The following is a 57,671-nucleotide window of genomic DNA, read 5'->3' as shown; positions in this document are numbered from 1 at the left end:
AGCGCGCTACCTGTGTCTTGCCAAATAAAGAATTGGACTCCGGAATGCTTGCAGGGTGTTGCAATCTTGCGCTTCAACGGTATAACTGTCGATGCTCCTTCGGACGATGCTTTGAACCGCTTAGCTGTATGGGGCGGGAAAGGCCCCGACCTTATGGGTGCAGATTCTGATGCGTCGTTACTAGAGCTAGCATGTCTACACGGCGTATCAGCGAGCGCGAGGCATTCTGAAACTTTAACCTCTGTTTTTGATTGGGACGAATCGCTTGCGTTTGACGTGATAAATCAAGTGCAAGATTCCGACTATTGATAGCGATATCGATAGCACATCATTATAGTTCGTATAACTCGTCAATAACTTCGCTGCTAACATTACAGCGGCGTACTGTTAGGGTAGGCCGATCCTCGAGCCCTCATATCTTCGGTCTCATAGACAGCCACTTGATCAGCCGAGTTGCTTGTTTCATTTAGAGATGGTCGTTCATCGCTGCTGCGCTAGGCCCCCCCGTGGCAAAGCGGCCAGGTTTCGAGGCTGCCTGAATGGGCCGTTTGGCCATGTTCTCAATGATGGTGCATGGTCTCGGCTTTCCTCAATCTGGCGCAGCAATGCGGCACGGTCCCGCCTTCGGATTGTGCGAGTTCGCCAAGGCCCTGTTGCTGCCAGGACGTCCACTTTCTCGGCCCGCGGGTATGATGCCCTTCATACAGTCCGGTCAGCCCAGACGTGCCCCAGCGCTGACGCCACTACTCCACGCTGTTCGAATGCACACCAAACTCGTCACCGTTCTTTTGAAGGGTGAATCCCTCGCTTAACCGAAATCCGTTAAGGGCCGCCTCTGTGTCCTCGGATGGAAAAACGCCCATCTCACGCAGCGTGCATTGCTCATGTTCGGACAGTTCCAAGTGCTTCATCGCTCAGCTCATGCTGCATTGTTAAATCGACTTTGACAGCAAAAAATGGCCGACCACTTAACCCTGGCAACTTATTGCAGCGTTAATCGTGTATGATTCCGCAACACTAACACACAAGGCGCGCAATGAGTACCTCAAGCACCAGTCCAGCAGATCCAGAATTCAAGACAACGAATAATCGCTGGTGGGAAGTGTATATTATCCGATATTTTGTCGGGACTGTTATTGGCGGCGCCGTTTTATTATATCTTAATAACGCGAAAACCTCGCGCTTGTCTAATCTGATACTACCTGGAGTTACGGATATTTCGAAACTCGATATGCAGTTGCTTATCTTGTTAGGAGCAATGGGGTTGGCGTTTTGCTATATCTCCAGTGCTCCCATTCTAGTTCTGCATGCGTCGCGAGCAGCTTTTTTGCGTGAAGACAGGACGAGTTTTAACTGGATCTTGGGGGGCTCATGCGTACTCATTTTGATCGCGGCGACCGGATTTCGGATTTTTAGCAGTTTTAACAATGTAGATATCTTATCCACTACTGCACTTGCTCTGGTTATATTCGTGCAAGCCGTACCGCTCACCTTCTCGCTATTGAAGAATGGAGAGATCTCGCACAAATACTATACTGACTTAACGAAAGCCAGAACCAAGACGGACTTGGCCAGTCAAGAATACAAAGAGTCCTATCGCCATCTACGCGAGCACGGGAATGCTTTTCTTATCGTTTTTTTCGAAGCAGTATTGGGTATTGTATTAGTGGCCGCCACATCGGCTGACATGGCGGCAATCGTGCTGATATGCTGGATACTGCCCGCTGCATTGATATGGGTTCATGGCAGCGTACTTGAATATCGTTTTTCGAAGCCTTAATATTTTGATAGCGTACAAGAGGATGCCTTTGTACATAAACGGCTATTTTCGTGTGTAAGTACTCTCCCAGAAATAGATGTGTTTTTAGCGGCTAGAACCAGCGGGTTGCTGCGTTGACTCGTGCTTGCAGTGCGCGCGCAGCAAGCACCCTCCGCTTTGCACCGCATTGGTTCCGTTTGCCAAAATTCGCATTTATTTCCGGTCAAGTACTTAGAAAGGCCGGTGACACAATGAATTTTATAGCAAACTTTGTAGTTGAATCCAGGGTCACTAACTATCGATAATGGTGGCTTTTGAATGGTCAGCGACTTAAAGCCGTTTTGCTCGCACGCTAACCCCTCAAACAACCGATTGAACATCCTATGACTGGCATTTTGGCTCGTTAACTTCCATCGTGATTCGCCGTCGCAGTCGACTCCCCCTCACCTTCTCAACTGAGAACTGGCGATACTTTGAGCACAGGTGTTTCTACCTATGTGTTGAGATGCAAAATTTCTACTCCTACCCAAGGCGCACCGAGGCGACAGCAGAGCCCGCCGATAGAGGGCTTTTCCTGCTGGCCACTCGCGTACCACTATTCAAGGTGATAGACTGCAACGTTTACGGTTAGGTCGATTAATGCACACCAAACATCGTCTGTTGAAGTAAAGACATGTCTTCGACCCTTGGCCGTCAAACAGATTGCTGTGCAGTTGGGCGTATATGAGATCGACCGTCGCTGGATCTCCCACGAGCTTCCTGCCACCGCCGCACATCGTTGTTAAAGTTTCAAGTGTCTGACGTTGTCGACCAGATATTTACGGACGGCGCTGTCGAAGAAAAGAGCACGAGGAAGAAGAATGCCCGACATGGACCAATACCCGCTCAGTGAGCGCGATATCTGCACCAAGTTCATTACCCCTGCAATTGTGCAGGCGGGCTGGCAGCAGCACCAGCTTCGCGAGGAAGTAAGTCTCACAGACGGTCGTGTAACGGTGCGAGGCAAACTCGCTACACGTGTCACGAATCCCGATGTCAAAGGAGGGCCCAAGCGTGCCGATTTCGTGCTCTACGCCAGACCGAACGTTCCAATTGCAGTGATCGAGGCAAAGCAGGCCAAGTTCTCCGTTGGGCATGGCATGCAGCAGGCCCTGGTCTATGCTGAGATGTTGGATGCCCCCTTCGCAATCAGCAGTAATGGCAATGGTTTTCTGGTTCATGACCGCACGGGTATTACTCAACCTGTCGAACGGGAGATCCAGCTCAGCGAGTTTCCTTCATTGGACTATCTCTGGCCGCTATACCAACAGTGGAAAGGTCTGGCGGCACCCGAAGCCGTCAAGCTCATTGAGCAACCCTTCTACACCGACGGCAGTGGCCGCGAACCGCGCTACTATCAGCGTGTAGCTATTAACCGGGCCGTCGAAGCTATCGCCAAGGGCCAACAACGCGTACTACTGGTCATGGCCACTGGTACTGGCAAAACGTACACAGCCTTCCAGATCATCTGGCGCATGTGGAAGGCCAAGGCCAAAAAGCGCGTTTTGTTTTTAGCCGACCGTAACATCCTCGTCGACCAAACTATGCAGCAAGACTTCGCACCCTTTGGCGAGGTCATGCATAAAGTCGGCAATCGCGAAATCAAGAAGAATTACGAGATCTACTTGGCGCTTTATCAGGCAGTCACCGGCAAGGAAGAATGGAAGCAAATTTACAAACAGTTCCCGGCAGACTTCTTCGATTTGATTGTCGTTGACGAATGCCACCGGGGCAGTGCCGCAGACGATTCGGCGTGGCGGGAGGTCCTCGAATACTTCAGCAGCTCCACGCACATTGGCCTGACGGCTACGCCGAAAGAAACTAAAGAAATCAGCAACGCCACTTACTTTGGTGAACCGATTTACACCTATTCGCTTAAACAAGGCATTGAAGACGGCTTTCTTGCTCCCTACAAGGTAATCCGCATCGCCACCGATGTCGATGCCGTTGGCTACACCCCTGAAAAAGGCAAGATCGACAAACTTGGTCAGACGGTTGAGCAACGCCAGTACAACATCAAAGATTTCGACCGCAATCTAGTGCTGGAAAAGCGTACTAAGCTCGTTGCCAGCAAGGTGTGGGAGTACCTCAAAGCTACCGACCCAATGGCCAAGACCATCGTCTTTTGCGACGACCAAGACCACGCCGAGCGCATGCGACAAGAGTTAGTGAAGCTCATCCCGGCCGCTGCTAGCAATCGCCGCTACGTAATGCGCATCACCGGCGACGATACTGAAGGCAAGGCGCAGCTCTCGTACTTCATCGACAACGATGAGCCTTATCCCGTTATTGCAACCACCTCCAAGCTGCTGACTACCGGGGTTGATGCCAAGACCTGCAAGCTCATCGTGCTGGACCAGAACATCAACTCGATGACTGAATTCAAGCAGATCATTGGCCGCGGCACACGCCTGCGTGAGGATTACCGGAAGCTGTACTTCACTATCATGGACTTTAAAGGTGCCACGCGCCTTTTCGCGGACCCGGATTTCGATGGCGAACCGGTAGTAATCTACGACCCCAAGCCAGATGAACCCGTGGTGCCACCAGAAGATACGACTCCACCCTGTGCCGACGAACCCGATCCGTCACCGGATGAGCCTAGCGCAACCAATGGCGAAGACATAGACGGTAACCGGGGCGGTGGGGGTAGAGGCGAACGCCGCACTAAATACTTTATCGACGATGTCAATGTGCGGGTGGCTGTCGAGCGCTCACAGTACCTGGATGCCGACGGTAAGCTCGTTACCGAGGACTACCGCGTTTTGCTTAAGGATGACATCAAAAAAGCGCTGCAAGCCGAGTTCGGTACAATGGTCGACTTCCTGCGCCGTTGGGATAGTGCTGAGCGCAAACAGGCGGTACTGGATGAACTGGCCGAGCACGGCGTACCGCTCGAAATCCTGCAGCAGGCCGTTGCCAACGGCAGCGAACTCGATGTCTTTGATCTGGTCTCCCATGTGGCTTTCGACCAAAAACCGCTCACGCGCCGCGAGCGTGCTAACAACGTGAAGAAGCGAGATGTGTTCGGTAAATACGGCGAGCAAGCCCGCGCCGTGCTTGAAGCCTTGCTTGACAAGTTCGCAGACCACGGGGTTCAAAACATTGAAGACGCCAAAGTGTTAGAGCTACCGCCGTTTGATCAATTCGGCAGCAAAACGCAAATCCGGCGCGGCATCTTCGGCAGCGTCGAACAATACACCCAAGCAATACATGAGCTTGAAAAAGCGCTCTACAACCTACCTGAACAGAAACAGGCGTGAGCACTTCTCAAGCCGAACGATACGAGAAAAATGCAATGAATCTAAGCAGCACCATCAAGTCCATTCAAGACATCATGCGCAAGGACGACGGCGTTGACGGCGACGCCCAACGTCTCGGCCAGCTTACCTGGATGCTTTTCCTTAAGGTGTTCGACCAGCGCGAGGAAGAATGGGAAGACGACAACGCCGAGTATCAGTCACCGCTGCCCGAGCCCTATCGCTGGCGCAACTGGGCCGCCTATATCATGGATGCCGATGGCAAGAAGAAGCCCCAGATCGCTGCGAGCGACTTGGTACCCTTCGTCAACAACGAACTGTTTCCCGCACTCAAAGACCAGATCGATGCGAGCAAGAGCCCGCAGCACAAGGTCGTCAAACAAGTTTTTGAAGACGCTAACAATTACATGAAATCTGGCCCGCAATTGCTGGCCGTGATCGAAAAGCTGGAAGACGCCATCAACTTCCACGACTTCAAAACACGGGCAAGCCTGGGCGATGTGTACGAGCAAATGCTCAACGACTTGCGTGGCGCCGGTAACGCCGGCGAGTTCTACACCCCGCGCGCCATAACTGCCTTCATGGCAGCCCAAGTCAACCCGCGTCTGGAAAAGCGCGAAACCGTGATGGACCCGGCCTGCGGCACTGGCGGTTTCTTGACCGCCGCCATAGACCACTTCCGAAATCAACTCTCGACCAAATCCAGTGCCGAAGACAAACGCGCCATTGAAGGGCTGATCCACGGCATCGAAAAGAAGCAACTGCCCCACCTGCTGTGCACCACCAACATGCTGCTGCACGGCATCGACGTGCCCAGCCAGATCGAGCACCGTAATACGCTCGGCATTGGCTGGAACGAATGGAACGCCAATAGCAAGGTCGATTGCCTCATCACTAATCCGCCTTTCGGTGGGTACGAGGATGACACGGTGGGCGGCGACTACCCAGCCGATCTGCGCACCCGCGAAACAGCCGACATGTTCATGGCCCTCATCATCAAGAAGCTACTGAAAGAAAACGGCCGTGCCGCCGTGGTGCTGCCCGATGGCTTTTTGTTTGGTGACGGCATCAAGGGCACGCTGAAAAAGCTGCTGCTGCGCGACTGCAAACTGCATACCATAATCCGCCTGCCTAAGGGCGTGTTCGCGCCCTACACCACCATCAAGACCAACCTACTGTTCTTCACCAAGGGCGCGACGGTGGACGACGGGACCGAACACTTCCACACCGACACCATCTGGTTCTTCGAGCATCCCTATCCAAAGGGCTACAAGAGCTATTCCAAAACGAAGCCCATCCGGCTGGAAGAATTCAAGCTGGAGCAAGAATGGTGGGGCGATGAAGGCAATGATTTTGCTGACCGCGTGGAAAGCGAATTCGCCTGGAAGGTTGATTTCAAAATCAAACGCGAGCAGGCCGAAAACCTTGCTAGGCCACACTGGCAACGTGCCGAAGACCTGAACAACCAAGCCGCGGCACTGGAAGGCGAAGCAGGCGACTTGCGCAAGAGCCTGGTCGGCAGCACCGACGCCGCCTACCGCGAAAAGATCGACGCCCAAATCACCGAGCTGCGCGCCAGAGCCGAACCGCTGCGCCTGCAAGCACGTGATGCGCAGGTAGCGGGCGACCGCATCTACTGGCCGATCTTCAACCTCGACATCAAAAACCCCAACGCACCGGAAGAAGAAACTCACGACCCGGACCTGCTGCTCGAGAAATACAAAAAGATGTTGGGTGAGATTGAAGATACCGAAAACCAACTGAAGGGCGAACTGGCTGCCGCGCTGGCGCATCACTTTGTCGGTGAGGACGCCTGATGGATGCGCAACAGTTTTTAACGGAGTTTGGGCATATAGCCAATGCTCCGGGCGGTGTTAGCAAGCTGCGTGAGTTAGTTCTACAGCTCGCAATTTCTGCGCGGCTTACTGAGCGCGTTGCAGATGACACTAGCGCACTTGAGCTGATCGAGGCCAACAAGAAACGCCAGAAGTCCTTGGTTGCACAAAAGGTTCTCAAGCGGCAACCTGCTCCAAGGCCCGTCGCGTCAAGCGATCAGCCGTGGGCGCTGCCAGAAGGTTGGGCTTGGACACGTCTGGGTTCAGTTACCAACTATGGCGATGCGCCCAAGGTTGAGTTCGAGGACGTTAACGAAGATACTTGGGTGCTTGAATTAGAGGATATTGAGAAAGGCACCTCAAGGCTTCTGTCGAAGGTCTTTGCACGCGAGCGCAAGTTCAAGAGTACTAAGAACGGATTTCCAGCTGGTGCTGTGCTCTACGGGAAGCTTCGTCCTTACCTCGACAAAGTCCTGATTGCGGACTCGCCGGGGGTATGTACAACTGAGATTAATCCGATCTCATTTTTCGATAACATCGACGCTAAGTACTTACGTTGGTATTTAAAGTCGCCCTACTTCATCGCCTATGCTGATGGCTCGACTTATGGGATGAATCTTCCACGACTAGGTACCGATTCGGCGCGAGAGGCACTGTTCGCGTTCCCGCCCTTCATCGAACAATCCCGCATTGTCGCTAAAGTCGATGAGCTGATGGCCTTGTGCGACACGCTGGAAGCGCAGCAACAGGCCCGCCGCAAACTGCAAAACAATTTGCGCCAGTCCAGCCTACAAGCAGTCGCCAGCGCCGCCAGCCCGTACGAACTGCAGACCACCTGGGCACGCCTGGCCGATAACTTCGGGCGGCTATTTCATGCGCCGGGAGATGTTGTTGACTTACGAAAGGCCGTTCTTGATCTTGCTGTATCAGGGTATTTAAGTCATCCAGAGGAACTTGATGAGCCAGCGGCCGTCCTGAAGTCTAAGATTCTGGCAGCCAAAGAACGTGGGATAGCAGACGGCTCCTTCTCTCGAAAGAAGCACGTCAAGCCAGAGGAGCTAGAAGAAACGACATTGCCCCTGCATTGGGAGTCCATAACATTGGATGATGCGATTTCCACGATTGATGCAGGCTGGAGTCCAGCGTGTTTGCCAAATGCTCGCGACGACGAGAGCAAATGGGGCGTACTAAAAACAACTTCAGTACAAGTTTTGCGTTTTCTTCCGCACGAGCACAAGGAGCTGCCTGCTTCGCTTGATCCTCGGCCCCAATATCAAATTGAACTAGGGGACATTTTGATTACCCGGGCAGGCCCAAAGAATCGCGTGGGTATTTGTTGCGTGGTTGACTCTGCGCCGCCGAAATTGATGATCTCCGACAAACTAATCCGATTTCACATCGTTGGCGACCTTATCAATCCTCGTTTTGTGGCTCTTTGCTTGTCTGCTGGTGAACCCGGCCGAATTGTTGAGCGATTGAAGTCCGGCATGGCGGATAGCCAGATGAATATCTCGCAGGACAAACTTCGTTCAATTACTATCCCACTACCGCCGATTCAAGAGCAGCAGCGAATACTGGAAAAGATTGAAGCGTTCATGGTAGTCGTCGACGCTTACAGCGAGCGTCTAAGCAAGAGCTTACGTTTGGCGGAGCAAGTTGCAGCCGTGGCTGTTTCAGCAATCACTGGCGTTGCCATCGAACAAGAAGAGGAACCCATGAAAGCCCCGCAAACCGAACTAGTCGCCCCACTGCGCTTGGGCACTGCGCCCGGTATCAAAGATCAAGCCATGCTGGCGACCATCCTTGCTCGCCACAGCGGCGAAATGAGCGCTAAGGATTTGTGGCAGCGCTTCGGCGGTGAGATCGACGCCTTTTACGCGCAGTTGAAAATCGAGGTGGCACACGGCTGGATATTGGAACCCGCTGTCGCTGAGATGCGTGAAAAGCCAGCCGACGCGGTAAGAGCTTGATATGCAACTGCAGCGCATCTGCATCCCGACTTTCCGTAATCTGCGTGATCTCGAAATCACCTTCGACTCGCATCTGCAGCCCGCTTCAAGCGCGTCAGCGGATGCGCTGCCCAAGCTCATCCGTAGCCACGTATTGATAGGCCAGAATGGCATTGGCAAGTCAAACCTAATCGAAGCGGTGATCACAATCTTCCGCGATCTGGATCTGGACCGCGAAGCGGCGTTCGATTACACGTTGGAGTACAGCATTCGCGGCCATGTGGTGCGCATCGAAGCAGAAAGAGTCAAACAGAAGCGCCCCTTTGTTTGGGTGGACGACAAAGCCGAGTCGCAAGGTCATTTACTGAAGAACCGGGAGCTGCTACCTGCGCACATTTTTGCCTATTATTCGGGCCGCAATGAGCGTATTGAAGCATTGTTTCACGAGCATCAGCGCCGCTTCAATCAGCGCCAGGAAATCACTACTGACGAGGTGCTATCTGGGCGACTGTTGGAGAACTTCACGGGCTCTGAGGCCGATATCCGTGCCATGGAAGAGGCTAAACGCCGTCGCGAGTCGCGACTGAAGCACGCGGGTGATGATCGCCTCCGCCGCTTGTTCTATTGCCGTGGTGGGCACAGCCAGTTGGTGCTTCTGGCGTGTTTGCTTTCCGACGATCCAGTGTTCCAGAAGGTACTGAGAAACCTGCACATCGAATCGCTGGAGTCTGCTCTATTTGTGTTGAAAGAACCACATCGCCTGCGCGAAAAACGTCGGAGCGGAAAATTCGACGAGCATGAACTTAATGAGGGCGACCCACGTTTCTGGTATGCACGTGGCAACGTGGTAAGCGAGTTTCTCGACAAGCTTTGGCAAGTGGCCTGGGCACCAATTGAACATGAAGCGACTATACAAATCGATTTTCGTGGTCGTAGCGAGAAACAGAAGCAGCTTTATTTATTTGTGCCGACCCAGGACAAGCTCAAGCAGCTCGGCGAATTGGTTGGTGGCACTGACAGTTTCTTCCGATATGCCGAAGGCGCTTACATAGGAGACCTGATTGAGGAAGTACGCATCACTGTCAAGAAGCGCGACGAGCACGGTGGAAAGGTAAGTTTTACCCAGCTTTCCGAAGGCGAATTGCAAATGCTCACCGTGCTAGGCCTCATGCGCATCACCCGCGAAAATCATTGCCTGTTCTTACTCGATGAACCAGATACCCACTTGAACCCGATTTGGAAGCTGCGTTATTTTGATGACATTGAAGGGGTTTTAGGAGATATCCATAAGGGCGGGTTCGACAGCGATGCGTTTGATGCAGGATCTTTCGATACATCAGTCGGGCAATCCCAGATCCTCATAACCACCCACGACCCGATGATGGTCGGCAGCCTCAAGCGCGAACAGGTGCATATCCTGCGCCGCGACGGCAAACGAACGGTTGTGGATACGCCGGATGAACACCCGCAAGGGATGGGCGTGACCGGCCTACTGAAAAGCGAGCTGTTCGGCTTGTCGTCCACGCTGGACATTGAAACTGAGCGACGCCTTTTCAGGCGGAATGAGTTGTTTGTGAAAGCGTCGCGTACGGTCGAGGAAGATGCTGAGTTGAGCCGGCTTTCTGCAGAGTTGGCCGATTTGGGATTTTCAACCGCCGACTTCCGTGATCCCGATTACGCACTATTCGTGCGCAAGATGGCGCAACACCGCCGCTTCCGCAAGCCAGTGCTTACGCCTGAGGAGCAAGCCGAGCAGGACGCTATTGCTGAATCCGTCATCGATGAAATTCTGCGTGAGGCTGCCGAATGATTTTCATCGATCTTGAAAACAAGCTTCCCACTGACGCAGACCTGCCCGCTGACATCCGGTGGTCCCAAGCCGATTGGGATGCATGGTTGGTTGAAACAAGGAGTTTAGTTGCAAAACTCGCAACGCTCAATGCCGCCGGGAAGATCGACGAGCGTAATGAACTGATCGACAAACGTGGCGACCATTGGGGGAAACTGAAACCTTGGTTGCTGGCCTTGTCTGGCGGCAAGTGCTGGTTTACCGAAGCTCGCGACATTGCATCGCATCTAGACGTTGAACACTTCCGTCCTAAGAAGGCTGCTCGCAATATCAAGGGGGCCGTACGTGACGGCTATTGGTGGCTAGCTTTCGACTATATGAACTTCCGCATCGCCGGCAACGTACCTAATCGAAAGAAGGGTGTTTGGTTTCCGCTCCGGTATGGTTCCCAATATTCCACGTATACCCATCGTTGCGAAGGGGATGAAGTACACCATTTTCTCGATCCGACGAATGCCTATGACGTTACGCTGCTGGCGTTCGACGAGGAAGGAAAAGCCATTCCTGCACCGGGTATTGAACGCTGGGAACATGTAAGGGTGAAGCGCACAGTGGAGCGGCTTAAACTCACTGAGCACAAAGCGTTGGCTGAGGAGCGCCGCAAGGTTTGGCAGAATACTACAAAGCTAATCAACAAATATCTACAAGCGTTATCAGATTCACGAACGTCCGCCGCGGCCCGTGAGCGATTGAAAGCAACAGCTCGCGAAATAGTCTGCTTGACCAGGCCAGATGCAGAACTTTCGGCTGTTGCGAAATGGTGCGTCCGCTTGCGTAACGATTCGCAACTTTCGCGCCTAGTTGGGTGAAGCCGCGATACAACCGAACTTCGAGCCTTTCAGCCTCGTAGATTCATGCTCAAGGAATTTTCACAAACCTATAAAAGGCTTGGAATCTTCCTTTTGGCTACCGGTCTGATGTAGCCGGCGAGAACAGTCAACGAGCGGTGTCCTGTGGTTTCTTGGATAATATGAGCTGGCATGCCCACCGTCGCAGCCTCTGTGCAGTAGCCGGCGCGCAGACTGTGCCCTGCCACCATCTTGGCTGCTTCGTCGCCGGCCACCATCCGCATAGAAGCTTTGACGATCAACGCTACGGACTGCGGTGTGAGCGCCTTGGTGCCGACTATTTGGTCGTGTCGATTGATCGGCCGGAAAAGTGGGCCGCTTTCGATGTCTGCGAGCGCTAGCCAGCGCTTCAGTATCTTGACCGGGCAACGGTTACCATGAGCATAGGGTATAAACACAGTCCGCCCAGCCCCCTCCTGGTCGGTTTTAGAACGACGTATCAACAGTTCCATGCCGCTGTCGTACTGGGTGATGTCTTCATATCGAAGCCGGACGAGTTCAGACCTCCGAAAGGCGCCAGCAAACCCAACCAAGATTAGTGCCTTGTCGCGTGCCGCCCTCATGGTCATTTGCTTATCGATGTGGATCATCATCTCCAGGAGATCGTCTTTGACGAGGGCCGTAACGCGGCGCTGTTTTATGCCAAAGGTGCGACGAATTCCCTGCATTGTGCGCTTCACTAGACTATTGGTTACAGGCGATGGCAGCCCTTGATCAGTATGAGCGCGATGGATAGCGATTAGACGATGCTGTAGCGTACTAACTGCCAGGATGCCAGCGAAATTCGCAAGGTACTCGGCAACCATCGTCGGCGTTGCCGGTATCGAGCCGCCGTACTGTTTGAAATGGCGAACGTCCGCGTCGTATGAGCGCGTGGTGGCATTCGACTGAGCGGCTGCGGCATAGCTAGCCACAAGCGCCGACGGCTTAGCCTGAGCCGTTTTGAGCGGTTTCTGCACACTGGACGATTTTGTGCTGGTGCTGGCTGCCGGCATTGATTGATCGACCCTCATCCTAATACTCCTCAGGAAGAAGCAAGGTCGTCACGGAACGATCCGCTTCGGTGATAATCCAGATACGTAAGCCACGTCTTAGCACGTATGCGGAAAGTATCCGAGTGTGGTTGCGGATTGCATTGGCATTGGCAACGCGATCCGCCTCGTCCAAGTCTCCAAAGTCTCCGTTCTGGTGTCGTATGAGCAGGGTCGAAGCATTGACTCCAGCATGATCGAGCAGCGCCAAAGCGCCGGGAGTCGCAACCGTTCGGCCGAGCGGAAACAGTGGAGCACTGCGCGCTGACGCAAAGCGGCAGTGATCGCTATTGTTGGCTTGATTAGATTTGGTCATGATAGATATTTGTGGACGCACAAAAGCAGACCGGACGGTAGAAACCGTCCGGTACCTGGGGTTTCGATGCCTGACCTGTTAAGTCATTTCTTCGCTGTAGTGTTTGGCGTTTTCCCCATTGGATGTACGCCGATGTACCAACTCGGCACAAGCACGTTCAGATCGGTCCTCACGAGACGATCTGCGCTAGCCGTCGGATCGATTACATACTCAACAAATTTCGCGTCGTGACTGCCCTTAGCGCGATGGAAAACACCATAGCGGCCTACCTCCCATTCAGGATCGTAGTCGACCATGACCATACACAAGTCAGGGAGTTGCGACGGCTTTTCGCACGCTTTCCAAACAGTTGCGACCCACGAGTATTGAGCCAGCAGCTTTGCCAAGAAATCGCCGTCAATCACATGGGCGTAGGGGCCGGTTTTCGGTAGACCGAGCTCTTCCGCTTTTTGCCAGACATTTTCGAGTGTCGTAGACGCAAGGGTAGCGACGGCTGCAAGGGCGCAGGCGTGCCTGTCCTTTGTTGTAACTGGCTTGAAAGCCGGCTGAAAGCCTACCGCAGTCGAGGTAACGGTGGTCGGGATAGATACGGTCATGATGACTCCAATGGTTAAGTTAGGACGTGCACGGCCATGCCATCGCCATCCCGTCAGGGAGCGATAAATCTAGATGGGGAAATGTTTCGGATAGCGTGCGACTAGCGCACTAAGATGGCTGTGCTTTACTGGCTGTACGGTTGACTGAAAACGTAGCTCAGCAGCAATATTTTACCATCATTTGTAGATATTTTGATAACTTTATAACTTTGCGCGAGATTTGGGCGACAAGTGTTGGACTATCTGGGCCTTCACCGCCACTGGTTTGTTGGCCCGACCGTTTAAACGCCGAGCCTGCCGTTAAACTTGCTCGGTTGCTATCACCGGTCGCCGTACCGGTTTCACCGCCGCCAAGCACGGGGAAATCGGTATGACAGCGCGAGACTCACTGCCAGCGCATTCGCGTTCAACCTCAGTCAGAAAATCTGACCAAATCGTCAGCGCCTCCTTGCGCTCTTCAAAGTAGGTATGAACGTCGTAGATACCTTCGATACCGGACAGCTTATGATTAAGGCACATTTCAGTGATGTCTCTAGGTACGCCCAGTGCCCGCATGTGGCTTTTGGCTGTAGACCGGAGATCATGTGGTGTGAACCGCCGCACGGCAGGCTTGTACTCTGTTAACCAGAACTCTATGGCAGCCGCAATCGTGTTCGGGTTAATCGGCCTGTCGCCTTTGGTGGAAGCGTTCTTGTAATCGCCCCGAACAGGCAGGACAAACTCGGATTCGCCTGAGCGTTGTTTCAGTTCTTGAAGCCATGACTTTACTGGGGCGGTCAAAGGTATCTGGATACCAGCCCCTGTCTTTGACGAGGGGATACTCCACACATCCTGATCAAAATCGAAGTGAGACCACTTAGCGGTTCTCAGTTCACTGGAACGTACGGCGGTAGCCAACAGCAACCGGACTGCGAGCGCGTTTTCCCTGTTCAGTTCGGCGCGCATTACCAGTCCCAGCTCTTCCCGACTCAACATTAGCCGACGCCGGGTTGCCGGGCGCTTGCCCATCAGTGCGCTCAGATCTATTCCAACACAAGGATTAGCAGCTACCAGCTTTCGTCCCGCCGCATGTTTGAACAGCATCCGTGCAGTGGTCAGGAGCATACGCGACTCATTCCAGGGAGCCTCAACGGACTCCACCATCTCCACTATATCCAGTGACGACACCTGAGCCACCGCATACGAGCCGAGGCGGCTCCGAATTCGGACCAAGCTGCGGCCATAGCCTTTTTGCGTGCTTTCCCCCAACTCGCTCAGGATTTTTTCGCGATAGTCGTCGATCAGTTGGCGAACCGTCCAATCCTGCAACGCCAATGCCTTCATGCGCCGCTTGTCCACAGCGGGATCGCCGGCTTTGTCGATCTCCGCACGCTTTTCCCTGGCGATTTTCCGGGCCTCGGCCAGACTGATGTCGGGGAAGTTGCCTATCGTCAGTTCTTTCGCCCGCCCAGCCACGCGATAACGTAGAATCCACGTCGCGGTGCCGGACGATGAGAGCGTAAACGTGAGGCCGCCTCCATCAGAACGGGCGAGCGGCATCGGTAGCTCAACTACCTCTCCTGTCTCTGGATTCTTGATACTTGGGATTCCTCCGCCGTGTACTGTTCGTAGCCAATGTTGTAACTGGAGAGTTTGCAGCCTCTCCTTTACGTTGCCTTTTTGTTTCATTGCCGTCCTTTGTTTGTCGCTGACTACACACTTAGCTACACATCGTAGCTGCGACGTTATCAGACGTCAATGCATCAATATAGACGAAAAGCTTTTTAAAATCAGTTACTTAGATCGGTATTTAGACGGCGCTAGATGCTATTAGACAATTGAAAAATAATACGACGTTATTCTCATGTAATTAATAGTTTTTAGAACAGTATATCTAGAATCCCGTCTGAATTTTAGGTGTAGTCTTCGCTGATCTAACTTAGAAACAAATGTGTTTGACTTAGGCCGACAGAGGATATTACCTGTCGAGTCAGAGAGCAGTGCTTTCAGGATTTTATTTGTGACTTCCCCTTATTTAATTGATCCCGACGACACCCCGGCGCTACGCAAAGAACGCGGTGCTTTCTTTACACCGGACGAGATCACTCGTTTTATCGTTGACTGGGCCATTCGTAAGCCTAGCGATTTAGTGTTAGAGCCGGCGGCCGGAGATGCAGCTTTTCTTGTCGCTGCAGTGAATCGTCTTCGCAAGTTGACGCCGAATACTCAGGTACGTCCGGCTGTCGATGGTGTCGAGATTCACTCACATAGTGTACGTGTAGCACATCAACGTGTACAGGAAGCTGGTGGTGAGGCTCATATCTCACACAGTGATTTTTTTGCGCTCGAACCTAAGCCCATCTACGATACCGTTATTGGCAACCCGCCCTATATTCGCTATCAAGATTTTTCTGGTGAGGCTCGCACCCGCGCTCGCGCAGCCGCCTTACGCGGGGGTGTTTCGCTAACTGGTTTAGCCTCTAGTTGGGCCGCATTTACAATTCACTCAGCAATGTTCCTCAAACGAGGTGGCCGGCTGGGGTTGGTTCTTCCAGCTGAATTACTTTCGGTGAACTATGCAGCACCTGTACGGCAGTTTCTCTTCGATCGTTTTCGCAAGGTTCAGCTAGTACTCTTTGACGAGCAAGTGTTTTCAGAGGCCGAGGCGGACGTTGTGCTTCTACTTGCAGATGGCTATTTGGAAGGTCCTACCGACTGTGCGACTATTCACCAGTCGAAAAATGCAAATTCCCTGACCACACTAGGTAAAGGCATGATTTGGACGCCAGTCGACCCAGCCGCTAAGTGGACAAGCAGCCTTATCAACCCAAATGCTCTTAAGCCATTGCAAGAATTGTTGGAACTAGAGCTATTCACCAGTTTACAAACTTGGGGCGAAACCACCCTCGGCATTGTCACGGGCAATAATAAATATTTTACGCTCTCACCTCAACGTGTAGATGAGCTTGGACTTCCTCCTAACGAACTTTTGCGCCTTTCCCCGCCAGGAAGCTCACATCTACGCGGCTTATCACTCTCAGAAGAACTACTAACCAGATTAGGTCAAGAAGGTAGCGCCACTTATCTTTTTTATCCTGGCAATCCACCTTCACCTCAAGCACTTGCATATATCAAAGATGGGCACCGGACTGGTGTTGATACCGCGTACAAATGCCGAGTTCGTAAAATTTGGTATCAAGTTCCACTTGTCGCTGTTTCCGACGTTTTACTAACTTGCATGAATGCAGACACGCCTAGGCTTACAGCGAATGAGGCTGGAGCTCGCCACCTCAACTCGGTTCACGGGGTCTATTTTAATAATGAATATCGAGATATTGGGCGTGAATTGTTGCCTCTTGCTAGCCTGAACTCTATTACTTTACTTCACGCTGAAGTAGTCGGCCGCGCTTATGGTGGTGGCATTCTCAAGATAGAACCAAAAGAAGCAGACGCCTGGGCAATGCCCTCACCTGCAGCGATTTTATCTTGTGTTGCCGAACTCCGTGAAATTAAACAAGATGTTGCTTCTCTATTAGAGCATGGCAAGCTACTTGAGGCAGTAGAGATTGTAGATAAAGTAATTCTCGATGGATGCTGTAATTTATCATCAGCGCGGATTAAAACTATTCGTCAGGCGAGGGCAGAGCTTGCCCAACGTCGCACAGTGAGAGCTTCTAGTGGCCGATAAACAACTATCAACAAAAGCAAAAGCGTGGGTTCTTTTCGATCAAATCGTCGCTGAAGCCACTTCTGATGGAATGCATAGCAATCCTTGGGTTAAGAATATAGATGGGACTCTACGATTTGAGCCAGACTACAATACGCTTGAGAAATTGTTGGGCGTTCCGCTCTACTTAAAGGCTGAGACACAGTCTGGAGTACCTGCGCTTGCCTTAGATGTATGGCTAAGCTACGAGCTTCGACGAGCAGGTTTTGATTCCGACCAAGTGTGGCCACGTCCAGTCCATCCACGCATTCTTCCGGCACCTATTGCAGCGCTCCTAAAATCTCTGCCTACCAAAGACAAGATCAGAGCGTCTGTAGCCGCCTACTTGAGCAAGCAAGCATCAATTCCTGGCGTTACCTCATCCAGTGCAACTATTCTTGGGAAAAACTACCTTAAGCAGGTTGACGTCATCATTACCGACTGGGTTACTGGTCCTGAATTGCTGATATCGACGAAACGAATGGACTCGTCATACGGGAAAAATGCTCCCAATCGGGTCGAAGAGTCCTATGGCGATGCGAAGAACTTGCGATTACGACATCCTCTTGCTGCCTTAGGATTCGCGTTTGGTCTTCGCTCCGATATCCTTCAAAAGGAGCCTAACGTTGCCGAATGGTTATTCGACCTACTCGCAAAGCTGGGCCAAGAGGACGATGCTTACCACGCTACATGTCTAGTGTTAATGGAATATTCAGACGATATTTCCTTAGCCTATGCTAACGGGACATCATCCTCTGCTGACTTGCCAAGATCCATTGCTGGGGTTCCCGAAGAGCCAAACCTGATCCCAAGTGGCATTCACGAAGCCAGGGCCGAGTATCAAAAAGAAGCTGAACTGCCTCCTAATGCTAGTGTGCCAGAGCCTGGGCCCGAGCAGGAAAAGGAGGAAGATGCACCCGCACCTGTGCCAAAATCCGACGTTATCCACGCTATTGAGCAACTTCCGAAGGTAAGGGTTCTGCAAGAAAAAACTCCAGATGTACTTGCTCCCAGCCGCTTCCTTACAGCGATGGTTACCCGTGTTTTAGGGGCTACGCCTGTCAACATGCATAAAGAAGCTCGACGGCGTCGTAACTCCGCAAAGTTGCAATAGTAACAACTAAGGTATATGACGGCCTTGTAGCCCTCAATATGGCTTCTATGTACTGTATTGCTTCCCTTAGGTACTAATCAGTTTTGTAGTGTGTATTTTTACATCAGATTCGACTAATAAATGATAGGTTGTTGTCGCCCTACTCATCCAATGTTGCTGTGACAGGACAATACAGTTAAAAATCGATTGAAGGGCAACGCACTTGCCCCGTTTGGACTACAATTTGTGACAATTTTCTGATATTTAGAGAGTTGGCGGTATCTACCAGCCGACCGATAGGCGCTGCGACGTCACGCTGGTGATTTGCAGGCTTCTGATTGACCACTGGCGGCGTCGGCGACAGCCTGTAGCTGACTAGCGACCCGTAGAGACAATGAACGACCCACTCATTCCTTCCGATTTGCTGAAAAAATCGGACAAGATCCTGTTCATCGCCCACCTCGCACTGGGCGATTACACCTATTTGCAGAACTGCTTCCAGGCGTTCGCGCGGGCTTACCCGCACCTGAAGCTGCACCTGTGGGTCGACGAGGTCCGCCGCACCAGCGATGCATCGCAATGGCCGCACCTGAAGAAAAACGTTCTTTACGACTGGCTGGACGCCTGCGAGTTCATCGACAAGACCTACAAGCAGAATTATTCGCCGGAGCTGTTCGAAGCCTCGATCAAGGAAGCCCGCGAAGAGCACTACCCGATCGTGGTCTCGCTCGGCACCCTGCGCCCGCACTTCTACGCCAACCTGGCGCGCCGCATCAGCCCGGACGGCTTCGTGGTCGGCCTCAAGAAGCCGATGGGCCTGTCCGAACTGCCGCACTATTTCACCTACCGCAAGCTGGACGCCGCCCTCGATCCGGACGTGGCCGACCGTTCGAGCGCGCCACACATCAGCGACGTGCACGCCGACTGGTTCCGCCGCCTCGCCAACGTCGACATCCCGCCGCGCGAACGCATCCCCTTCGTCCATATCCCGGAACGCTTCATCGAAGGCGCCAAGACCCGCCTGCAGGAATGGGGCTTCGACAAGCGCCAGGGCAAGCTGGTCTTCATCAATCCCTTCGCCAAGACCCGCAAGCGCTGCTGGCCGGTCGAGCGCGTGGCCGAACTGATCACCACCATGCGCGCCCAGCCGGAATGGCGCGACGCCTGCTTCATCGTCAACGCGGTGCCGCAGGAAGTCGAGCGCGTGAAAACCATGCTGGTCGAACGCCAGCTGGACCGCACCGAGCTGTTCAGTGCCAACGAGAATTTCTTCCAGCTGCCGGCCATGCTGGCCCAGTGCGACCTGATCGTCTCGGTGGAAACCGCCGTGATGCACCTGGCGAACGCCGTCGGCGTGCCGGTGGTGGCCCTGATGCGCCAGAAGACGCCGGAATGGGCGCCGGTCGACAAGGCCAACAGCACCGTCATCACGGCGCACCAGCGGCGCGACTGGGTGAAGGCGATTCCGGTGCAGGATGTGATGCACGCGCTGGCGTAATCCGTACCCGCCGCACGACGTGACAAGGGCCGCATTTGCGGCCCTTTTGCTTGCTGTAACCCGGTCGGGCCGGGAGCGAATCAGTGCGGCGCCGGTTGCGGCGCCACCAGCGTGCGCTGCACCCAGCCGCCCGAGACGTTTTCGCCGTCGATCTTGACGAAGCCGTCGCGCTCTTCGCCGGTAGCGATCGCCTCTTCCGAGCGCTTCAGGGTGCCCATCACCTTGCTGGTCGCGCGCGGCTCGGTGTACACCTTGACCGACGACAGGCGCGCGAACACGCTGGCGCCGGCCGACACCGGCGTGCCGGCCAGCGTGGACGCCTGCGCGTTCACCTTGCTGGCGGCGCTGCTGGTGCGCACCAGGCTCGGCTCGTTGCGAATCCGCTGCACGATGCGGTTGTAATTGTCGAGCAGGCTTGCCGCGACCATCTTGCCTTCCGGCGTATTCGTATAGCCGCCCAGGCGCGAGTAATCCCCGCCGCCCCAGCTCCAGCCCGAGATGCCGAAGTCGGTCTTGGTGGCGACGCCTTCTTCGGCCGCCACCTGGATGCCCGAACGCACGTCCGCAATCAGCAGGCTGGTCTGCGCTTCCTTGAACTTCATGTTGCCGGCAATGCCGCCGGCGACCCGCCCCAGGCCGCCCAGCAGGCGCCCGCCGTAATCCGAGATAGCGCCGCCGATGCCGCCCGTATTGTTGGCGGCGAATTGCACGCTGGGCGTCATCACGAAGTCGGCTGCCTGCAACTGGCCCTTGCCGACATTGCTGCCACTCAGCATGTCGCCGCCGGCGGCCAGTGCGCGTTCCTCCTGCAGGTTGGCCATGGCCGCGCCGCGCTCGACCACCTGGAAGCAGTTCGACTGCTGGATCATGATACGCAGCAGGGCGACCGGCGAGCCCAGCCCATAACTCTGCAGCGCCGCCGTGCTGCCGCCCCGGTACTCGCTGACGGCAATCGTCCCCAACGGACGGTCGCAACGCTCCACCCTGGAGCTCGTATCCTGCGCATGGACGCCGGCGCTGCTGAGGATGCACGCGGCAATCGTCGATACCCGAAGTAGTTTCATAGAAATTGTAGTGGAGTGAACAAACAGGGACGGTGTCGGCTTCGCCGCGAGCGGTGCTGTCTCGTCATGGCGAAAGTCAACTCTATACGGCGTTCGTTCACATTTTACAATTTTAGAAAGCTTACATTCTCGCCAATTTCCACGTTGATAAGTATTGGTGTCCTGCCTGCGCTCAGCGGTTCGCCGACGGGAAGAACAACTGCTCGCCAGCCGGCTTGAACGCGGCGATCTTCGCCTGCCCTTCCGCCGAGGTCATCCACTCGATCAGCTGCTTCGCGCCCTTGTAGTTGATGCCCTTGTGCTTCTCCGGATTCACCGCGATGATGCCGTAGGGGTTGAACATGCGCTTGTCGCCTTCGACCACGATCGCCAGGCCGGTCTTGGCCTTGTAGGCGCCGTAGGTGGCGCGGTCGGTCAGGGTGTAGGCATTCATCTCGGCCGCCATGTTCAGCACCTCGCCCATGCCCAGGCCGGCCGACACATAGTTGCTGCCCTGCGGCTTGGCCCCCACTTCCTTCCAGTAGCCCTTCTCCATCACGTCGGTGCCGGAATTGTCGCCGCGCGAGATGAACTTGACGTTGGTCGAGGCGATCTTCCTGAAGGCGCCGAGCACGTCGCGCGAACCCTTGATGCCGGCCGGGTCGGCGGTCGGGCCGACCACGATGAAGTCGTTGTACATCACGTCGCGGCGGTCGATGCCCCAGCCCTCGGCCACGAACTTGTCTTCGAGCTGGCGCGCGTGCACCAGGGTCACGTCGACGTCGCCGTTCTTGCCCAGTTCCAGCGCCTTGCCGGTGCCGACCGAGATCACGTTGACCTTGATGCCGTATTTCTGCTCGAAGCTGGGCAGCAGGTAGGCCAGCAGGCCGGAATTCTCGGTGCTGGTGGTGGTGGACAGGCGCAGCACCTGAGCCTTGGCATCCTGCGCCTGGGCCGGCGCATACGACATTCCGATGGTCGAACCCAGGACGAGGGCAAGACTGAACAGTCGACGTTGCATGATTTCTCCTTATTATTGAAGCATTAACGAACTTCGAGTTGGCCGTCGCGCAGCTTGAGGCGCTGCACGCCGGGCAGGCCGATCAGGTCGCGGTCGTGGCAGGCGATGACCACGCTGCCCCCTGCTTCGACCATGGTGGGGATCAATTCGATCACCTGCTCGCGCGCCTGGCCGTCCAGGTTCGAGGTCGGCTCGTCGAGCAGCAGCAGTTTCGGGCACAGCACCTTGGCACGCGCCAGCGCCACCCGCTGCCGCTCGCCGCCGGACAGCCGGCCCGGCTCGACGTCCTGCAGGTGGGCCACGCCGGCCCAGACCATCGCTTCCTCGACCTTGCGCGCCGCTTCCTCTTTCGCGACGCCGCGTACCTGCAGGCCGTAGCCGATGTTGTGCGCGATACTGGTCGAGAACATGACCGGGTGCTGGTGCACGTAGACGATGGATTCGCGCAGCGCACGCGGATACGGGTAGGGACGCTCCTCCATGCCTTCGAAGCGCAGGCTGTCGATCTCGGCGCGTTCCAGGCCGCCCAGCACGCGCAGCAGCGTGCTTTTGCCGGCGCCGTTCATCCCGGTCAGCACGTAGGCGCTGTGACTGGCGATCTCCAGGCAGCCGATGTCGAACAGCAGGCGCTCGCCGTGGCGCTTGCGTAATCCCTTCACGCCCAGCAGCGCCTTGCGCCGTTCGTCGCCCTTGCGCGCGTGGGTGGCGCCGAGCATGCCCTGGATCGATATCTGATGGATCACGGCCGGTCCCTTGCAACGTGCGCATCGCCCTGCAGCAGCATCAGTACGCCGTTCATCAGCAGCGCGATGGTCACCAGCACGATGCCCAGCGCGATGCCCTGCGCGAACTCGCCCTTGCTGGTCTCCAGGGCGATGGCGGTGGTGATGGTGCGGGTCTCGCCTTCGATGTTCCCGCCCACCATCAGCGCGCAGCCGACTTCCGAAATCACGCGCCCAAAGCCCGACAGCACCGCCGCCATCACGCCGAAGCGCGCCTCGTGCAGCACGCGCACCATCACCTGGACGCGCGAGGCGCCGTGGGCGACTGCGGTCTCGGCGTAGCGCGGGTCGATCGCCTGCACCGCGGCCAGCGTGAAGGCCAGCAGCACCGGAATCGCGACCACGAACTGGCCGGCGATGATGCCCGGCTGCGAGAACAACCATTGCAGGGCCCCCATCGGCCCGTGGCGCGACAGCAGCAGGTAGAGCAGCAGGCCGATCAGCACGGTCGGCAGCGACAGTGCGGCCTGGGCCAGCCAGATCGCGATGCGGCGTCCTTTAAAACGGTGCATGGCGACCAGGTAGCCCAGCAGCACGGCAGGCGGCGTGGCCAGCAGCAGCCCGAGTACGCTGGTCTTCAGGGACACCCAGATGATGCGCCAAAGGTCGGGGTCGCCCGTGAACAGCAGGGCGAAGGCGCGCAGCGTGGCGTCGAGCAGGGACATCAGGCCGCGGCCGAGGCCATCTGCCGCATGCGTACGGCCTCCAGCGCTTCCAGCATCTCGGGTTCGAACACCAGCCGCTCTTCGCCCGACAGCAGCAGGAAATGCCTGCCGCTGCAGCGCGCCAGCAGCGACATGCCGACCTTTTCCGCCACCATGTGTCCCATCTGCGTGGTGCCGGAGCGCGACAGCAGGAAGGGAATGCCCATCTGGGCGCCCTTGATCACCATCTCGGAAGTCAGGCGCCCGGTGGTGTAGAACACCTTGTCCTCGCCGCGCACGCCGTCCAGCCACATCAGCCCGGCGATCGCGTCGACGGCGTTATGGCGGCCCACGTCTTCGACGAAGTACAGCAGCTCGCCGGTGTTCGAGAACAGCGCGCAGCCATGCACCGAGCCGGCCTGCTTGTACACCGACTGCTGGGTGCGGATCGTCTCGACGATGCGATACACGACCGATTGCGTCAGGCGCGCTTCCCGCGGCAGCGCGATGCTGTCGACCTCGTCCATCAGGCCGCCGAACACCGAGCCCTGGCCACAGCCGGTGGTGACGACTTTCTTGGCGGTGCGCTCCTCGATGCCGGCGATGCCGTTGCGGGTCACCACCGCCACCGCATCCACCGACCAGTCGACCTGGATCGAGACGATGTCTTCGATCGAACGCACCAGGCGCTGGTTGCGCAGGTAGCCGAGCGTGAGCGCTTCGGGCGCGCCGCCCAGCGTCATCAGGGTCACGAGTTCACGCTTGTCGACGTAGACGGTCAGCGGGCGCTCGGCCGGGATGTGCAAGGACGAGCGGCGCCCGCGCTCGTCGATCGCCGTGACTTCATGCGTCAGGCTGGCGCTGGCTTGCGATAGTTGGGGTCGATACCGTTGCTCGTTCATCACATCATTGTGCCACGGTCGCCAGAATCTGGCCGCCACCATACGTGCCCTGCGGTGCGACCTCGCCGCCCAGGCGCACGCGGATTGCACAATATTTAAACTCCGGGATCTTGCCGAACGGGTCGAGCGCCGAGTTCGTGAGGCGGTTGATGGCCGCTTCGTAGTAGCAGAACGGGACGAAGATGGCGCCGCGGGGCGAGCTGTCGTCGGCCCGTGCATACAGGCTGACTTCGCCGCGGCGCGAGGCGATCGTGATGACGTCGCCCGGCCGGCCTTTCAACGCTTCCAGGTCCAGCGGATGCACCAGCGCCACCGGATCCGGCTCGATCGCATCCAGCACGCCGGCGCGCCGCGTCATGCTGCCGGTATGCCAGTGCTCGAGCTGGCGCCCGGTGATCAGGACCATCGGGTACTCGGCATCCGGACGCTCGTCGGCCGGGATGATGTCGGCCGGGACGAAGCGCGCCCGGCCCTTCTCGGCACCGAGGCCGCGCGGGAAGCTGTCGACGAACACCACCGGCTGGCCGGGGTCGTCATCGGTCGTGCACGGATACGTGACCGCCCCTTCGCGTTCCAAGCGCTCCCACGTGATGCCGGAAATGCTGCGCATCAGGCGGCGCTTTTCGTCGAACACCTGGGACGGATGCGTGTAGTTCCACGCCAGGCCCAGGCGCCGTGCCAGCTCCTGGATGATCCACAGATCCTGCTTCGCCTCGCCCGGCGGCTGGATCGCCTGGCGGCCCAGCTGGACCAGGCGGTCGGTGTTGGTGAAGGTGCCGGTCTTCTCGGCGAAGGCGGAGGCCGGCAGGATCACGTCGGCGAGATACGCAGTCTCGGTCAGGAAGATGTCCTGCACCACCAGGCAGTCGAGCGCCGCCAGCGCCGCGCGCGCGTGGTTGGCGTCGGGATCGGACATGGCCGGGTTCTCGCCCATGATGTACATGCCCTTGATCCCGCCGGCCAGGATCTCGTCCATGATCTCGACCACGGTCAGGCCCGGTTTCTCGTCGAGCGGCATGCCCCAGGCGGCTTCGAAGCGCGCCTTCGCATCCGGGTTGTCGACGCGCTGGTAATCCGGGTACATCATCGGAATCAGGCCGGCGTCCGAGGCGCCCTGCACGTTGTTCTGGCCGCGCAGCGGATGCAGGCCGGTGCCGGGACGGCCGATCTGGCCGGTCATCAGCGCCAGTGCGATCAGGCAGCGCGCGTTATCGGTGCCGTGCACGTGCTGCGAGATGCCCATGCCCCACAGGATCATCGAGGCTTTCGAGGTCGCGTACAGGCGCGCCACGTAGCGCAGGGTATCGGCATCGATGCCGCAGATCGGCGCCATCAGCTCCGGGCTGTAGCCTTCGACGTTCTTCGCCAGTTCCTCGTAGCCGATGGTGCGGCTGGCGATGAAGTCCCGGTCGACCAGGTTCTCATGCACGATCACGTGCATCATCGCGTTCAGCATGGCGACGTCGGTGTCCGGCTTGAACTGCAGGTGCCGGTGCGCGTGGCGCGTCAGGTCGGATTTGCGCGGGTCGCACATGATCAATTTGGTGCCGGTGCGGACCGCGTTCTTGATCCAGGTGGCGGCCACCGGGTGGTTCACGGTCGGATTCGCGCCGATCACGATCACGACTTCGGCACGGGTCACGTCCATCACCGGATTCGAGACCGCGCCCGAGCCGATCCCCTCCAGCAGCGCCGCGACCGAGGAAGCGTGGCACAGGCGGGTGCAATGGTCGACGTTGTTGCTGCCGAAGCCGGTGCGCACCAGCTTCTGGAACAGATAGGCTTCCTCGTTGCTGCCCTTGGCCGAGCCAAAGCCGGCCAGCGCGCGCTTGCCGTTCTGGTCGCGGATGCGCGCCAGCTGGCCGCCGGCCAGGTCGAGCGCTTCTTCCCAGCTGGCTTCGCGGAACACGTCCATCACCCTGCTCGGGTCCATCGCGAAGTCGCTGGTCTTGGACACGCCTGCGCGGCGGATCAGCGGCTTCGTGAGGCGGTGCGGGTGGTGCGCGTAGTCGAAGCCGTAGCGGCCCTTGACGCACAGGCGGCCGTGGTTGGCGGGGCCGTCGCGGCCCTCGACGTAAAGGATCTTGTTGTCCTTGACGTTATAGGTCAGCTGGCAGCCGACGCCGCAATACGGGCAGACCGAATCGACCTGTTTATCCGGCACGCTCAGGGCCGCGTCGCGCGCCGGCATCAAGGCGCCGGTCGGGCAGGCCTGCACGCATTCGCCGCAGGCCACGCAGGTGGAATTGCCCATCGGGTCGTCCTGGTCGAACACGATCTTCGCGTCCTGGCCGCGGAAGGCCAGGCCGATCACGTCGTTCACCTGTTCGTCGCGGCAGGCGCGCAGGCAGCGCGTGCACTGGATGCAGGCGTCGAGGTTGACGGTGATGGCGGCGTGGCTGGCGTCCTGCTGCGGCTCGCGGCGCGTGGCAGCGAAGCGCGGCTTGCCGACGCCGAGTTTTGCCATCCACTCGTCGACTTCGTTGTGGCGCGTGTACTCCTTCTCGGGCAAGTCCGCGGCCAGCAGCTCCAGCACCAGCTTCTGCGCCTTGAGCGCGCGCTCGCTGTCGGTCGTGACCTTCATGCCTTGCGAGGGATGGCGGCAGCAGGACGGCGCCAGCACGCGCTCGCCGTCGATTTCGACCATGCAGGAGCGGCAGTTGCCGACGGCTTCCATGCCCTCCTTGTAGCACAGGCGCGGGATGGCGATGCCTTCGCGGTCAGCGACTTCGATTAATGTCTCATGGCGCAGGGCTTGCACTTCCCTGCCGTTGATCGTGAAGGTGACAGTTTGCAGACCGGCGTTCATTTTGCTGCCTCGTTCATATTCAGTTCATGCGGGAAGTACTTGATCACGCAGTCGAAGGGATTCGGCGCCGCCTGGCCCAGGCCGCAGATCGACGCGTCGCGCATCACCTGCGACAGGTCGCCCAGCAGGGCGAGATCCCAGTCCGGCTGCTCCATGATGGCCACGGCTTTCGCGGTGCCGGCGCGGCAGGGCGTGCACTGGCCGCAGGACTCGTCCTTGAAGAAGCGCAGCGTGTTCAGGGCCGCGGCCTTGGCCGTGTCCTGGTTCGACAGCACCACCACCGCGGCCGAGCCGATGAAGCAGCCGTAGGGCTGCAGCGTATCGAAGTCGAGCGGGATGTCGCCCATCGAGGCCGGCAGGATGCCACCCGAGGCGCCGCCCGGCAGGTAGGCATAGAACCGGTGGCCGTCCTGCATGCCGCCGCAGTATTCGTCGATCAGTTCCGTGATGGTGATGCCGGCCGGGGCCAGTTTCACGCCCGGGTCGCGCACGCGGCCGGAAACCGAGAATGAACGCAGGCCCTTGCGACCATGGCGGCCGTGCGCGGCGAAATGTTCCGGGCCCTGCTCGACGATGTCGCGCACCCAGTGCAGGGTCTCGAAGTTGTGTTCGAGGGTCGGCCGGCCGAACAGGCCGATCTGCGCCACATACGGCGGACGCAGGCGCGGCATGCCGCGCTTGCCCTCGATCGATTCGATCATCGCCGACTCTTCGCCGCAGATGTAGGCGCCGGCGCCGCGGCGCAGGACGATCTCCGGCATCGCGTCCATGAAAGGATCGGCGCGCAGCAGCGCCAGCTCGGCTTCGAGCATGGCGCGCAGGCCGTGGTATTCGTCGCGCAGGTAGATGTAGATGGTGTCGATGCCGACCGCCCAGGCGGCGATCAGCGCGCCTTCCAGGAAGCGGTGCGGGTCGCGCTCGAGATACACGCGGTCCTTGAAGGTGCCGGGCTCGCCCTCGTCGATGTTGATCGCCATGAGGCGCGGGCCGGGCTCGGCGCGCACGATGCGCCACTTGCGCCCGGCCGGGAAGCCGGCGCCGCCCAGGCCGCGCAGGCCGGAGGCTTCCAGCGCCGCGATCACGCTCTCGACCTCGCGGCGCCCTTCGACGCAGTCGCGCAGCAGCGCGTAGCCGCCTTTCGCGCGATAGGCGTCCAGGCCGTCGTGATTCGTGTGAACGTGGGTGGTTTCCTTGGCCGCCACTTTGGCCAGCACCGTCTCGGCGGTGGCGCGCGGCACCGGATGCTGGCCGACCAGCACCGCCGGCGCCTGCTCGCAACGGCCGACGCAGGGCGCGGCGAGCAGGCGCACATCCGTGCCGAGGATGGCCGGCAGCCGGTCCAGCAGCGTCTGCGCGCCCGCCATTTCGCAGGACAGCCCGGCGCACACGCGCACCGTGAGACTGGCCGGCGGCGCCTCACCCTCGCGCAGCACGTCGAAGTGGTGGTAGAAGCTGGCCACTTCATAGACTTCCGACTGCGCCAGCCTCAGCTCCTGGGCCAGGGCCGCCAGGTGCGCGGCGGATAGACAGCCGAACGCGTCCTGGATCTTGTGCAGGCACTCGATCAGCAGATCGCGCCGGCGCGGCATGTCGCCCAGCAGGTCCTGGACCTCACACAGGGACTGCGGATCGGCACGGCGGCCTTTCGGGGCTTCGCGCTTGCGCTGGCGGCTGGCGCCCTGCACGGCAATGGGGATGACGGGATGGTTCATGGCGGTATTCCTTGATTACTTGAACAGCACGATCGCCTTCTGCAGCGTGATCCACACACCGATCAGCAGCGGGATGCCGACCGCGGCCCAGGCCAGCAGCGTGACCAGAGCGCCACCTGCGGCGACCGGGGTAGCGGTCATCACGCCGGCGCCGGACACGCCGGCCACCATGGTGTCGCCACCGGCCGCGGCGGCGGCGCGGCTGCCGGCCGAGGCCGCAACATCGCGCTCGTGGGCCTTGCGCTTCTCTTCCGCCAGCTCGGCTTCGCTCATGAAGTACTTGTCGGCCAGCGGGCGCACCAACAGGTTGCAGATGAAGCCCAGCACCAGCATGCCGGCCATCGCGTAAATCGCGGTGTCGTAGGCCAGCGCCTTGGCGACGCCGTGCGCGATCTGGTATTCGCGGATGTAGTTGACCAGGCTCGGGCCGAGCAGGCCGGCGACGGCCCAGGCGGTCAGCAGGCGGCCGTGGATGGCGCCCACCATCTGGGTGCCGAACAGGTCGGCCAGGTAAGCCGGCACGGTGGCGAAGCCGCCGCCGTACATCGACAGGATGATGCAGAAGGACAGCACGAACAGGCCCAGATGGCCGCCATGCCCGAAGGACGGGATCGCCGCGTACAGCACGAAGCCCAGCACCAGGAACACGAAATAAGTCATCTTGCGACCGATGAAATCGGAGCAGCTGGCCCACACGAAGCGGCCGCCGATGTTAAACAGCGACAGCAGGCCGAGGAAGCCGGCGGCGATGGTGGCGATCTGCGCCTTCTGCGCGGCGTCCAGTTCGTTGAAGGCGGCGCTCACGCCGATCAGGCGGCCGCCGAACACTTCCTGCAGCAGCGGCGAGGCCATCGCCAGGATGCCGATACCGGCCGAGACGTTCAGGAACAGCACCAGCCACACCAGCCAGAATTGCGGGATGCCCCACACGCGGCTGACGTGGACATGGCGGTTGGTGATCATGGTGTTGGTCTTCTTTGCCACAGGCGGGGTCCAGCCTTCCGGCTTCCAGCCGGCTGCGGGCACGCGGTAGGCCAGCGCGCCGGCCATCATGAACACGAAGTAGATCGCGGCCAGCACCAGGAAGGTTTCCCACACGCCGACCGAGGTCGGGGTCGCGAAATGCTTCATCAGCTTGTCGGCCAGCGGGGAGCCGATCATGGCACCGCCACCGAAGCCCATGATGGCCATGCCGGTTGCCATGCCGCGGCGGTCGGGGAACCATTTGATCAGGGTGGAGACCGGCGAGATGTAGCCCAGGCCCAGGCCGATGCCGCCGATGACGCCCGACCCCAGCCACATCAGCCAGATCTGGTGCTGATAGATGCCCAGCGCCGAGATCACCAGGCCGCTGCACCAGCAGATCGCCGAGACGACGCCGGCCTTGCGCGGACCTGCGTGCTCGAGCCAGCCGCCGAACAGCGCGGTCGACAGGCCAAGGAACAGGAAGAACAGGCTGAACATCCAGCCCAGCATCGAGATCTTCCAGTCGCAGGTGGTCGACGTGATCACGTCGAAGAAGCCCATCTCGGCCGGACAGGCAACCGATTCCTTGATGCCGATCGCTTTCGACAGCGGCAGCCAGAACACCGAGAAGCCATACGCCATGCCGATACACAGGTGAATCGCCAGTGCGGCCGGCGGCACCAGCCAGCGGTTGAAGCCCGGCCTCGCTATCGTGTGTTCCTTGTCCAGCATATCCAGTAATGCCATGTCTCCTCCGTGTTTTTTGTTTGAACTAATATGTTTTAAAAAGCATATACTTCTGGAATACGTTTACTGCAACGCCGAGCGTATCACGCGTCCCTTCTCTCAGAAATAGGCTTAATAAAGCATATATCCATGCTCAAGGTCCATATTCGCCCACACTGGGAAATCAGCTTCAACAACGATGCGCCGCTCGACACGGCCACCCTGCTGGCCCTGCTGCTGGCGATCCAGGACCAGGGCTCGATCGCGGCGGCGGCCAAGGCGGCCGGGCTGTCTTACCGCTATGCCTGGGGCGTGCTGCGCGAAGCCGAGGACTTGTTCGGCGAGCCCCTGCTCGAGACCGGACGCGGGCGCGGCACCCGCTTGACCCTGCTCGCGCAAAAGCTGGTCTGGGCTGACCGCCGCATCGCCGCGCGCCTGTCGCCGACCTTGGACAGCCTGGCTTCCGAACTCGAGACCGAACTGGGCAAGGTGCGCCTGCGCGGCACCGGCCTGCGCACGATCCGCATGGACGCCAGCCACGGCTTCGCGGTGGCGGCGCTGACCGGCTACCTGGACAAGATCGAGCTGCCGGTCGAGCTACGCTACCGCACCAGCCTCGATGCAGTGGCCGCGCTGGCGCGCCACGAATGCGACCTGGCCGGCTTCCACGTGCCGGAGGGCGTATTCGAAGAGGAGACGGCGCGGCGCTACCTGCGCTGGCTGGACCCGGCCAGGCACTGCCTGGTCCACATCTGCGGCCGGCAGCAAGGCTTGCTGGTCGCCCCCGGCAATCCGCTCGGCGTCGAGGGCCTGGCCGACCTGGTCCGGCCGAAGCTGCGCTTCGTGAACCGCCAGGCCGGCTCCGGCACGCGCGTGCTGCTCGAGATGATGCTGGAGCGCGCCGGCATCGACCGTGAAGCGATCAATGGCTGGAACAGCGCCGAGTTCACCCACTCCGCGGTCGCCGCCTATATCGCCAGCGGCATGGCCGACGTCGGCATCGGCATGCGCACCGCGGCCGAGCAGTTCAAGCTCGGTTTCATTCCTCTGCTGCGCGAACGCTATTTTTTCGCCCTGCACCTGGACGCTCTCGAGGACAGCCTGATGGCCCAGCTGCTGGCGGTCCTGCGCCAGCCCGGCTACCATCGCCTGGTGAACGCCCTGCCCGGCTACGATGCCGCGCGCACCGGCAGCATCGAAACCATCCCCGAAGCCTTCCCTGGAATCCGCGCATGATCCGAGACCCCGAAACCCTGAACCTGCTGAAGGACAGCATCGCCCGCTTCGTGCGCGAAGTGCTGATCCCGCACGAAGACATCGTCGCCGACAGCGATGCCATTCCCGCCGACGTCGTCGCGCAGATGCGCGAGCTGGGGCTGTTCGGCCTGTGCATCCCCGAGGAATACGGCGGCCTGGCGCTCAGCATGGAAGAAGAAGTGCTGGTGGCGATGGAGCTGGCCTATGCCTCGCCGGCCTTCCGCTCGCTGGTCGGCACCAACAACGGCATCGGCGCGCAGGGTATCGTCATCGACGGCACGCCCGAACAGAAGGCGGCCTGGCTGCCGCGCCTGGCCAGCGGCGAGATCATCGGCGCCTTTGCGCTGACGGAACCGGACAGCGGATCGGATGCGGCTTCGCTGCGCACCGCCGCCGTGCTCGAACGTGGCGATGCGGGCGACGTCTACATCATCAACGGCGTCAAACGCTACATCACGAATGCGCCCGAAGCCGGCGTGTTCACGGTGATGGCGCGCACCGATGCCGCGCGCAAGGATGCCGGCGCGATCTCCGCGATCCTGGTCGAACGCGGCAGGCCCGGACTCTCGCTCGGTCGCATCGACAGGAAGATGGGCCAGCGCGGCGCCCATACCTGCGACGTGATCTTCGAGAACTGCCGGGTGCCGGCCGCGAACCTGATCGGCGGCCAGGAAGGCGTGGGCTTCAAGACCGCCATGAAGGTGCTCGACAAGGGCCGCCTGCACATCGCCGCCGTGTGCGTGGGCGCGGCCCGGCGCATGCTCGACGACGCCTTGCGCTATGCGATGGAGAGGCGGCAGTTCGGCCAGCCGATCGCCGGTTTCCAGCTGGTGCAGGCGATGCTGGCCGACAGCCAGGCCGAGTGGTACGCCGCACGCAGCATGGTCGTCGATGCCGCGCGCCTGCGCGACGAAGGCCGCGACGTGACGATGGAAGCGTCCTGCTGCAAGCTGTTCGCCTCCGAGATGTGCGGCCGCGTGGCTGACCGCGCGGTGCAGATCCACGGCGGCGCCGGTTACGTATCGGACTATGCGGCGGAGCGTTTTTATCGCGACGTGCGCCTCTTCCGCATCTACGAAGGGACCTCGCAGATCCAGCAGCTGGTCATCGCCCGCAACATGATCAAACGGGCCGGCGCATGATGGATATCGATGCACTGCTGGCGGCGCTGCCGGCGCGGATCGACGCCATCGTGCGCCGGCATGCCGCGGCGACGCCCGATGCGCCGGCATTGCGCGAAGCCGGCCGCACGCTCACCTACCGCGAACTCGAAGGCGAGATCGACGCCTGCGCCGCCTGGCTGCGCAGCCTGGACGTGCAGGCCGGCGAGCGCGTGATGCTGGTCAGCGAGAACGGCATCGCCCAGGTCGGCGCCCTGTTCGCGATCGCCAGCCTGGACGCCTGGTGCGTCAACGTGAACGCGCGCCTGACCGCGCCGGAGCTGGAAGCGATCCGCAGCCACTGCGGCGCGCGCGTGGTGCTGTACACGGCGGCGGTGTCGCCCGATGCGGCCGCGCACGCCGCGCGTGCCGGCGCCGATGCGCACGCGCATGGTGGGCTGATGGCCAGCCTGCACGCGGATGGCGGCGTGCCGGAAACGCTCACGGCGCAGCCGGTGGCAGCCCTGGTTTACACCACCGGCACCACCGGCAAACCGAAGGGCGTGATGCTCAGCCACCGCAACCTGCTGTTCGTGGCCGCCGTCTCGAGCCGCCTGCGGGGCCTGGCGCCCGGCGACCTGGCCTACGGCGTGCTCCCGGTCTCGCACGTCTACGGCCTGACCTCGGTGCTGCTGGGGACCTTGTATGCGGGCGCCTGCCTGCAGCTGGTGCCGCGCTTCACGCCGCACGCCATGCTGGAGGCGATCCGCAGCGGCGATTTGACCATCGTACAGGGCGTCCCTGCCATGTATGCGCGCCTGCTGGAGCTGTGCGCCGCGCAGGGTATCCGCGCACCGCTGGCCTCCGGGCTGCGCTTCGCCTACGCCGGCGGCTCGCCGCTCGACCCGCAACTGAAACGCGAGGTCGAAAGCCTGTTGCGGGTCCCGCTGCACAACGGCTATGGCCTGACCGAAGCCGCGCCCACGGTCAGCCAGACCCGCCTCGATGCGCCGCGCGCGGACACCTCGGTCGGCCATCCGATCCCCGGCGTCGAGGTGCGGGTAGAAGGACCGGACGGCCAGCTGTTCGTGCGCGGCCCGAACGTGATGCAGGGCTACTACCGCGATCCGGCCGGCACGGCGGCGGTGCTGGACCGGGATGGTTGGCTGGACACCGGCGACCTGGCGCGCCAGGATGCCGACGGCGCCCTCTTCATCGCCGGGCGCAGCAAGGAACTGATCATCCGCTCCGGCTTCAAGGTCTATCCGCTGGAAGTCGAGACCGTGCTGAACGCGCACCCGGCGGTGACGCAATCGGCGGTGGTCGGGCGGCTGCAAGCGGACGGCAATGAAGAAGTCGTGGCCTTCGTCCAGCCCGCCGCCGGCAGCGTGCTGACCGCGGCCGCGCTGGACGGCTGGACCGCCGCCCGGCTGGCACCATATAAACGCCCGGCCCGCATCGTGCTGATGGCCAGCCTGCCGGCGGCGCCCAGCGGCAAGGTGCTGAAGCACCGCCTCAAAAACCAAAACGTCCAGAAGCCCTTAGGGCAAGGCGCCTCGCCGCAATGGCGTACCACGAAGACAGTACCTTAGTACGGCGAGCCGATGCAACGCGGCCATAAGGGCTTCTGGGCGTTTTAGCGCCTTCTTTTCTTCCAGTTGTAGTCCGGGCCGGTTACATCGACACCCGGATGGCCGACCACGTCCGGGTGCTCCGAACACATGGTGATGAAGCGTACTGCTTCCCCCGCCCGCTGGCGCGCGCGCAGCGCTTCCATGAACTTCATGGCTTCCACCATGTCGCTGGTGTCGAAAGGCTCGGCATGGGGGACGCCGGCGCCCTCTTCGATCGTGCTCCAGTACACCATGTACATTGCTTCGCTCCTCTTCTTCGCGCATTTTGCCGGCATTTTCGCATACGCCCCCAAAATTTCCTGGAATGTCCTAGACATTGCTGAGTCTGCGTAGGACTTGTCCGAAAAACGGCCTATATGTTCGCTGTCTCACACAAGAAGCTGGGTCCGCCGACTAGGCTTAGGCCTTGGTCCAAATATGCAGGAAGACTCATGAATCTGAATAATCATATCCAGCCAGCAAGTTCGCCGCTTCAGCTCTGGGGCGGCCTCGAATGCACCGTCAACCGCGTACGCGATAATTACTTCTCCCAGATGGACCGCAACGGTCATGCAGCCAGGCTGCAGGACCTGGAGCGCTTCGCCTCGCTCGGCATCCGCGCGATCCGCTACCCCGTCTTGTGGGAACGCACCGCGCCGGACGGTGTCGACAGCGCCGACTGGACGTGGTCCGATGAACGCCTGCCCGTGCTGCAGCAACTGGGCGTGACGCCCATCGTCGGCCTGGTCCACCACGGTAGCGGCCCGCGCCACACCAGCCTGGTGTCTGCCGACTTCCCGGACAAGCTGGCCGAATACGCCGGCGCGGTGGCCCGCCGCTACCCCTGGGTCGAGTACTATACCCCGGTCAATGAGATCTGTACCACCGCCCGCTTCTCCGGCCTGAACGGCGTCTGGTACCCGCATGGCAGCAGCGAAGCGCTGTTCGTGCGCGCCCTCATCGTCCAATGCCGCGCCACCGTGCTGGCGATGCGCGAAATCCGCAGGGTCAATCCGAACGCCAAGCTGGTGCAGACCGACGACCTGTCGCGCACCTACGGCACGCCGGAGATGGCGGAGATCGCCAACTTCTTCAATGAGCGCCGCTGGCTCGGCTGGGACATGCTGTGCGGCCGCATCGACGAGAACCACGCGCTGTGGGACTACCTGCTCGAATCCGAAGCGACGGCCGAAGAACTGCTCTGGTTTAAGGACAACCCCTGCCCGCCCGACATCATGGGCGTTAACTATTACATCACCAGCGAGCGCTGGCTCGACCACCGGCTGGAACGCTATCCGCAAAGCCATCGCACCCAGTACCGCGGCATCCCCCACGCCGACATGGAATGCCCGCGCGTGCTGGCCACGCCGACGCCCGGCATCGGCCCGCTGCTGCAGGAAACCTGGGACCGCTACGGCCTGCCGATCGCCGTCACCGAGGCCCACATCGACGCCAACCGCGAAGACCAGCTGCGCTGGCTGGTCGAGATCTGGAACGCCGCCAAGAAGGTGCAGCAGAACGGCGCCGACATCCGCGCAGTGACGGTCTGGGCCCTGCTCGGCTCCTTCGACTGGAATTGTCTGGTCACCGAATGCCGCGGCTATTACGAGCCGGGGCCGTATGACGTGCGCGGTGCGCAACCGCGCCCGACCGCGGTGGCGCACCTGATGCGCGAACTGGCCAGCGGCCGCCCGCTGTCGAATCCGGTGCTGCAGGGCCAGGGCTGGTGGCGCCGGCCGGGACGCTTCCTGGCCAAGCCGGTCGCGACCCGCGCGGCGGTGGCCGACATCAACGACCGCGGCGCCTTCCGCTCGACCTTACCGCAGCCGATCCTGATCACCGGCGCCACCGGCACACTGGGCCGCGCCTTCGCCCGCATCTGCGAAAAGCGCAACCTGGCCTGCCACGTGCTGAGCCGTCAGGAGATGGACATCACCGACCCGACCTCGGTGGAGGCGGCGATCGTGCGCTACAAGCCCTGGGCGATCATCAATGCCAGCGGCTATGTGCGGGTCGACGATGCCGAGCGCGAAGCCGAGCGCTGCATGCGCGAGAACACGGTCGGACCGACGGTGCTGGCGCTGGCGGCGATCCGCCACGCGGTGCGCTTCATGACCTTCTCCAGCGACCTGGTGTTCGACGGCGCCGCCGGCCGGCCGTATGTCGAATCCGATCCGGTCGCGCCGCTGAACGCCTATGGCCGCAGCAAGGCCGAGGCCGAGCGCCGCGTGCTGGATTCGGACCCGCAGGCGCTGGTGATCCGCACCAGTTCCTTCTTCGGTCCATGGGACGAGCACAACTTCGTGACGCAGGCCCTGGCGGCGCTGGGCGAGGGCCGGCCGTTCGCGGCGGCCGGCGACATGACGGTGTCGCCGACCTATGTGCCGGACCTGGTGAATGCCTGTCTCGACCTGCTGATCGACAAGGAGTCCGGTATCTGGCACCTGACCAATGGCGAAGCCATGAGCTGGGCCGAGCTGGCCCGGCGCGCTGCGCTGGCGGCCGGCGTGGACCCGGCCGGCATCGAGGAATGTCCGGCCAGCGAACTCGGCATGGCGGCGCCGCGTCCCGTGTACAGCGCGCTGAGCAGTGAACGCGGGCTGATCCTGCCGGCCTTCGAGGACGCCCTGACGCGCTACCTGCATGAGCGCGAGTTGGGCGAGCAGCGTGCCGACCAGGAAGAGTCGGCGCACTACGCCAGCTGACCGCCTTCAGATCAGTTAGGCAAATTAGCAACAGCCACCCGGCGTTCCGGGTGGCTGTTGTCGTTTATATGCGTAGTGAATAGCAATATATTTACGCTCAGCAGTTCTTTAGTTACACTACGTTACATAGCGTTACTTTACGCGACTTAGTGTGCCCAGCCATGCCTGCCTATCCTGCTTTCTCGCTCCTGCGCCTTTCCTTCTTTGTCGGGAGGCTGGCATGAAGCTCTACCGGGAAGATTTCGCCTGGGCCGAGCGCATGGTTGCCACGGCCACGCCGTCGATCACGCTGGACTCGGCGGTGCCGGCGCACCTGAGGCGTCTGGCGCAGCTGCGCGAGCGGCTCAAGATCCGCGTGCGCGCCCTGCTGCATGCGCGCCAGACCCCGGCCTGGCTGCGGCTGCTGAATTCGCATCCGGCGTTTTCCGAGTATGTGCGCAATTGCCCGCGCTTCCTGTACAAGGTCTACCGGCCCTACATCAGCAATGCGCTGCGTCCGCAGGAGCGCCTGGCGGCGATCGAGGCCCACTATGACTTTATCTTCCGCCGTGGCCTCGGCCAGGTGGTGGCGCGCGCCAGCCTGGGTCCGGTGGTGCTGGCCGCCGTCGACGGCAAGAGCGGCCTGCCCTACGAGATCCAGTTGCGCACCGTGAACATGTTCGACCGCGAGGGCGACCTGGTGCTGCAGCTGGCGCAGGACGGCAAGATCATCTACACGGTGGCCTTCACGGTGGCGCCGCGCGCCGGCCGCCCGGCGATCAGCATCGGCTGCGTCCAGGGCGGCAGGCTTGATGACGCACGCGAAGCGATCCGTCTGGCGACCCGCGACCTGCACGGCATGCGCCCGAAGCAGCTGATGGTCAGCCTGGTGCGCCAGCTCGGCTTCGAATACGGCTGCGAGCGCCTGCACCTGGTCGCCAACCGTAACCGCGTCATCTACAAGGCGATCAGGAACGGCCACGTGCTGGCCGACTACGACCTGCTGTGGGAAGAACTGGGCGCGCTGAAAAACGCCAGCGGCGATTACGAACTGGACTGCGCGCCGGTGGCGGCGCCGGATCTGGAAGCGATCCCGTCGAAGAAGCGTTCGGAGGCGAGGAAGCGCTACGAGATGATGTGCGCGCTGGCCGAGGGCGTCTGCACGGGCCTGCGCGCCCGCGACTGACCAACATCAAACCGGGGTCAGACACCGAATTTTGGAAATAGCTCAGCGGATATTGCCAAAATTCGGTGTCTGACCCCGGTTTTTGGCAACAAAAAAAAGCGGCGCTGCGGCGCCGCTTTTTTATTTTCGCGCCAGAATCGGCGCCAGTTCGCTCCACACCCGGTCCACGCTCATCTTGGTCATGCAGTCGTGGTGTCCCAGCGGGCATTCGCGCTGGCGGCAGGGTGAGCATTCGAGGCGCAGCGAGATCGTGCGGGCGATTTCCGACAGCGGCGGCGCGTAATTCGGGTCGGTCGAGCCATACAGCGCCACCACCGGGCGGTTCAGGGCCGAGGCGATGTGCAGCAGGCCCGAATCGTTCGAGACCACGGCGCGCGCCTTGGCCAGCAGCGCGATGGCGTCGTCGAGCGAAGTCTGGCCTGCCAGGTTGCGCACCACGCCTTCGGCCAGGCCGGATTGCCCGACCACCTGCTCGCAGGTCTCGACGTCGTTCACCGAGCCCATCAGCGCAATCTGTGCGTCCGGCAGCGTTGCCGCCACCCGCGCCGCCAGCTGCGCGTAGTAGGCCGGCGGCCAGCGCTTGGCGATGCCGAATTCCGCGCCGGGCGCGAAGGCCACCAGCGGGCGCTCCAGCGACAGGCCCAGGTGGCGCGCCACGGCTTCGGTCTCTTCGCCGGCCACGACCAGCGAGGGCCGCGCCAGTTGGCCCGGCAGCGGCAGCTCGGGCTCGCGCGCCAGCGCCGCATAGAAGGGCACCATCGAGCGCGGCGGGCTGTCGTCATGGTGCATGACGTTGACCATCCCGTAGCGCATCTCGCCCTTGTAGCCGACCCGGCGCGGAATCCGGGCCAGCCACGGGATCAGCGCGTACTTCAGGGTATTCGGCAGCACGTAGGCGTCGTGGTAGCCGCGCTTGCGCAGCTGTTTGGCCGTCTTCAGGCGCTCGCCCAACTGCAGGGCGCGATGCCGGAATGGCGTCTCCATGATCTGGTCGGCTTCCTGGATGCGCTTCCACACCGGCACCACCTGCGGCGGGGCCAGCACGTCGATGGCGCGCTCCGGGTGGGCCTGCTTGAGCAGGCGCAGCAGGGGCTGGGCCATCACGGCGTCGCCGATCCAGTTCGGCGAGATGACGAGGGTACGGTCCTGCTTGCTCATGCTACTTCCGCCGGCGCCGTGAACTGCAGGCGATACAGGTTGGCGTAGGTGCCGCCCGCCGCCAGCAGTTCGTCATGGGTGCCCTGTTCGACGATGCGGCCCTGCTCCATCACCACGATCAGGTCGGCGCGCTCGATGGTCGACAGGCGGTGCGCGACCACGAAGGTGGTGCGGCCGGCCATCAGGGTGTCGAGTGCGGCCTGCACCGCGCGCTCGGATTCGTTGTCGAGGGCGGAGGTCGCTTCGTCGAGGATCAGGATCGGCGCATCCTTGTAGATCGCACGCGCGATCGCCACGCGCTGGCGCTGGCCGCCGGACAGGCGCATGCCGTTCTCGCCGATTATGGTCTCGACGCCTTCCGGCAGGCGCGCCACCACGTCGTCCAGGTGCGCCGCCTTGATCGCCGCCGCCAGGCGCGCGACGTCGACCTGCTCGGCGCCATAGGCGATGTTGGCCTTCAGGCTGTCGTCGAACAGCACCACGTTCTGGCTCACCAGCGCCAGCTGGGCGCGCAGGCTCGGCAGGGTGATGTCCTGGTAGGGAATGCCGTCCAGCAGGATGCGCCCGGACTGCGGCTCGTAGAAGCGCGCGACCAGGTTCACGAAGGTCGACTTGCCGCCGCCCGACATGCCGACCAGGGCCACGGTCTGGCCCGGCTTGACGTCGAGCGAGACGCCGTCCAGCGCCGCCGACTGCGCGTTCGGATAGCGGAAGCCCACGTTCTCGAAGCGCACATGGCCCTTGGCGCGGCCCAGGGTGCGGGTACCGGGGTCGTGCTCGACCGGGGCGTCGATCAGTTCGAAGACGGTTTCGGCGGCGGCGATCCCGCGCTGCATCGGGCCATTCACCTCGGCCAGCGCCTTCAGGGGCGTCAGCAGCATCAGCATCGCGGTGACGAAGCCGGTGAACTGGCCCTGCGTCATGCCGGCCTTCAGCGCCAGCACCACCACCAGCGACAGCGCCAGCGAGGTCGCGACCTGGGTCACCGGCGTGGTGGCGGCGAAGGCCACCGTCATGCGCTGCGAGAAGCCTCGCAGGGCTTCGCTGCGCTGGAAGAAGCGGCGGTTTTCGTAATGCTCGCCGGAGAACACGCGGATCACCTGGTGGCCGCGCGCGGCTTCCTCGACCACCTGGGTCATCTCGGCGGTGACGCGCTGGTTCTCGCGGTTCAGGTGGCGCAGGCGCTTGCTGGTGGTGCGGACGATGACGGCGGTCAGCGGCACTACCACGATGGCCACCAGGGTAAGTTGCCAGTTCAGGTACAGCAGGTAGGTCAGCAGGCCGATCACCACCAGCGTGTCGCGGACAAACGCCACGAACACCGACTGGATCATGTCGACCACCTGGCGCACGTCGCCCACCACGGTGTTAATCACCTTGCCGGTGGATTCTTCATGGAAGCGCGCTACCGGCAGGCGCAACACGCGATCGAAGGCCAGCGCGCGCAGGTCGTTGGTCATCCGGCTCAGCACCCAGTTGTTGTAATAGGCGGTCGCGAAGGTGCCGATGCCGCGCAGGGCGAACAGCGATACCAGCACGCCGGGGACCCACCACAGGGAAAAGCCGGGCGTGTCGCGGAAGCCCTCGTCCATCAACAGCTCCAATGCTTTGGCCACCAGCGTATTGGTCGCGGCGGTCAGCGCCATCGCCAGTAGCGCCAGGTACGCGCGGCTGCGATAGGGTTTCAGGAGCGCCAGAAGGCGTTTGATGATGATACGGTTATCCAATTTTTTCTTTCGCATTCAGGCAGAAGCCCATCAGCACGAACACCATGAGTGCATAAAACAGGCTGCCTTTCATCGACCAGAAGATCACTTCGGTCAGGCCGAAGCTCACGTAACTGGTCACGACCAATATCCCGGCCAGTGCAAGAGCCGCTTGCGGCTTGTCGACGCCGCCGCGCAATTCGCGCAGGAAGAACGACAGCGGCGCCGCCAGGATCGCCGCCCACAGCGCGAAACCGAGCACGCCGCCCGTCGCCAATTCCTGCAATGCATCATTATGCAGGTGCGGGAGCGGCAACACCACCGGATCGAGCCTGCCGTCGCGGGCAAACTCGGCCAGACGCTCGCGGCAGGCCACAAAATCCCTGCCCAGCAGCGGGTGCTCGGCGATCAGCATCGTCGCCCCCTTCCACAATTCGAGCCGGGTGCCGACATTGGTGAACACGGTGCCGTCCTCGAACCAGCCGCGCACGTCGTTCACGCCGTCCTGGAAACGGCCCTGCATGCCGCTGGCCGGCACGAACCAGGCGGCCAGCACCACTGCGGCCCCGGCCGCCAGCAGCACCCGCACGCTGCGGCTGCCCAGCACGCGCGCATGGCGCAGGAACAGCAGCGCCGCCACGCCCAGCGCGATCCAGCCGCCGCGGCTGCCGGTCAGCAGCGAGGCCGCCAGCCCCGCCAGCGCACCGAGCGCCGCCAGGCGCGCGTGGCGCGGGTCGTTCTTCATGTCGATCGCGGCCGTCACCGCCAGCAGGGCCAGCAGCAGCGCCAGGTCGCCGAAGGTGATCGCGTTGATCAGTCCGCCCGGACGCTCGATCCCCAGCCCGATCCGCTGCCATGCCACGAAGGGCAAGGCCGCCATGGCGCCGCCAATCACGCCCCACCACAACATGCGCCGCGACGGGCGCGCCGCCAGCACTGCCGCCAGGCTACTTACCGCGAAAAACATACGCGCGGGCTTTTCCACCGTATTCATATTTGCGCCGCGTACCAGGGCGCACCCCAGCACGAACAGGAAGTGCAGCAGAAAGGCTAGCACGACCCAGCGCACCTGCGGCCAATGGCGCACGAGCGCATCGCGGCACGGCTTGAACAAGATCAAAGCGGTGATCAGGAAGAGGAAACTCCCAAGACTGACGCCGAACAGAGTGACGAGGCTTAGAAACGGAAACAGGAAAGCAAGGGCGCCGGTCCAGATTCGCACCGGATCCCTCGTATTCGTCAGATTACTGTTCATTGATGTTCTTATGGGATACTCTTGCCCCTGAATAGCCAGGAGCCTCGAAAACCTACTGCGCGTTGCATTGCTGGACTGCGATGCTCGCTGTACATCCGTACAGCTGTGCTTCTCCTCCAGCACTGCCGCCGCTCGCGACGGTTTTCGAGGCTCCTTTCACAGTGTACATCGGACCTTATGCGGCACGCACAGACAATCTCGGTCGTGATCACCACCTACAACCGGCCAGACGCCCTGGCCGCCGTGGTGCGGGCATGTTTTATGCAGAACGACAAGAATTTCGAAATCATTATCGCTGATGATGGCTCGACTGCCAACACGCGTAACCTTGTGAAACAATTAACAGAGGACGCGCCGGTGCCGCTGCGCCACGTCTGGCAGCCCGACGACGGCTTCCGCGCAGCAATGGCGCGCAACCGCGGCACCCTTGCGGCCCACGGCGAATACATCATTTTCCTGGACGGCGACTGTATCCCGCAGCGCGACTTCATCGCCCGCCACCGCGCCCTGTCCGAGCCCGGCTGCCTGGTCTCGGGCAGCCGCATCCTGATGAGCGAACGCCTCACGCGGCGCGTACTGGACGAAGGCATTTCGGTGCCGGCCACCGGCGTCGGCACGCGCATGGCCTGGCGCCTGCGCGGCGACCTCAACAAGACACTGCAGCTGGGCCTGCGCTGGCCCGACCTGGGCCGCGTGCGCAAGGGTTTCTCATGGCGGCGCATCAAGAGCTGCAACCTGGCGGTCTGGCGCAGCGACCTGGACCGTGTGAATGGTTTCGACGAGAGCTTCACGGGCTGGGGCCATGAGGATTCCGACCTCGTCGTGCGCCTGTTCCACGCCGGCGTGAAGCGCAAGGATGGGGCGTTCGCCACCGAGGTCTTCCACCTGTGGCACCGCGAGGCCCAGCGCGATCAGGAGTCGAGCAACCGCAACGTGGTGCTGGCGCGCGCGGCGAACAAGGTCACGCAGGCGACGGTCGGCCTGCGCGAGCACGCGGCGTAGGGTGGGCTGTCCGCGCCCACGCGGAACGTTTGCGCAATGCCGGCATTCGCGTGGGCACGGAGTGCCCACGCTACGTTATCAGGCGCTGACGCGGAACACGCTGACCGTCTGCGCCAGCTTCGCCGCCTGTTCCTGCATCGCTTCCGACGCCGCCGCCGCTTCCTCGACCAGCGAGGCGTTCTGCTGGGTCACCTGGTCCATCTGGGCGATGGCCTGGTTGATGTGTTCGATGCCCGAACCCTGTTCCTGGGTGGCGCTGCTGATCGCCGCGATCATGCCGCTCACGCGGTTCACGCTGCCGACGATGTCCTGCATGGTGGCGCCGGCTTCCTGCACCAGCTTCGCGCCGTCGCCGACCTTCTCCACCGAGTCGCCGATCAGAAGCTTGATTTCCTTCGCGGCCTGGGCCGAGCGCTGGGCCAGCGAACGCACTTCGCCCGCCACCACGGCAAAACCCCTGCCCTGCTCGCCCGCGCGCGCCGCCTCGACCGCCGCGTTCAGCGCCAGGATATTCGTCTGGAAGGCGATGCCGTCGATCACGCCGATGATGTCGACGATCTTGCTGGACGCCGCCTTGATGTCTTCCATGGTATCGACCACGCGCGCCACCACTTCGCCGCCGCGCCCGGCAACGCCGGCCGCCGATTCGGCCAGCGCGCTGGCCTGGCGCGCATTCTCGGCACTCTGCCTGACGGTGCTGGTCAGCTCCTCCATCGAGGCCGCGGTTTCTTCCAGCGAGCTGGCCTGCTCCTCGGTGCGGCTCGAAAGGTCCAGGTTGCCGCTGGCGATCTGGCTCGAGGCGGTCGCGATCAGGTCGGTGCCGCTGCGCACCTGGGTCACGATGCCGGCCAGGGCGTCGCGCATGGCCTTCATCGCCGCCATCAGGCTGGCATGGTCGCCGGAACGGACCGCCACCTCGGTGCCGAGGTCGCCGCCGGCGATGCGCTGGGCCACCGCGGCCGCATCCGCCGGGTCGCCGCCCAGCGTACGCTCGACGCTGCGGATCAGCAGCAGGACCACGACCGACAGGGCCGTGCCGATGACGGCCAGCCACAGTGCCGATTCGCCCAGCTTCACATAGAAAATGTGGTTGACGTCGTCGATGTACAGGCCGGTCATGATGTTCCAGCCCCAGGGTTTGTAAGCCAGCGTGTAGGTCAGCTTGGGCACCGGCTGCTGCGCGCCCGGCTTGGCCCACAGGTATTCGGTGTAGCCGCCGCCGTCCTTGCCGGCCTGCGTGGCGGCGATCGCGTCGAGGTAGACCTGGCGGCCTTCCGGATCGCGGGTCGCGGCGATCTTCGAGCCGACCAGCGCGGCCTTGATCGGGTGCATCAGCACCTGCTCGCCGTCGAACACGACCAGGTAGCCGGTTTCGCCATAGCGCAGCGCCTGGATGCGGGCCAGCGCCTGCTTCTTCGCCTCCTCTTCCGGCAGGGCGTGGCTGGCCGCCAGCGCGCCGTATTCCCTGGCGATCGAGGCGGCCATCTGGCCGGCGTTGGCCAGCTGGATCTTGCGTTCTTCGAGGCGGACGTCGCGGTTGTGCAGGGTGTCGATGACGAAGACGATGAGCAGGCAGAGCAGGCTCAGCAGCAAGGGGAGGAAGAGTTTCTGGCGGAAGGAGAGTGTCATGATGGATGGCCTGGTAAATTGCCTTACATCAATTTATCGCCAAACCAGTTTGAATCTCGATGGCAAGAGATTAAACACACGCGTTATTTTTGTGTTCAAGATCAAAACGCGTTCATTAAACAACGGTCTCCGGTAGCGCCGCCACAATGCCCGCCGCGCTTGCGGCGGACAATTCAATACTCTACCGCCACTTCCTTCGCCCCCAACTGCAGCTCGAGCGCATACTTCAGCTCGTCCGAAGGCGCCACGCGCCAGCCATCCCCCAGCTGCACCACGCAGGGAATGCCCTGCGGCGCCACACGCAGGCTGACCGGCAGGCCGCCTTCCTGGCGGTAGGGTTGCAGGATCTCCGCCAGCTTGGCCGGATTCACCGTGCACTCGACATCCATCTCCAGCTTGTGGCCGTACTGGATGCGGGCCTCGGCGATGCCGTAGGCCTTCTCGGCGGTGATGCGCAGGCCGCCGTTGAAGCGGTCTTCGGACACCTTGCCGACCACCAGCAGGAACTCGTCTTCGCGGAAGATGTTCTTGTTCGCTTCCAGCAGCTCGTTATAGATCGTCACCTCGACCACGCCGGTCTTGTCGTCCAGCGTCACGATCAGGATCTTGCCGCGCTGGGTCAGCTGGGTGCGCACGCCGGTGATCACGCCGCACAGCATGCGCGGGTCGCGCGAGGGCTCCAGGTCCTTCAGCTTGGTCTTGGCGAAGCGCCGCACCTCGGCCTGGTAAGAGTCGAACATGTGGCCCGACAGGTAGTAGCCGAGCGCGGTCTTCTCTTCCGACAGTTTCTGGCGGTCGGTCCAGGGCGTGGCTTTGACGTATTCCGGCGGGGCCACCAGATCCGAATCGTCGCCGCCGAACAGGCTGACCTGGTTGGCGGCGGCGGCGGCCTGGCCGGCCGCTTCCATCGCGAAGCCGACCGAAGCCAGCAGCACCGCGCGATCGACGCCGAAGCAGTCCATGGCGCCGGCGCGGATCAGCGATTCGATGGTGCGGCGGTTGATCTGCTTGCGGTCCACGCGCATGCAGAAGTCGAACAGGTCCTTGAATTTGCCGCCTTCGTTGCGCGCGGCGATGATCGCTTCGATCGCGCCCTGGCCCGCGCCCTTCACGCCGCCCAGGCCGTAGCGGATGTTCGACACCTGCTTGCCGGTGCTTGATCGCGGCGGGCCTTCCGGGGTGAAGCGGAACTGCGATTCGTTGACGTCCGGCGGCAGGATGGTCAGCTTGCAGACGTCGATCGAATCCTCGACCAGGATCTTGATCTTGTCCGTGTCTTCCATGGCCAGCGACATGTTGGCTGCCATGAACGCGGCGGTGTGGTGGACCTTCAGGTAAGCCGTGTGATACGACAGCAGCGCGTAGGCGGCGGCGTGCGACTTGTTGAAGCCGTAGCCCGCGAACTTTTCCATCAAGTCGAAGATCTCGTCGGCCTTCTCGGTCGACAGGCCGTCCTTGGCGGCGCCGGCGCGGAAGATCGCGCGGTGCTCGGCCATCTCCTCGGCCTTCTTCTTACCCATCGCGCGGCGCAGCATGTCCGCGCCGCCCAGCGAGTAGCCGCCGACGATCTGCGCCATCTGCATCACCTGCTCCTGATAGACCATGATGCCGTAGGTCTCGGACAGGATGGACTCGGTGCGCGGGTCCGGGTAGTCGAACTTTTCGCCGTGCTTGCGTTTGCAGAAGTCCGGGATCAGGTCCATCGGGCCCGGACGGTACAGCGCCACCAGCGCGATGATGTCCTCGAAGCGGTCGGGGCGCGCATCCTTCAGCATGCCCTGCATGCCGCGCGATTCAAGCTGGAACACGGCCACGGTCTTGGCTTCCGTCAGCAGCTTGTACGAAGGCCGGTCGGTCAGCGGCAGCGATTCGAGGTTGAAGTTGGCGTCCTGCGGATCGAGCGCGCGGATGTAGTTCACGGCGCGGTCGAGGATGGTCAGCGTGGTCAGGCCCAGGAAGTCGAACTTGACCAGGCCGGCGGCCTCCACGTCGTCCTTGTCGTACTGCGAAACCACGCCGGCATCGCCGCCCTGGGTGTACAGCGGGCAGAAGTCGGTGAGCTTGCCGGGGGCGATCAGCACGCCGCCGGCGTGCATGCCGATGTTACGGGTGATGCCTTCGACCTGCTGGGCAAGGTCCAGCAGCTGCTTCACTTCTTCCTCGTTCTCGAGGCGTTCCTTGAGCAGCGGTTCCTCTTCGATCGCCTCGGCGATCGACACCGGTTTGCCCGGCTTGAACGGAATCAGCTTCGAGATGCCGTCGCAGAAGTTGTAGCCGAAATCGAGCACGCGGCCGACGTCGCGGATCGCGCCTTTGGCCGCCATGGTACCGAAGGTGGCGATCTGCGAGACCGCGTCGCGGCCGTACAAATCCTTCACGTGCTGGATCACCAGTTCGCGCTTTTCCTGGCAAAAGTCGATGTCGAAGTCGGGCATCGAGACGCGTTCCGGGTTCAGGAAACGTTCGAACAGCAGGTTGTACTTCAGCGGATCGAGGTCGGTGATCTTCAGCGCGTACGCCACCAGCGAACCCGCACCCGAGCCGCGGCCCGGGCCGATCGGCACGCCGTTGTTTTTACCCCACTGGATGAACTCCGCCACGATCAGGAAGTAGCCCGGGAACTTCATCTTGATGATGGTGTTGTTCTCGAACTCCAGGCGCGCCTCGTAGCGCGGACGCTCTTTCTCGCGCACCTCGGGATCGGGGAACAGCTGGATCAGGCGCTCTTCCAGGCCCTTCTTCGTTTCGGCGACCAGGAATTCGTCGATGGTCATGCCCGGGGTCGGGAAGTTCGGCAGCTGCGGTTTGCCCAGCGTCAGGGTCACGTTGCAGCGCTTGGCGATCTCCACCGAATTGGCGAGCGCGCCCGGCAGGTCCTTGAACAGCTCGGCCATCTCGTCCTGGGACTTGAAGCACATGTTCTCGTTGAAGCGGCGCACGCGCTTGGCGTTGGCCAGCATCTCGCCCTCGGCGATGCAGACGCGCGCTTCGTGGGCGATGAACTCTTCCTTCTTGATGAACTGCACCGGGTGGGTCGCCACCACCGGCAGCCCGAGGCGGCCGGCCAGCGCCACCGAATGGCGCACCTGCTGCTCCTGGTTGGGCTGGCCGGCGCGCTGGATCTCGACGTAGAAGTGACCCGGGAACAGCTGCGCCCAGCGCTGGGCGCAAGCTTCGGCCTTGGCGATGTCGCCATTGTCGATGGCCTGGCCGATGTCGCCGAACTGGGCGCCCGACAGCACGATCAGGGCGTTCGATTGCGGCACGTCCGGTTCCAGCGTCGAGACCGAGGTTGCCAGCGCTTCCAGCCACTCGACGCGGATCTCGGCCCTGCCCTTGTATTGATTGGTCAGCCAGGCTTTGGACAGCAGTTCGCACAGCTGCAGGTAGCCGGTCTTGTTCTTGCAGAGGATCAGCAGGCGGAACGGCTTGTCGCGGTTCTCGTCGTTGGTAATCCAGGCGTCGACCCCGACGATGGGCTTGACGCCCTTGCCACGCGCGGCTTTGTAGAAACGAACCAGGGCGAAGGCGTTGGCCAGGTCGGTCACGGCCAGCGCAGGCTGCCCGTCCTTCACGGCGGCCGCCACCAGGTCGTCGATGCGGACCAGGCCGTCGACGATCGAGTATTCGGAATGGACGCGCAGGTGGGTAAAAATCGGGGAAGTCATCCCATCATTTTACCGCCAGCGGCCGGGACATGGGGCCGCTGAGTTTCTTTCCGTTATTTCGACGTGGCAATTTCGCCAAATTCTGTGGTCTTGCCAATTCCATAACGACGGCGCATGCGCAGGAAGGGTTCTTCGATCGTGTTGTAGCTCAGCGTCGCCAGCAGCCAGGTGGCGCCATAGGTAAGCGCGATCATGATGAAGGCATCGATCCAGCCATTGCCGGTGGGCACCACACGCCCGACCTGCACGGCCAGCAGATGCAGCAAGGCCATGTGCAGCAGGTAAAAGGAAAAGCTGACCTTGCCGCCATGGCAGAGCACGCGGTCGAGCAGTGCCGGCAGACGCGGGCCGAATGCCAGCCAGGCCAGGATGAAGGCTGCCCAGCCCGCGCTCTCGAACATCGACCAGAAAATCCAGAACGCCGATTTCGGGGTCGCGCCGAACGGCGCGTAATGATGCAGCGCCGCCATTTCGCACACCACCAGCACGGTGGCGCCCAGCAACAGCAGCGGCCCGAAGGCGGGCGGCACCCTGAAGCTGCGCTGCTGCTGGTAGAGCATGGCGGCCAGCATGCCGATCAGGAACTGGTCGAAGCGGCCCACGAAGGTGCAGAAATACATCAGCGTGCTGTTGGCGTTGACCGTGTAGGCGCTGAGTTTAAAGAATGCCATCAGCACCAGCAGGCTGAGCAGGTAACGCGGTCCGCGCTCCATGGCGAAGCGCGCCAGGAACGGGAACACCATATAGAACAGGAACTCGAGCGAAATCGTCCACGCCGCGCCGGTGACCGGCGTGCCGGAGGTGGGTGCGTGGCCGAGGTTGGTCGCGAACAGATAGAAGATATCCTGCGGCTGGAAGTTGTCGCGTCCGATCGAGGTCGCGATCAGGAAAATGGTCAGGAACAGCGGCACGATGCGCAGCACCCGGTTGCGCAGAAAGTCGCCATAGACGATGGTCTTCTGGTGCAGCACAATCTGCATGAACAGGAAGCCCGACAGCGTGAAGAACAGCCCGACGCCGGTATGCCCCTCGGTGATCAGGGCGGCCCAGGGCGACACCAGCGCCGGCCCGCCAAGCCCGCGGTATTCGAGCTGGAAGTGGAACAGGAAGACGATGGTCGCGGCCAGCCAGCGCAACTGGTCAATGCGCGGGTTGTACTGCAGATTGAGCGATTGCATGATTGGCCGGCAGGGCTTGCTAAGAAAACATGCATTGTAAATGGCAATTGTCCTGGAAGCTACATCGCTGAAGCGACACGCTGACCTGGGCGCGCCCGTGGCTTATAATGTCCGGCTGTCTTCCGCACTCGCCTTCTAATGATCATGCACGTCAATATCGCTGCTTACAAATTCGTCACCCTCGACAACCTCGAAGAGATGCGCCTGCAGTACCAGGCGCAGTGCAACGAACTCGGCCTGAAAGGCACGGTCCTGCTGACGCCGGAAGGCATCAACATGTTCGTGTCGGGTCCGCGCGAACAGATCGACCAGTACCTGGCCTGGGTCCGCAGCGACGCCCGCCTGGCCGACCTGGAGTGGAAGGAAAGCCTGTCGGAAGAACAGTCGCACCGCCGCATGCTGGTTCGCATCAAGAAGGAAATCATCACGATGCGCATGCCGCTGATCAAGCCGGAACTCGGCCGCGCGCCCTCGGTCGATCCGAAGACGCTCAAGCGCTGGCTCGACCAGGGCCACGACGACGACGGCGTACCGGTCGTGATGATGGAAACCCGCAACGCCTTCGAAGTGGACGTCGGCACCTTCGAAAACACGCTCGACTACCGCATCGACAAGTTCAGCGAATTCCCGGAAGTGGTGGCGAAGCACAAGGATGAACTGCAGGGCAAGACCGTGGTGACCTTCTGCACCGGTGGCATCCGTTGCGAGAAAGCCGCCATCCACATGCAGAACATCGGCTACGAGCGCGTGTACCAGCTCGACGGCGGCATCCTGAAGTATTTCGAGGAAGTCGGCGGCGACCACTACAAGGGCGACTGCTTCGTGTTCGACTACCGTACCGCGCTCAACCCGAAGCTGGAGCCGACCGAAACCGTGCAATGCTTCGCCTGCCGCGCAGTGGTCACGCCGCGCCAGCAGCTGGCGCCCGAATACGTGGTCGGCGTGTCCTGCCCGCACTGCGCCCACAAGAGCGCTGCAGCGCCGGAGCAGAACCAGGCCCAGGCCTGACAATGACAAACCGCCGGGCGAACCGGCGGTTTTCTTTTATTTCATTCACGCGGCTTGCGTGAAATAAAATTTCACGTCTAAAACGTGTTCCTGCCTGGACGTGTATCGACTCAGACGTGGAATGCCGGCAGCGGCTCGGCGACCCCGACCAGCGCGGCCGGCGCATCCATACTCACGCCTGCGGCTTTGACCATGTTCTCGATCGTGATGTCGATATTGCCCGGGTCCATGGCCATCGCCGCGGAGGTCAGGTCTTTCACGCTGGCGACATAATCCGATGCCATCTTCAGGCCGGCCGTGGTCGAATAGGCTTTCTGTTCGACTGCCAGGTCCAGGTGGGACGTGAACGAACTCGCGACCGACACCTTGCCGTTATAGGCGACCTTGTCGGTACCCTGGGCGCCGGCGGCGACCTGGGTCACGACGTTATCGATCGTGATGGTCTTTGCGTCGAGCAGCTTGGCCCAGTAATCCACACCCGCAGCTTCGGCAGCACGGCCGAACAGGTGCTCGTACACGGCGCTGACCGTGGCGCGGCTGTCCATGCCGGCGTACATCGCCTTGTATTCGTCCGAGGCGGCAAAGCTCGAGGAAATCTGTTGATAGCCGTTCGGGTGGTTGGCCAGCACATCCACCCAATATGCCAGGCCGGCGACATCCGCCGGGCGGCTGAAATATGCAACGTACAGTTTCTGCACTTCTGTTTCGTTCACGGTCGCCATCATGGCCTCCTTAGGAATAATGTAAAAAAAATATACCGCATCCTCGTTTTTGGAGGCGCACTCAACCGTGCGCGATAGCTCGTAAGTTCTTGAAAGAAAAAGATTTTTTTCGAGAAATCCAGCCTGCATGGGCAGAAGTGTTAAATGACTGACGCAACTCGGCCGTTTTATTGAACGGCGAAAAAAAACCCACTGTTTGCGCAGTGGGTTTTCTTGAAGCGGGGAAAAGTCAGCGGAAGTAAGCCGCCACTTCACGCACGCCCGAGGCATCCAGCGTCCCGGCCGCGGCGCGCAGGCGCAGCAGGCCGATCAGGTAGGTGTAGCGGGCCTGGGCCAGGTCGCGCTGGCTGGTGTACAGCTGCTGCTGGGCATTCAGCAGGTCCAGGTTGATGCGCACGCCACCCTTGATGCTCTGCTCGGTGGCCTTCATCAGCAACTGGCCGGACGCGACGGCTTTTTCCAGCGCCTCGATCTTGTGCACGCTGGACAGCACGGTGTTGTGGGCTTTTCGCAACTCGACCAGGACCTTGTTGGTGCGTGCGTCGAGGTCCGCCTGCGCACGCTCGTAACCGGCGGCCGCCTGGCGGGTGGTCGCGCTGATCGCGCCGCCCTGGTAGATCGGGATGTTCACCTGGACGCCGATGGTGCGGTTGACCGTCGCCTGGTCGTAGGTGTTGATCGATTCCGAATTGCCTTTGCTGTAGGCGGCAATGAAGTCCACGCGCGGATAGTGGCCCGCTTTATTGCGCTGGATGTCCAGGCGCGCATTCTCGACCGCGAGACGGGCTGCCGCCAGCTCGTGGTTGTGCGCGCGCGCCATCTTTTCCCACTCCTCGAAGCTGCCGAACGCGAGCGTGGCAGGGCGGAAGCTCTCGGTCAGCTGGTCCAGCTGGCCCGGGTCCATGCCGATCACGCCGGCCAGGGTGGCGCGCGCCGCGACCGCATTGTCCTTCGCTTCGGTCAATTGGGCCTCGGCGATGTCGAGCCGGGCCTGGGTTTCCAGCATGTCGGTCTTGGTCCCCTCGCCCTTCTCGAACAGGCGATTGTTCACGTGCATCATCTCGAGATACATGTCACGTGCGACTTTCGAGAGCGCCACCTGATCGTCCGCGAACAGCGCGTCCATGTAGGCGCTGGCCACGCGCACGGTCACCTCGTCGGTGCCGGATTCGAACGCGGCCTCGCCCTGCTCTGCGATCACCTTGCCCTGGCGGTAGCGCGCAATGCCATCAAGGTTCAGGATGGGCTGGCGCAGCTGCACGACCGACGAGTGGCTGATGTAGCGCGGGTGCTTGATCGACTGGGCAGTGCCGAGATCGTAGTAGTTCTGCAGCGTCTCGATATCGGCCACGTTACGGCTGGCCGAATAGCTGGCCGAGACGCTGGGCAGCAGGTTCGAACGCCCAAGGATGCGGTTTTCCCTTGCCGATTCGCGCTCGTAATAGTTCATGCGGTACTGCGGGTCATTCTTCAGCGCCGCCTCGTAGGCTTGCTGGAGGCTGATCGCGCCGGCCTGGCCGGCGGCCAACAGCGCCGCCATGCCGGCCGCGAGCGCGAGGCTGCGGCGTTTGATCGTCTTGCTGGCCACGCTCACTCCTCCGCCATCGACGACTTCGCACGGTCGAGCACCGGCTTCAGCAGGTAATTCATCATGGTGCGCTCGCCGGTCTTGACGAACAGCTCCACCGGCATGCCGGGACGGATCGCCAGCTTGTGATGGGCGATCAGCTTCGCGCCTTCCGGCGTGACCTTCACGCGCACCTTGTAGTAGGCGGCGCCGGTGCGCTCGTCGACGGTGCGGTCGGCCGCGACCTGTTCGACTTCGCCCGGAATGTGCGGCGTGCGGTTGGCGTTGAAGGCCGAGAAGATCAGCTCCGTCTTCAGGCCCGGGTGCACGCGGTCGACCAGGTTGACCGGCAGGTTGCCCTCGACCACCAGCGGGTCGTTGGTCGGCACGATGTCCATGATCTTGAAGCCAGGCGGGATCACGCCGCCGGGCGTGAACGCAGCCAGGTTGACGACGGTGCCGTCGGCCGGCGCTTTCACCTCGACATTGGCCAGTTCGAACTTCTGCGCCTGCAGGCGGGCCTGCTGGGCATCGGCTTCCTTCTGCACTTCGGTCAGCTGGGTGCGCACTTCCTTCTGGTAGTCCTGCACGCGCTGGGCCTTGCGCAGGGTGAGCTCGGTCACCTGGCGCTGGGCGCGGCCGATGTTGCCGATGTCTTCCGAGATCGAGCCGTTCAGCTGGGCGTAGGTGCGCTCCAGGTCGAGCAGGCGATTGCGGGCGACATAGCCTTCCTTGGCCAGATCGCGCATGCCGGCCAACTGCTCCTTGAGGATGTCGACCTGTTCCTTCTTGCTCTGGCGCGATTCCTGCAGGCCCTGCACCTGGACCTTGAGACCGGCGATGCTCTCGTCGATGCCGCCCAGTTCGTTCTGCAGCGATGCCTGGCGCGAGGCCAGCAGCGAACGCTGCAGGCTCATGATCTCGGACACGCGCGGATCCTTGCTGTTCTGCTCCAGCTCGGCCGGGAAGACGATGGTATGGCGGCCATCGCGCTCGGCCTGCAGGCGCGCCTCGATCGCACGCGCACTCAGGTACTGGGCATCGGTCATCTCGACCGCCGATTGGGCCAGCACCGGGTTCATGCGCACCAGCACCTGGCCCGCCTTGACGACGTCGCCATCGCGCACCAGGATCTGCTGGATGGTGCCGCCGGTCTGGTGCTGCACGGCTTGGCGGTTCGATTCCTTGGCCACGGTGCCGGCCATCGGCACGCCCTTGTCGAGCGGCGCCAGCAGGGCCCACAGCAGGAAGCCGCCGACGCCCAGCAGGACGATCAGCCAGCCCATGCGCGAGAACGCGCGCGCGTCGGTATTGACTTCGACCGGCGCGACGTCGTGGGAGACGACGTCCTGCGCCTTGTTACTGATCAGCTTCATGAATTACTTTCCTTCTCCGGTGGTGGCACCCGCGGCCTGGGCCTGGGCCTCGGCAGCGGCACGCTGGACGGCAGCCTGGGCGGCCGCAACCTGGGCCTGGGCGGCGGCCTGCGCTTCCGCGGCCTTCTTCGCAGCTTCGTTCAGGGCGGCGAGCACCTGGTTGGTCGGTCCGAACATGTGGACCGCGCCATCGCGCATCAGCAACAGTTTGGTCGTCACCTGCACCGCGCTCGGGCGGTGGCTGATCATGACGATGGTCTTGCCGCGCTGGCGCAGGTCGAGGACCGCAGCCAGCAGGGCCTGCTCGCCGACGTCATCCAGGTTCGAATTCGGCTCATCCAGCACGATCAGCGCCGGATCGTCGTACATCGCACGGGCCAGGCCGATACGCTGCTTCTGGCCGCCGGACAGGCCGGCACCACCGTCGCCCAGCTTGGTGTCATAGCCCTGCGGGAACTGCAGGATCATGTCGTGCACGCCGGCGCGCCTGGCGGCCTGCACCACCTTGTCCGCGTCGACCTCGCCGAAACGCGCGATGTTCTCGCTGATGCTGCCGGCGAACAGTTCAACGTCTTGCGGCAGATAGCCCACGTGCGGGCCTAGCTCGGCCTTGTTCCACTGGTAAATGTCGGCGCCATCCAGACGCACCTTGCCGATCATCGACGGCCAGACGCCCACCAGCAGGCGCGCCAGCGTCGACTTGCCGGAGCCGCTCGGCCCCAGCACGCCCAGCACGTCGCCCGGCGCGATCGCGAACGACACACCCTTCACGATCGGGGTCTTGACGCCCGGCGGCGCGGCTGTCACGTTGTCCAGGGTGAGTGCACCCTGCGGCTTGGGCAGGGCCATGCCGGCTTCGCGCGCCGGATTGGCTTCCAGCAGCGCTTCCAGGCGCTCATAGGCGCTGCGTGCGCCGCTGACGCTCTTCCACACGGCGATCACCTGCTGCACCGGCTGCAGCGTGCGGCCCAGCAGGATCGACGCGGCAATCATCATGCCCGGGGTGATCTTGTTGTCGAGCACCAGCAGCGCACCCAGGCCCAGCACCAGCGACTGCATCGACATCTGCACGAACTTGGTCAGGCCGCTGATGACGCCGGCTTTCTGGCTGGCGCTGGCTTGCAGGCCGAGGAATTTGCCGTGCAGCTTGAACCAGCGTCCCATCAGGTTGGGCAGCATGCCCATCGACTCGATCACCTCGGCATTGCGCAGGTTATTCGTGGCCAGGGTGTTGGCCTGGATCGACATCGAGTTGGCTTCGGCCAGCGGCTCCTTGGTCACGCGTTCGTTGACCACCGCCAGGATGATCAGGAGCACGGTACCCGCCAGGGCGAATAGGCCCAGCACCGGTTCGAACATGAAGATGACGATCAGGTAGATCGGGAACCAGGGTGCGTCGAAGAAGGCAAACAGGGCATTGCCAGTCAAGAACTGACGCAGGTTGGTCAGATCAGCGAGCGACTGGCCGGCGTTGAAACCGGCCTGCTTCAGGTTCTGCTCGAAGGCCGCGGTGTACACGCGCTTGTTGAGCGTCATGTCGAACTGGGCGCCGACGCGCACCAGCACGAAGGAACGGATCAGTTCCAGGCCGCCCATGAACAGGTAGGCGCCGACGATCAGCAGCGTGAGCATCAGCAGCGTGATCTCGTTGCGGCTGCCCAGCACGCGGTCGTAGACCTGCAGCATGTACAGGGACGGTGCCAGCATCAGCAGGTTGATGATGGCGCTGAACACGCCGACCGTGACGAAGGTGCTCTTGAACGAGCGGAGCACGATTTCGATTTCGTTCTTTTTTTCTAAAAGCTTTTTCATAGGCGAAAGACCCATGTTCCCAGGAAAATTGACCGCGCTCATTATCCATCAAAACTGTTCAAAAATGTGACGTGCGTCACAAATTTCGAAGCTCAGTCGCGCGTTGGGTACACAAACACCGTTATCAAAGTAAAAAACCCCGCTGTCTCGCGACAGCGGGGTTTCCGGGTCCAGGCCGGCGAACCGGCCCGGGATCCAGCCTGGATTACGACACGGTGATGATGCCGTTATTCAGGTGAACCTTGGTCACGTCGGTGACGCCGGTCAGGGTGATGGTCACCAGATCGGTGCCGCTGTTCGAACCGTATGCCTTCTGTTCCAGCGTGATGACGGCGTTGCCGTCAGCATTGGTGGTCAGGAAAGCTTCCAGCGCTGCCGGATCACCCTTCGTAATATCGGTCGTGGTGATCAGCTTGCTGTAGGTGTTCTTGCTGTTGATGTACAGCGAGTCGCTACCCAGGAGACCGAAGTTCATGATCGAGGCGCTGGTGGTGCCAGCAACATAGATGTCCGAACCGGCGCTCGCGACTTCAGCCTTGTGGTCTGCGTCCAGGGTGACCGGCATGCCCAGTTTGTTGGCGTCAAACACGCCGTTGGCTGCAGTAACCTGGGTCTTGACGGCCTCCAGTTGCGTTGCGGTCATATTTGCCTTGGCCAGGTCGCTCAGCGCGGTGCTCAGATCGGTAACGGCCTTCTGGGCGGTGGTCAGGCTAGTGGTCGCGTCAGCTTGCGCTTTGATCAGCGGGTTGGCGTTGACTGGATCGGCGTTATCGTCGGCGTACAGCTTGGTTACCAGGGCCTTGAAGTCGCTGGCAGCGGTTTGCGCGTCAGCGGTCGCCTTCAGGTTGGCTGCGGTAGGGTATGCATCCGACACGGCCTTGGCCGAAACGGCTGCAGCGTCCAGACCCTTTTGCTGGGCTTCGATCTGAGCGGCGGTCGCGATGGTGCCCTCAGCCAGCTTCATCTTGCTAGCGATCTCGGCCATGTCGGCCTTGGCAGCGGTGCTCAGGTCCAGCAGATCAACGGTAGCCTTGGCAGTGCCCGCTGTAGTGACAGCGTTCTTGGCGGCAGTGTCGGCGGCTTTCTCGGCGATCAGCGAGTTCAGCAGTGCAGTCACGCCTTTGTTGGTGTCTTCGGTCACGCCGGTTGCCAGCATCAAGCCCTTGTCCTTGTCGTTGACGATCAGGCCGTCAACGGTGTAGACGCCGGCAGCCGGGTTGGCGATCGCGGTCTTGTTCAGGACATTGTAGGCGGCGAGCTTCAGCTGCACGTCGGTTGCAGCCGAAGCAGCGGTTGCCGCGGTGCTCTTGACGTTGGCGTCGGCGGTCTTCTGGGCGGCGATTGCGTCGTTCAGGCCAGCAACTGCAGCCAGCTTGTTGTTCGCGAT

The 57,671-nt window shown here is 61.3% G+C and carries 41 protein-coding genes (2 of these 41 cut by a window edge); 17 read left to right on the top strand and 24 right to left on the bottom strand.

The window, feature by feature from the left end; all coding sequences use genetic code 11:
* From NX782_RS14600 to NX782_RS14570, 7 genes are all read left to right on the top strand, one after another.
* Window positions 1–309: the final stretch of an RNA-directed DNA polymerase gene (locus NX782_RS14600; protein WP_258846196.1), read on the top strand. It extends 1,419 nt beyond the left edge of the window; 309 of the gene's 1,728 nt are visible here — the last part of the coding sequence; its start codon lies beyond the left edge, outside the window; it ends in the stop codon at window positions 307–309.
* A 727-nt stretch (window positions 310–1,036) separates the two neighbouring features.
* Window positions 1,037–1,780 (top strand): hypothetical protein, encoded by a 744-nt coding sequence (locus tag NX782_RS14595; RefSeq protein ID WP_258846195.1) that lies wholly within the window; start codon window positions 1,037–1,039, stop codon window positions 1,778–1,780.
* A gap of 848 nt (window positions 1,781–2,628) precedes the next feature.
* Window positions 2,629–5,061, top strand: coding sequence for an EcoAI/FtnUII family type I restriction enzme subunit R (gene hsdR / locus NX782_RS14590; protein WP_258846208.1), 2,433 nt, complete (start codon window positions 2,629–2,631; stop codon window positions 5,059–5,061).
* Window positions 5,058–6,875 (top strand): class I SAM-dependent DNA methyltransferase, encoded by a 1,818-nt coding sequence (locus tag NX782_RS14585; protein WP_258846194.1) that lies wholly within the window; start codon window positions 5,058–5,060, stop codon window positions 6,873–6,875. The genes hsdR and NX782_RS14585 overlap by 4 nt, the downstream gene beginning before the upstream one ends.
* A complete protein-coding gene (locus NX782_RS14580) occupies window positions 6,875–8,863 on the top strand; it encodes a restriction endonuclease subunit S (protein ID WP_258846193.1) in 1,989 nt (662 codons plus the stop codon). Before NX782_RS14585 ends, NX782_RS14580 begins: the two co-directional genes overlap by 1 nt.
* 1 nt (window position 8,864) lies before the next feature.
* Window positions 8,865–10,652 carry an AAA family ATPase gene (locus NX782_RS14575; RefSeq protein ID WP_258846192.1) on the top strand — a complete coding sequence of 596 codons (1,788 nt, stop codon included), beginning with the start codon at window positions 8,865–8,867 and terminating at the stop codon, window positions 10,650–10,652.
* Window positions 10,649–11,500: a hypothetical protein gene (locus NX782_RS14570; RefSeq protein WP_258846191.1), complete on the top strand. Its 852-nt coding sequence runs from the start codon at window positions 10,649–10,651 to the stop codon at window positions 11,498–11,500. Before NX782_RS14575 ends, NX782_RS14570 begins: the two co-directional genes overlap by 4 nt.
* A gap of 68 nt (window positions 11,501–11,568) precedes the next feature.
* Here the strand turns inward: NX782_RS14570 and NX782_RS14565 are convergent, their stop codons facing one another.
* The 4 genes from NX782_RS14565 to NX782_RS14550 all read right to left on the bottom strand — a co-directional run bounded on the left by NX782_RS14565 (window position 11,569) and on the right by NX782_RS14550 (window position 15,150).
* A complete protein-coding gene (locus NX782_RS14565; protein ID WP_258846190.1) occupies window positions 11,569–12,552 on the bottom strand; it encodes a site-specific integrase in 984 nt (327 codons plus the stop codon).
* A gap of 1 nt (window position 12,553) precedes the next feature.
* Window positions 12,554–12,886, bottom strand: coding sequence for a hypothetical protein (locus NX782_RS14560; protein WP_258846189.1), 333 nt, complete (start codon window positions 12,884–12,886; stop codon window positions 12,554–12,556).
* 83 nt (window positions 12,887–12,969) lie between these two features.
* Window positions 12,970–13,482, bottom strand: a complete 513-nt coding sequence (locus tag NX782_RS14555; RefSeq protein ID WP_258846188.1) for a hypothetical protein — start codon at window positions 13,480–13,482, stop codon at window positions 12,970–12,972.
* Window positions 13,483–13,782: 300 nt separating this feature from the next.
* Window positions 13,783–15,150, bottom strand: a complete 1,368-nt coding sequence (locus NX782_RS14550) for a tyrosine-type recombinase/integrase (protein WP_258846187.1) — start codon at window positions 15,148–15,150, stop codon at window positions 13,783–13,785.
* A 331-nt stretch (window positions 15,151–15,481) separates the two neighbouring features.
* Here NX782_RS14550 and NX782_RS14545 point away from each other — a divergent pair, with 331 nt between their 5' ends.
* The 3 genes from NX782_RS14545 (at window position 15,482) to NX782_RS14535 (ending at window position 19,758) form a co-directional block, all read left to right on the top strand.
* Window positions 15,482–17,149: an HsdM family class I SAM-dependent methyltransferase gene (locus tag NX782_RS14545; protein ID WP_258846186.1), complete on the top strand. Its 1,668-nt coding sequence runs from the start codon at window positions 15,482–15,484 to the stop codon at window positions 17,147–17,149.
* Window positions 17,139–18,281 (top strand): hypothetical protein, encoded by a 1,143-nt coding sequence (locus NX782_RS14540; protein WP_258846185.1) that lies wholly within the window; start codon window positions 17,139–17,141, stop codon window positions 18,279–18,281. The genes NX782_RS14545 and NX782_RS14540 overlap by 11 nt, the downstream gene beginning before the upstream one ends.
* A gap of 373 nt (window positions 18,282–18,654) precedes the next feature.
* Complete coding sequence (locus tag NX782_RS14535) at window positions 18,655–19,758, top strand: glycosyltransferase family 9 protein (RefSeq protein ID WP_258846183.1); 1,104 nt, start codon at window positions 18,655–18,657, stop codon at window positions 19,756–19,758.
* Between the two features lie 80 nt (window positions 19,759–19,838).
* Here the strand turns inward: NX782_RS14535 and NX782_RS14530 are convergent, their stop codons facing one another.
* From NX782_RS14530 to NX782_RS14495, 8 genes are all read right to left on the bottom strand, one after another.
* A complete protein-coding gene (locus NX782_RS14530) occupies window positions 19,839–20,822 on the bottom strand; it encodes a CsgG/HfaB family protein (RefSeq protein ID WP_258846182.1) in 984 nt (327 codons plus the stop codon).
* 172 nt (window positions 20,823–20,994) lie between these two features.
* A complete protein-coding gene (locus NX782_RS14525) occupies window positions 20,995–21,822 on the bottom strand; it encodes an ABC transporter substrate-binding protein (RefSeq protein WP_370661796.1) in 828 nt (275 codons plus the stop codon).
* A gap of 23 nt (window positions 21,823–21,845) precedes the next feature.
* Complete coding sequence (locus NX782_RS14520) at window positions 21,846–22,538, bottom strand: energy-coupling factor ABC transporter ATP-binding protein (protein ID WP_258846206.1); 693 nt, start codon at window positions 22,536–22,538, stop codon at window positions 21,846–21,848.
* 23 nt (window positions 22,539–22,561) lie between these two features.
* Window positions 22,562–23,269 carry an ABC transporter permease gene (locus NX782_RS14515; RefSeq protein ID WP_258846181.1) on the bottom strand — a complete coding sequence of 236 codons (708 nt, stop codon included), beginning with the start codon at window positions 23,267–23,269 and terminating at the stop codon, window positions 22,562–22,564.
* The gene (locus tag NX782_RS14510) at window positions 23,269–24,150 is read right to left on the bottom strand and encodes a formate dehydrogenase accessory sulfurtransferase FdhD (RefSeq protein ID WP_258846180.1); all 882 of its coding nucleotides are present in this window, start codon (window positions 24,148–24,150) and stop codon (window positions 23,269–23,271) included. Before NX782_RS14510 ends, NX782_RS14515 begins: the two co-directional genes overlap by 1 nt.
* 4 nt (window positions 24,151–24,154) lie before the next feature.
* Window positions 24,155–26,959, bottom strand: a complete 2,805-nt coding sequence (fdhF, locus tag NX782_RS14505; RefSeq protein ID WP_258846179.1) for a formate dehydrogenase subunit alpha — start codon at window positions 26,957–26,959, stop codon at window positions 24,155–24,157.
* Window positions 26,956–28,671 (bottom strand): NAD(P)H-dependent oxidoreductase subunit E, encoded by a 1,716-nt coding sequence (locus tag NX782_RS14500; protein WP_258846178.1) that lies wholly within the window; start codon window positions 28,669–28,671, stop codon window positions 26,956–26,958. Before NX782_RS14500 ends, fdhF begins: the two co-directional genes overlap by 4 nt.
* 15 nt (window positions 28,672–28,686) lie before the next feature.
* Complete coding sequence (locus NX782_RS14495) at window positions 28,687–30,384, bottom strand: OFA family MFS transporter (protein ID WP_258846177.1); 1,698 nt, start codon at window positions 30,382–30,384, stop codon at window positions 28,687–28,689.
* 129 nt (window positions 30,385–30,513) lie between these two features.
* Here NX782_RS14495 and NX782_RS14490 point away from each other — a divergent pair, with 129 nt between their 5' ends.
* Genes NX782_RS14490 through NX782_RS14480 form a run of 3 tightly spaced genes read left to right on the top strand, consistent with a single transcriptional unit; the run spans window position 30,514 to window position 34,312 of the window.
* A complete protein-coding gene (locus NX782_RS14490; protein ID WP_258846176.1) occupies window positions 30,514–31,599 on the top strand; it encodes a substrate-binding domain-containing protein in 1,086 nt (361 codons plus the stop codon).
* Window positions 31,596–32,762 (top strand): acyl-CoA dehydrogenase family protein, encoded by a 1,167-nt coding sequence (locus tag NX782_RS14485; RefSeq protein WP_258846175.1) that lies wholly within the window; start codon window positions 31,596–31,598, stop codon window positions 32,760–32,762. Before NX782_RS14490 ends, NX782_RS14485 begins: the two co-directional genes overlap by 4 nt.
* A complete protein-coding gene (locus NX782_RS14480) occupies window positions 32,759–34,312 on the top strand; it encodes a class I adenylate-forming enzyme family protein (protein ID WP_258846174.1) in 1,554 nt (517 codons plus the stop codon). The genes NX782_RS14485 and NX782_RS14480 overlap by 4 nt, the downstream gene beginning before the upstream one ends.
* Before the next feature lie 44 nt (window positions 34,313–34,356).
* Here NX782_RS14480 and NX782_RS14475 read toward each other — a convergent pair whose 3' ends face one another.
* Window positions 34,357–34,593: a hypothetical protein gene (locus NX782_RS14475; RefSeq protein ID WP_258846173.1), complete on the bottom strand. Its 237-nt coding sequence runs from the start codon at window positions 34,591–34,593 to the stop codon at window positions 34,357–34,359.
* Between the two features lie 192 nt (window positions 34,594–34,785).
* On the opposite strand from NX782_RS14475, the gene NX782_RS14470 reads away from it, so the two are divergent.
* Together NX782_RS14470 and NX782_RS14465 are read left to right on the top strand one after the other, a co-directional pair.
* Entirely contained in the window at window positions 34,786–37,038 is a 2,253-nt protein-coding gene (locus NX782_RS14470; protein WP_258846172.1) for a family 1 glycosylhydrolase, read from the top strand.
* Window positions 37,039–37,258: 220 nt separating this feature from the next.
* Complete coding sequence (locus NX782_RS14465) at window positions 37,259–38,203, top strand: VirK/YbjX family protein (protein WP_258846171.1); 945 nt, start codon at window positions 37,259–37,261, stop codon at window positions 38,201–38,203.
* Window positions 38,204–38,323: 120 nt separating this feature from the next.
* Here the strand turns inward: NX782_RS14465 and waaF are convergent, their stop codons facing one another.
* The 3 genes from waaF to NX782_RS14450 form a co-directional block, all read right to left on the bottom strand.
* Window positions 38,324–39,361, bottom strand: a complete 1,038-nt coding sequence (gene waaF, locus NX782_RS14460) for a lipopolysaccharide heptosyltransferase II (protein ID WP_258846170.1) — start codon at window positions 39,359–39,361, stop codon at window positions 38,324–38,326.
* Window positions 39,358–41,007 (bottom strand): lipid A export permease/ATP-binding protein MsbA, encoded by a 1,650-nt coding sequence (gene msbA / locus NX782_RS14455; protein WP_370661797.1) that lies wholly within the window; start codon window positions 41,005–41,007, stop codon window positions 39,358–39,360. Before msbA ends, waaF begins: the two co-directional genes overlap by 4 nt.
* A gap of 73 nt (window positions 41,008–41,080) precedes the next feature.
* Window positions 41,081–42,124, bottom strand: coding sequence for an O-antigen ligase family protein (locus NX782_RS14450; protein ID WP_258846168.1), 1,044 nt, complete (start codon window positions 42,122–42,124; stop codon window positions 41,081–41,083).
* Window positions 42,125–42,499: 375 nt separating this feature from the next.
* Here NX782_RS14450 and NX782_RS14445 point away from each other — a divergent pair, with 375 nt between their 5' ends.
* The gene (locus NX782_RS14445; RefSeq protein WP_258846167.1) at window positions 42,500–43,324 is read left to right on the top strand and encodes a glycosyltransferase family 2 protein; all 825 of its coding nucleotides are present in this window, start codon (window positions 42,500–42,502) and stop codon (window positions 43,322–43,324) included.
* Window positions 43,325–43,402: 78 nt separating this feature from the next.
* On the opposite strand, the gene NX782_RS26415 is transcribed toward NX782_RS14445, so the two are convergent.
* From NX782_RS26415 to NX782_RS14425, 3 genes are all read right to left on the bottom strand, one after another.
* Complete coding sequence (locus tag NX782_RS26415) at window positions 43,403–44,953, bottom strand: methyl-accepting chemotaxis protein (RefSeq protein WP_308632959.1); 1,551 nt, start codon at window positions 44,951–44,953, stop codon at window positions 43,403–43,405.
* Between the two features lie 173 nt (window positions 44,954–45,126).
* A complete protein-coding gene (gene dnaE, locus NX782_RS14430) occupies window positions 45,127–48,621 on the bottom strand; it encodes a DNA polymerase III subunit alpha (RefSeq protein WP_258846166.1) in 3,495 nt (1,164 codons plus the stop codon).
* Between the two features lie 53 nt (window positions 48,622–48,674).
* Complete coding sequence (locus tag NX782_RS14425) at window positions 48,675–49,799, bottom strand: acyltransferase family protein (RefSeq protein ID WP_258846165.1); 1,125 nt, start codon at window positions 49,797–49,799, stop codon at window positions 48,675–48,677.
* Window positions 49,800–49,943: 144 nt separating this feature from the next.
* Between NX782_RS14425 and NX782_RS14420 the strand changes: the two genes are divergently transcribed.
* Window positions 49,944–50,807, top strand: a complete 864-nt coding sequence (locus NX782_RS14420; RefSeq protein ID WP_308632958.1) for a sulfurtransferase — start codon at window positions 49,944–49,946, stop codon at window positions 50,805–50,807.
* A gap of 110 nt (window positions 50,808–50,917) precedes the next feature.
* Here the strand turns inward: NX782_RS14420 and NX782_RS14415 are convergent, their stop codons facing one another.
* The 5 genes from NX782_RS14415 to NX782_RS14395 form a co-directional block, all read right to left on the bottom strand.
* The gene (locus NX782_RS14415; RefSeq protein WP_258846163.1) at window positions 50,918–51,532 is read right to left on the bottom strand and encodes a DUF4214 domain-containing protein; all 615 of its coding nucleotides are present in this window, start codon (window positions 51,530–51,532) and stop codon (window positions 50,918–50,920) included.
* A gap of 226 nt (window positions 51,533–51,758) precedes the next feature.
* On the bottom strand, window positions 51,759–53,117 hold the full coding sequence (locus NX782_RS14410) for a TolC family outer membrane protein (RefSeq protein WP_258846162.1): 1,359 nt from the start codon (window positions 53,115–53,117) through the stop codon (window positions 51,759–51,761).
* A gap of 2 nt (window positions 53,118–53,119) precedes the next feature.
* Window positions 53,120–54,472, bottom strand: coding sequence for an HlyD family type I secretion periplasmic adaptor subunit (locus NX782_RS14405; RefSeq protein ID WP_258846161.1), 1,353 nt, complete (start codon window positions 54,470–54,472; stop codon window positions 53,120–53,122).
* Between the two features lie 3 nt (window positions 54,473–54,475).
* The gene (locus NX782_RS14400) at window positions 54,476–56,284 is read right to left on the bottom strand and encodes a type I secretion system permease/ATPase (protein ID WP_258846160.1); all 1,809 of its coding nucleotides are present in this window, start codon (window positions 56,282–56,284) and stop codon (window positions 54,476–54,478) included.
* A gap of 205 nt (window positions 56,285–56,489) precedes the next feature.
* Window positions 56,490–57,671, bottom strand: partial view of a DUF4214 domain-containing protein gene (locus NX782_RS14395; RefSeq protein ID WP_258846159.1) — the 3' portion only. 873 nt of this gene lie beyond the right edge of the window; the window shows 1,182 of its 2,055 coding nt (coding positions 874–2,055); its start codon lies off the right edge, out of view; the stop codon is at window positions 56,490–56,492.

It is taken from the genome of Massilia norwichensis, from assembly GCF_024753245.1.
GTDB classification, from domain to species: domain Bacteria; phylum Pseudomonadota; class Gammaproteobacteria; order Burkholderiales; family Burkholderiaceae_D; genus Telluria; species Telluria norwichensis.
This window is presented reverse-complemented; position numbering and strand designations above follow the sequence as displayed.

Coding starts and splice junctions, on each gene's coding strand:
- NX782_RS14465 (WP_258846171.1), top strand. CDS start 37,259: ATGAAGCTCTACCGGGAAGATTTCGCCTGGGCCGAGCGCATGGTTGCC.
- NX782_RS14535 (WP_258846183.1), top strand. CDS start 18,655: ATGAACGACCCACTCATTCCTTCCGATTTGCTGAAAAAATCGGACAAG.
- NX782_RS14445 (WP_258846167.1), top strand. CDS start 42,500: ATGCGGCACGCACAGACAATCTCGGTCGTGATCACCACCTACAACCGG.
- hsdR (WP_258846208.1), top strand. CDS start 2,629: ATGGACCAATACCCGCTCAGTGAGCGCGATATCTGCACCAAGTTCATT.
- NX782_RS14560 (WP_258846189.1), bottom strand. CDS start 12,886: ATGACCAAATCTAATCAAGCCAACAATAGCGATCACTGCCGCTTTGCG.
- NX782_RS14425 (WP_258846165.1), bottom strand. CDS start 49,799: ATGCAATCGCTCAATCTGCAGTACAACCCGCGCATTGACCAGTTGCGC.
- NX782_RS14415 (WP_258846163.1), bottom strand. CDS start 51,532: ATGATGGCGACCGTGAACGAAACAGAAGTGCAGAAACTGTACGTTGCA.
- NX782_RS14475 (WP_258846173.1), bottom strand. CDS start 34,593: ATGTACATGGTGTACTGGAGCACGATCGAAGAGGGCGCCGGCGTCCCC.
- NX782_RS14510 (WP_258846180.1), bottom strand. CDS start 24,150: ATGAACGAGCAACGGTATCGACCCCAACTATCGCAAGCCAGCGCCAGC.
- NX782_RS14565 (WP_258846190.1), bottom strand. CDS start 12,552: ATGAGGGTCGATCAATCAATGCCGGCAGCCAGCACCAGCACAAAATCG.
- NX782_RS14480 (WP_258846174.1), top strand. CDS start 32,759: ATGATGGATATCGATGCACTGCTGGCGGCGCTGCCGGCGCGGATCGAC.
- NX782_RS14515 (WP_258846181.1), bottom strand. CDS start 23,269: ATGTCCCTGCTCGACGCCACGCTGCGCGCCTTCGCCCTGCTGTTCACG.
- NX782_RS14500 (WP_258846178.1), bottom strand. CDS start 28,671: ATGAACCATCCCGTCATCCCCATTGCCGTGCAGGGCGCCAGCCGCCAG.
- NX782_RS14520 (WP_258846206.1), bottom strand. CDS start 22,538: ATGCTCGGCGCCACCCACGCGCGCAAGGGCGACGAACGGCGCAAGGCG.
- NX782_RS14400 (WP_258846160.1), bottom strand. CDS start 56,284: ATGAAAAAGCTTTTAGAAAAAAAGAACGAAATCGAAATCGTGCTCCGC.
- NX782_RS14550 (WP_258846187.1), bottom strand. CDS start 15,150: ATGAAACAAAAAGGCAACGTAAAGGAGAGGCTGCAAACTCTCCAGTTA.
- NX782_RS14530 (WP_258846182.1), bottom strand. CDS start 20,822: ATGAAACTACTTCGGGTATCGACGATTGCCGCGTGCATCCTCAGCAGC.
- NX782_RS14555 (WP_258846188.1), bottom strand. CDS start 13,482: ATGACCGTATCTATCCCGACCACCGTTACCTCGACTGCGGTAGGCTTT.
- NX782_RS14525 (WP_370661796.1), bottom strand. CDS start 21,822: ATGCAACGTCGACTGTTCAGTCTTGCCCTCGTCCTGGGTTCGACCATC.
- NX782_RS14470 (WP_258846172.1), top strand. CDS start 34,786: ATGAATCTGAATAATCATATCCAGCCAGCAAGTTCGCCGCTTCAGCTC.
- msbA (WP_370661797.1), bottom strand. CDS start 41,007: ATGGCGCTGACCGCCGCGACCAATACGCTGGTGGCCAAAGCATTGGAG.
- NX782_RS14485 (WP_258846175.1), top strand. CDS start 31,596: ATGATCCGAGACCCCGAAACCCTGAACCTGCTGAAGGACAGCATCGCC.
- NX782_RS14575 (WP_258846192.1), top strand. CDS start 8,865: ATGCAACTGCAGCGCATCTGCATCCCGACTTTCCGTAATCTGCGTGAT.
- NX782_RS14405 (WP_258846161.1), bottom strand. CDS start 54,472: ATGAAGCTGATCAGTAACAAGGCGCAGGACGTCGTCTCCCACGACGTC.
- NX782_RS14595 (WP_258846195.1), top strand. CDS start 1,037: ATGAGTACCTCAAGCACCAGTCCAGCAGATCCAGAATTCAAGACAACG.
- fdhF (WP_258846179.1), bottom strand. CDS start 26,959: ATGAACGCCGGTCTGCAAACTGTCACCTTCACGATCAACGGCAGGGAA.
- NX782_RS26415 (WP_308632959.1), bottom strand. CDS start 44,953: ATGACACTCTCCTTCCGCCAGAAACTCTTCCTCCCCTTGCTGCTGAGC.
- NX782_RS14580 (WP_258846193.1), top strand. CDS start 6,875: ATGGATGCGCAACAGTTTTTAACGGAGTTTGGGCATATAGCCAATGCT.
- NX782_RS14570 (WP_258846191.1), top strand. CDS start 10,649: ATGATTTTCATCGATCTTGAAAACAAGCTTCCCACTGACGCAGACCTG.
- NX782_RS14495 (WP_258846177.1), bottom strand. CDS start 30,384: ATGGCATTACTGGATATGCTGGACAAGGAACACACGATAGCGAGGCCG.
- NX782_RS14420 (WP_308632958.1), top strand. CDS start 49,944: ATGCACGTCAATATCGCTGCTTACAAATTCGTCACCCTCGACAACCTC.
- dnaE (WP_258846166.1), bottom strand. CDS start 48,621: ATGACTTCCCCGATTTTTACCCACCTGCGCGTCCATTCCGAATACTCG.
- NX782_RS14490 (WP_258846176.1), top strand. CDS start 30,514: ATGCTCAAGGTCCATATTCGCCCACACTGGGAAATCAGCTTCAACAAC.
- waaF (WP_258846170.1), bottom strand. CDS start 39,361: ATGAGCAAGCAGGACCGTACCCTCGTCATCTCGCCGAACTGGATCGGC.